The sequence below is a fragment of the Desulfomonile tiedjei DSM 6799 genome, assembly GCF_000266945.1.
Lineage (GTDB): Bacteria > Desulfobacterota > Desulfomonilia > Desulfomonilales > Desulfomonilaceae > Desulfomonile > Desulfomonile tiedjei.
On sequence record NC_018025.1, the window covers coordinates 2076172 to 2133842 of the forward strand.

General features: G+C 49.6%; 46 protein-coding genes and 2 pseudogenes (1 of these 48 running past the window's edge). 19 read left to right on the plus strand and 29 right to left on the minus strand.

Annotation, left to right across the window (positions count from 1 at the left end; genetic code table 11):
* The 11 genes from DESTI_RS08695 to DESTI_RS08745 all read right to left on the minus strand — a co-directional run.
* A protein-coding gene (locus DESTI_RS08695) for a molybdopterin-dependent oxidoreductase (RefSeq protein ID WP_014809594.1) crosses the window boundary here: on the minus strand, window positions 1-851 show its beginning. Its footprint begins 1231 nt before the window's first position; the window shows 851 of its 2082 coding nt (coding positions 1-851); its start codon is at window positions 849-851; its stop codon lies off the left edge, out of view.
* 71 nt (window positions 852-922) lie between these two features.
* Window positions 923-1507, minus strand: coding sequence for a hypothetical protein (locus DESTI_RS08700; RefSeq protein ID WP_014809595.1), 585 nt, complete (start codon window positions 1505-1507; stop codon window positions 923-925).
* Window positions 1508-1570: 63 nt separating this feature from the next.
* A complete protein-coding gene (locus DESTI_RS08705; RefSeq protein WP_014809596.1) occupies window positions 1571-2737 on the minus strand; it encodes a sulfite exporter TauE/SafE family protein in 1167 nt (388 codons plus the stop codon).
* A gap of 25 nt (window positions 2738-2762) precedes the next feature.
* Entirely contained in the window at window positions 2763-3158 is a 396-nt protein-coding gene (locus DESTI_RS08710; RefSeq protein ID WP_014809597.1) for a response regulator, read from the minus strand.
* A 319-nt stretch (window positions 3159-3477) separates the two neighbouring features.
* The gene (locus tag DESTI_RS08715; protein WP_014809598.1) at window positions 3478-4896 is read right to left on the minus strand and encodes a sigma-54-dependent transcriptional regulator; all 1419 of its coding nucleotides are present in this window, start codon (window positions 4894-4896) and stop codon (window positions 3478-3480) included.
* On the minus strand, window positions 4893-6410 hold the full coding sequence (locus DESTI_RS08720) for a two-component system sensor histidine kinase NtrB (protein WP_014809599.1): 1518 nt from the start codon (window positions 6408-6410) through the stop codon (window positions 4893-4895). The genes DESTI_RS08715 and DESTI_RS08720 overlap by 4 nt, the downstream gene beginning before the upstream one ends.
* Complete coding sequence (locus DESTI_RS08725; RefSeq protein WP_052316015.1) at window positions 6403-6876, minus strand: hypothetical protein; 474 nt, start codon at window positions 6874-6876, stop codon at window positions 6403-6405. Before DESTI_RS08725 ends, DESTI_RS08720 begins: the two co-directional genes overlap by 8 nt.
* A 12-nt stretch (window positions 6877-6888) precedes the next feature.
* The gene (locus tag DESTI_RS08730) at window positions 6889-8559 is read right to left on the minus strand and encodes an iron-sulfur cluster-binding protein (RefSeq protein WP_014809601.1); all 1671 of its coding nucleotides are present in this window, start codon (window positions 8557-8559) and stop codon (window positions 6889-6891) included.
* Window positions 8560-8563: 4 nt separating this feature from the next.
* Window positions 8564-9409: a M23 family metallopeptidase gene (locus DESTI_RS28605; protein ID WP_169316377.1), complete on the minus strand. Its 846-nt coding sequence runs from the start codon at window positions 9407-9409 to the stop codon at window positions 8564-8566.
* Between the two features lie 2 nt (window positions 9410-9411).
* Window positions 9412-10077: a protein-L-isoaspartate(D-aspartate) O-methyltransferase gene (locus DESTI_RS08740; RefSeq protein WP_041286931.1), complete on the minus strand. Its 666-nt coding sequence runs from the start codon at window positions 10075-10077 to the stop codon at window positions 9412-9414.
* 89 nt (window positions 10078-10166) lie between these two features.
* A complete protein-coding gene (locus DESTI_RS08745; protein ID WP_014809604.1) occupies window positions 10167-10640 on the minus strand; it encodes a hypothetical protein in 474 nt (157 codons plus the stop codon).
* A 446-nt stretch (window positions 10641-11086) separates the two neighbouring features.
* On the opposite strand from DESTI_RS08745, the gene DESTI_RS28610 reads away from it, so the two are divergent.
* A complete protein-coding gene (locus DESTI_RS28610) occupies window positions 11087-11815 on the plus strand; it encodes a TraR/DksA family transcriptional regulator (RefSeq protein ID WP_014809605.1) in 729 nt (242 codons plus the stop codon).
* A 65-nt stretch (window positions 11816-11880) separates the two neighbouring features.
* On the opposite strand, the gene DESTI_RS08755 is transcribed toward DESTI_RS28610, so the two are convergent.
* A complete protein-coding gene (locus DESTI_RS08755) occupies window positions 11881-12339 on the minus strand; it encodes a response regulator (RefSeq protein WP_014809606.1) in 459 nt (152 codons plus the stop codon).
* A gap of 864 nt (window positions 12340-13203) precedes the next feature.
* On the opposite strand from DESTI_RS08755, the gene DESTI_RS08765 reads away from it, so the two are divergent.
* The 4 genes from DESTI_RS08765 (at window position 13204) to DESTI_RS31720 (ending at window position 17456) form a co-directional block, all read left to right on the plus strand.
* Window positions 13204-13953 (plus strand): sensor histidine kinase, encoded by a 750-nt coding sequence (locus DESTI_RS08765; protein ID WP_014809608.1) that lies wholly within the window; start codon window positions 13204-13206, stop codon window positions 13951-13953.
* Window positions 13954-14285: 332 nt separating this feature from the next.
* Window positions 14286-14594: a FeoA family protein gene (locus DESTI_RS08770; protein WP_014809609.1), complete on the plus strand. Its 309-nt coding sequence runs from the start codon at window positions 14286-14288 to the stop codon at window positions 14592-14594.
* Between the two features lie 11 nt (window positions 14595-14605).
* Window positions 14606-16975, plus strand: coding sequence for a ferrous iron transport protein B (gene feoB / locus DESTI_RS08775; protein WP_014809610.1), 2370 nt, complete (start codon window positions 14606-14608; stop codon window positions 16973-16975).
* A gap of 301 nt (window positions 16976-17276) precedes the next feature.
* Window positions 17277-17456, plus strand: a complete 180-nt coding sequence (locus tag DESTI_RS31720; RefSeq protein WP_041286068.1) for a FeoB-associated Cys-rich membrane protein — start codon at window positions 17277-17279, stop codon at window positions 17454-17456.
* Here DESTI_RS31720 and DESTI_RS28615 read toward each other — a convergent pair.
* Together DESTI_RS28615 and DESTI_RS08790 are read right to left on the minus strand one after the other, a co-directional pair.
* Window positions 17449-18192: a metal-dependent transcriptional regulator gene (locus tag DESTI_RS28615; RefSeq protein WP_014809611.1), complete on the minus strand. Its 744-nt coding sequence runs from the start codon at window positions 18190-18192 to the stop codon at window positions 17449-17451. The genes DESTI_RS31720 and DESTI_RS28615 overlap by 8 nt on opposite strands.
* Before the next feature lie 88 nt (window positions 18193-18280).
* Complete coding sequence (locus DESTI_RS08790; RefSeq protein WP_014809612.1) at window positions 18281-19696, minus strand: sigma-54-dependent transcriptional regulator; 1416 nt, start codon at window positions 19694-19696, stop codon at window positions 18281-18283.
* A gap of 461 nt (window positions 19697-20157) precedes the next feature.
* On the opposite strand from DESTI_RS08790, the gene DESTI_RS08795 reads away from it, so the two are divergent.
* Window positions 20158-21384, plus strand: a complete 1227-nt coding sequence (locus tag DESTI_RS08795) for an OmpA family protein (RefSeq protein WP_014809613.1) — start codon at window positions 20158-20160, stop codon at window positions 21382-21384.
* Between the two features lie 364 nt (window positions 21385-21748).
* On the opposite strand, the gene DESTI_RS08800 is transcribed toward DESTI_RS08795, so the two are convergent.
* The 4 genes from DESTI_RS08800 to DESTI_RS08815 form a co-directional block, all read right to left on the minus strand.
* Window positions 21749-23398, minus strand: a complete 1650-nt coding sequence (locus tag DESTI_RS08800) for a B12-binding domain-containing radical SAM protein (protein ID WP_014809614.1) — start codon at window positions 23396-23398, stop codon at window positions 21749-21751.
* A gap of 40 nt (window positions 23399-23438) precedes the next feature.
* Window positions 23439-24593 (minus strand): SO_0444 family Cu/Zn efflux transporter, encoded by a 1155-nt coding sequence (locus tag DESTI_RS08805; protein WP_014809615.1) that lies wholly within the window; start codon window positions 24591-24593, stop codon window positions 23439-23441.
* 92 nt (window positions 24594-24685) lie between these two features.
* Entirely contained in the window at window positions 24686-25261 is a 576-nt protein-coding gene (locus tag DESTI_RS08810) for a hypothetical protein (RefSeq protein WP_041286069.1), read from the minus strand.
* Window positions 25249-26034, minus strand: coding sequence for an outer membrane lipoprotein-sorting protein (locus tag DESTI_RS08815; protein ID WP_014809617.1), 786 nt, complete (start codon window positions 26032-26034; stop codon window positions 25249-25251). Before DESTI_RS08815 ends, DESTI_RS08810 begins: the two co-directional genes overlap by 13 nt.
* A 520-nt stretch (window positions 26035-26554) precedes the next feature.
* Between DESTI_RS08815 and DESTI_RS08820 the strand changes: the two genes are divergently transcribed.
* The 7 genes from DESTI_RS08820 (at window position 26555) to DESTI_RS28620 (ending at window position 35617) form a co-directional block, all read left to right on the plus strand.
* Window positions 26555-26926: a hypothetical protein gene (locus DESTI_RS08820; protein WP_014809618.1), complete on the plus strand. Its 372-nt coding sequence runs from the start codon at window positions 26555-26557 to the stop codon at window positions 26924-26926.
* Window positions 26927-26996: 70 nt separating this feature from the next.
* Window positions 26997-28073: an aspartate-semialdehyde dehydrogenase gene (locus DESTI_RS08825; RefSeq protein ID WP_041286936.1), complete on the plus strand. Its 1077-nt coding sequence runs from the start codon at window positions 26997-26999 to the stop codon at window positions 28071-28073.
* 122 nt (window positions 28074-28195) lie between these two features.
* Window positions 28196-29380, plus strand: coding sequence for an acetyl-CoA C-acetyltransferase (locus DESTI_RS08830; RefSeq protein WP_014809620.1), 1185 nt, complete (start codon window positions 28196-28198; stop codon window positions 29378-29380).
* A gap of 834 nt (window positions 29381-30214) precedes the next feature.
* Complete coding sequence (locus tag DESTI_RS08835; protein WP_014809621.1) at window positions 30215-31162, plus strand: hypothetical protein; 948 nt, start codon at window positions 30215-30217, stop codon at window positions 31160-31162.
* A 45-nt stretch (window positions 31163-31207) separates the two neighbouring features.
* A complete protein-coding gene (locus DESTI_RS08840; protein WP_014809622.1) occupies window positions 31208-31936 on the plus strand; it encodes an MBL fold metallo-hydrolase in 729 nt (242 codons plus the stop codon).
* Window positions 31937-31986: 50 nt separating this feature from the next.
* The gene (locus DESTI_RS08845; RefSeq protein ID WP_014809623.1) at window positions 31987-33912 is read left to right on the plus strand and encodes an aconitate hydratase; all 1926 of its coding nucleotides are present in this window, start codon (window positions 31987-31989) and stop codon (window positions 33910-33912) included.
* 424 nt (window positions 33913-34336) lie between these two features.
* Window positions 34337-35617: a PAS domain S-box protein gene (locus DESTI_RS28620; protein ID WP_014809624.1), complete on the plus strand. Its 1281-nt coding sequence runs from the start codon at window positions 34337-34339 to the stop codon at window positions 35615-35617.
* Between the two features lie 354 nt (window positions 35618-35971).
* Here DESTI_RS28620 and DESTI_RS31205 read toward each other — a convergent pair.
* From DESTI_RS31205 to DESTI_RS08865, 4 genes and pseudogenes are all read right to left on the minus strand, one after another.
* Window positions 35972-36367: pseudogene (locus tag DESTI_RS31205) on the minus strand (peroxiredoxin-like family protein); the annotation flags it as partial.
* A 12-nt stretch (window positions 36368-36379) separates the two neighbouring features.
* Complete coding sequence (locus tag DESTI_RS31210; protein ID WP_052316017.1) at window positions 36380-36628, minus strand: thioredoxin domain-containing protein; 249 nt, start codon at window positions 36626-36628, stop codon at window positions 36380-36382.
* Between the two features lie 191 nt (window positions 36629-36819).
* Complete coding sequence (locus tag DESTI_RS08860) at window positions 36820-38142, minus strand: L-lactate MFS transporter (RefSeq protein ID WP_014809626.1); 1323 nt, start codon at window positions 38140-38142, stop codon at window positions 36820-36822.
* A gap of 78 nt (window positions 38143-38220) precedes the next feature.
* Window positions 38221-40182 (minus strand): solute symporter family protein, encoded by a 1962-nt coding sequence (locus DESTI_RS08865; protein WP_014809627.1) that lies wholly within the window; start codon window positions 40180-40182, stop codon window positions 38221-38223.
* 703 nt (window positions 40183-40885) lie between these two features.
* On the opposite strand from DESTI_RS08865, the gene DESTI_RS08870 reads away from it, so the two are divergent.
* Both DESTI_RS08870 and DESTI_RS08875 read left to right on the plus strand, forming a co-directional pair.
* Window positions 40886-41851, plus strand: a complete 966-nt coding sequence (locus DESTI_RS08870; RefSeq protein ID WP_014809628.1) for a hypothetical protein — start codon at window positions 40886-40888, stop codon at window positions 41849-41851.
* A 6-nt stretch (window positions 41852-41857) separates the two neighbouring features.
* Window positions 41858-42700, plus strand: a complete 843-nt coding sequence (locus tag DESTI_RS08875) for a methyltransferase domain-containing protein (RefSeq protein WP_014809629.1) — start codon at window positions 41858-41860, stop codon at window positions 42698-42700.
* 35 nt (window positions 42701-42735) lie between these two features.
* Here DESTI_RS08875 and DESTI_RS08880 read toward each other — a convergent pair whose 3' ends face one another.
* Complete coding sequence (locus tag DESTI_RS08880; RefSeq protein WP_014809630.1) at window positions 42736-43809, minus strand: SGNH/GDSL hydrolase family protein; 1074 nt, start codon at window positions 43807-43809, stop codon at window positions 42736-42738.
* A gap of 318 nt (window positions 43810-44127) precedes the next feature.
* Between DESTI_RS08880 and DESTI_RS08885 the strand changes: the two genes are divergently transcribed.
* The 4 genes from DESTI_RS08885 (at window position 44128) to DESTI_RS08900 (ending at window position 50204) form a co-directional block, all read left to right on the plus strand.
* Entirely contained in the window at window positions 44128-44721 is a 594-nt protein-coding gene (locus tag DESTI_RS08885; RefSeq protein ID WP_014809632.1) for a rhodanese-like domain-containing protein, read from the plus strand.
* Window positions 44722-45272: 551 nt separating this feature from the next.
* On the plus strand, window positions 45273-48650 hold the full coding sequence (locus DESTI_RS28635) for a hybrid sensor histidine kinase/response regulator (RefSeq protein ID WP_014809633.1): 3378 nt from the start codon (window positions 45273-45275) through the stop codon (window positions 48648-48650).
* On the plus strand, window positions 48647-49579 hold the full coding sequence (locus DESTI_RS08895; protein WP_014809634.1) for a GGDEF domain-containing response regulator: 933 nt from the start codon (window positions 48647-48649) through the stop codon (window positions 49577-49579). Before DESTI_RS28635 ends, DESTI_RS08895 begins: the two co-directional genes overlap by 4 nt.
* 82 nt (window positions 49580-49661) lie before the next feature.
* The gene (locus tag DESTI_RS08900) at window positions 49662-50204 is read left to right on the plus strand and encodes an HD-GYP domain-containing protein (protein ID WP_157212129.1); all 543 of its coding nucleotides are present in this window, start codon (window positions 49662-49664) and stop codon (window positions 50202-50204) included.
* Window positions 50205-50608: 404 nt separating this feature from the next.
* Here DESTI_RS08900 and DESTI_RS08905 read toward each other — a convergent pair whose 3' ends face one another.
* The 6 genes and pseudogenes from DESTI_RS08905 to DESTI_RS08935 form a co-directional block, all read right to left on the minus strand.
* On the minus strand, window positions 50609-51277 hold the full coding sequence (locus tag DESTI_RS08905; RefSeq protein ID WP_014809635.1) for a PilZ domain-containing protein: 669 nt from the start codon (window positions 51275-51277) through the stop codon (window positions 50609-50611).
* A gap of 16 nt (window positions 51278-51293) precedes the next feature.
* A complete protein-coding gene (locus tag DESTI_RS08910; protein WP_014809636.1) occupies window positions 51294-51503 on the minus strand; it encodes a hypothetical protein in 210 nt (69 codons plus the stop codon).
* 106 nt (window positions 51504-51609) lie between these two features.
* Window positions 51610-53721 (minus strand): hybrid sensor histidine kinase/response regulator, encoded by a 2112-nt coding sequence (locus DESTI_RS28640; RefSeq protein ID WP_014809637.1) that lies wholly within the window; start codon window positions 53719-53721, stop codon window positions 51610-51612.
* Window positions 53722-54113: 392 nt separating this feature from the next.
* Window positions 54114-54500, minus strand: coding sequence for a hypothetical protein (locus DESTI_RS08920; RefSeq protein WP_014809638.1), 387 nt, complete (start codon window positions 54498-54500; stop codon window positions 54114-54116).
* Between the two features lie 543 nt (window positions 54501-55043).
* Window positions 55044-55886 carry a PilZ domain-containing protein gene (locus DESTI_RS08925; RefSeq protein ID WP_014809640.1) on the minus strand — a complete coding sequence of 281 codons (843 nt, stop codon included), beginning with the start codon at window positions 55884-55886 and terminating at the stop codon, window positions 55044-55046.
* Window positions 55887-55935: 49 nt separating this feature from the next.
* Window positions 55936-57298: pseudogene (locus DESTI_RS08935) on the minus strand (IS701 family transposase).
* Between the last annotated feature and the right edge of the window lie 373 nt (window positions 57299-57671).

Here is a 57671-nt window from a genome sequence, read left to right on the forward strand (position 1 = left end):
TTTGCTTCACCGAATTCTCTCGCGAGTTTGCGGATTGCCGCAGGCTCCACATCAGTTTCTTTTTCCGCCCATTCAGGGGTGTACGGCTCTACATAGCGCCGCAATGCATCGAAATCCTTCACCCAGGTGTTGACGAAACCCTCATCATACAGACGATTCTTTATGATTTCGTTCATGAGCGCCAGGTTGAAGGCCCAGTCGCCTCCCGGTCGAATCTTCACCCAGTAATAGGACCTAACTGCAGTCTTGGACGCGCGGGGATCGACGGTTACGATCTTTACCCCATTGTCCATTGCGGCCATCAGTTGGTTCACTTCCGCAACCGTAAGAGATTCGAATATGTTACGGCCGTAGAGCACAACGTATTCTGCGTTTTCGATATCGAAGCCCAATGCCTTGCGGCCTACTCCCAGGGTGGCCTGACAGGCCGTGTGCAGCGACAACGGGCAAACGCTGTTATGAGTAAAGTCGTTCGGAGTACCGTAGCCGCGGGCAAAGGATTTTACGAACTCATTGTTCAGGCTGCCTCTGTAGCCGACGAGAACACTCTCGGGACCGAATTTTTCCTTGATGCGGCTCATTCGTTCGGCAACGTATGTATATGCTTCGTCCCATGAAACATCGCGCCACTCTCCACCGCCTCTCGGCCCCACTCTGATTTTTGGACCGCCCGGCTTTTCCGTGTCATAGAGGAACCATTTTCCCGCTGCTCCTTTTGCGCAGAGTCGAGTGCCAATCGATCCCACATTAGGGTTGCCGAAAATGGTGGACACCACTCCGTCATTGAGCGTCACTTCAATGGGACATCGTGCCGAACACATTTCGCATTGACTGTATTTTACTGTTTCCATGCAAGAAACTCCTTGAGCTACATCTAGTTTTCCGGTGATGTATCGGTCACCATAGCGTGCACGGCCGAAGGTCACGTGCTCTTGCTGTTTTGCGGAGCAAGATCCGCGAGGGTTTTCATTTTTCGAGTGCGCTGGCCGTATGAATCCAGAATTGCGTTGATACGCCTGAAATACGGGATCATAGGCTTTATCCGCTTGAATATGAGGTAGGCTGCGGCGTAGAGCGGAACGAAAACTGCAAAACATCCTACCGTATAGTCGGTAAACAGGATCGCAAAATCGACTTCAGCAAACCTGTACTGCAGCCATGTCATGACGAAGAAAACAGGCCAGAGAAAAGCCGCTGACATGGCGATCTGCGCGAAAAAAGATTTACCGAAAGCCTCGTTCGCCATTTTATTCGCCGCGTGATAGGCCTCTTTGTCATTGGCGGCCAGAGCATCAATGGACAGATTCTGATATTTGACGATCTCACCTGTCTGTTCGTCGATGTGTTTTCTGTTGATCAGGAAGACGAGAGAAATCGTAAATTCTCCCACAACGACCGCGAGAAATGCCAAAACAAAATTTCCGATGAGAAAATCGATAAAGCTGTATCCGGTCATGCGGAACAGCATGATGAGGTACGGATCGAAATAGTGACAAATCTCAATCATCAGATCTCTCGAGTGAAGGAGGCCAGGTGTCGACCTCCCTCATCACAACGTATCAGCGCGTCCTTACATTCCGGGGAATATGGATTTACCCAGAAAACCTTTTGTGGCGTAACCGATGCCTACGTAGAGTGCCAGGACAACAAAGAGTCTCTTTAACCAGATATCGGGGATTTTCTTGGAAGTCATGGGTCCGAGGATCGACCCGATTATTATACCAATTAATTCGACTCCGATAAAGGACAGGTCAACAGGAATACCCTTCACGAACATATACGTGAAAATCGAGGTTATCATACTGATGAGAACCGCCAGCGCCGAGGTCCCTGCAACGATGTACATGGGCAGTCCGGCAATGGAAGTTAGAAACGGAACGTACAGGAAGCCGCCGCCGACTCCGATAAAGGCAGAGATTGCAGCGATCACGAAACCACCGATGATTGGGATGATGGGGTTGAAAGAGAATTCCACGCCATAAAACGTAAAACTTATCCGGCTGGCGCCCCAGCTCTTGACCTGAACGCCTGCTGCAGCATGGTTGGTGGCCGAGCCGCCGCCTTTGCCCATGTGCTCGCGCTCGAATGCGTCCGCTGCTGCCTTGGCCGCCTTCTTACTCTTTTGGCCGGCAGGAGTGGTCTCATAGAAGAGGAATCCGCCGATCACGAGAACTGTTATGCCGAAGTATCCAATGTACTCCCTGAGGCTTATCTTTCCGGCCGTGAGAACGGGAATCAGATATGCGCCCAAAATCCCTCCAGCCGCAAGACAGACACCGAGGGGAAGCACAAGACGCCCCATTCTATAGTACGTCGTTGAAGAAATGAGGGCGGATAAGCCCACCAAATATTGGTTGCTGGTTCGTATCGAGTCAGTGAGCAGTTTGTTGAGAACGGGGTTTGTGTCTTTAAAGGACCGTGCGTAATCGCCCAGCCCAAACACCGTGATATGACCGACTCCTGCCATGATCCCGCCGAACGCGCCGACTGACGAGAAAATCCATCCGACCCAGATTCCCCAGAGGATAGGCCAAAGGAGAAAGAAACTGGGTGCTCCCGGGATACCGAAGAAACCTTTCGGAGCATTCTGATCTATCTGTCCGACACCCGTTCCCTGGGGAGTCTTTGCCAGCGCGTCTTCGAGCTTACCTGCGTCCGCTCCCGAAGCAGCCAGCAGTACGGCAGCCAAAGCCACTGCAATCACTAATCCTGCAATGACCCAACCTTTGTGCTTCATGTAAACCTCCTGATTTTGACGAACTCTAGTGTTCGTTAAGTGTCCTGGACCCATTCTGTTTTCGATAACCGGTTCGCTTGGAAAGCAACTCTCGCACTTTGGATTCGATAGTTTGTATCTCAACGGGCTTTATGAGCAGATTGTCCCGGGAGAGGGATCTTTCGCTTTCGGAGAAATAATCGGAAATTGTGATGATCGAAATACCTGCTTCCATCCGTTCTATTCGCTTCACCATATCGATCTCTTCGGGGCTTCCGTGACGGATATGAGCAATCACAATGTCCGGAGGATTCGATGCAATCTGTCTGAGTGCTGCGGTACTCTCATTGCAGGTATCCACCTGATAGCCTTCAGGTTCGAGTACCCGTCGCAGGAGATTGCAGGAATCCGCTTCTTCGTCGAAAATCAGTATCGAGGCCAAATTGTGTGCACCGTATCTGAAGGTTCTTGAGCCGGTCCAGACTGTTCCTCACGATTTAGCAACATAGATGCCATCAAATGCTCATAATTCGACAGAAGAGATTATTCGGAAATTATGTTGCCAATTGACCGGAATTGCAGGTGAAAGACAAATATATGGCTCTCAGCCACTCTGTTTGATAATTCGAGAGACCAATCCGGATGTTGCCAAGTGCAACGAAATTCATGCACTCCAGATGGGACTAAAATGAAATATGGTTAATGTTTTCAGTGAGATAGGAAGAATCGGAATTTTTTGCAGGTGCAATAAATGTACTGCATTACTCAGCATCTTCGTTCGAAAGGAGTTCTTTGTTTCTGATGGCATATCTCCGCATCACCTGTTGCAGGGCCTGCCGTTCGAGACCGCATTCCTTGGCCGCCTTTGTAACATTATTGTTGTTCCGCATCAGCACGCGGGAAACGTACTCTCGGTTGAATTTCTCCAGTACCTGTGCTTTGGCTTCCTTGTAAGGAAGAAAACTTACTTCTGCAGGTACCAGGCATTCTTCCGTTTCCCTGATAGGCCAATCAAGATCTTCCTCACGGATAACCTCTCCCGGTGACATGAGAACAGCCCGGCTGACGAGATTTTCCAGTTCTCGTACATTGCCCCGCCACGGATGGGACAAAAATATCTGGATCACTTCGTCGGACGCCCGTTTCAGCGGCTTTCCGAATTCCTTCGAGTACTTCTCCAGAAAATGTTGGATCAACAAGGGGATGTCTTCGGGACGCTCTCGAAGTGACGGCATTTGCAGCGAGAGTACATTGAGCCGATAAAAGAGGTCCTCTCTGAAAGTCTGATCTTGGATCTTAGCGGCCAGGTCCCGATTCGTAGACGCAATGATACGCACGTCGACTTTGACCGATTTCGTCTGTCCGAGGGGCCTGATCTCCTTGTCCTGGAGAACTCGAAGCAATTTTGTCTGCAGTGTCGGAGAAATATCGCCTATTTCGTCCAGATATATTGTCCCGCCTTCAGCTTCCCGGAAGAGCCCTCTTCTGTCCTGGGCAGCATGTGTGAAAGCACCTTTCTTGTACCCGAACAGCTCACTCTCAAGGATATTTTCAGGAAGATTCGGACAATTTACCGCAACAAAAGGACCCTGATCTCTTTGACTGAGTCGATGAATCGCTCGAGCTGCGAGATCTTTACCTGTTCCCGATTCACCTGTAATCAACACGGTAACATCTGTATTGCTAATAATTTTAATGGTCTCGAAAATCTTGCGGATCTTGGGGCTGGTTCCTACCATTTCCTGGAAGCTTTCCTGCTCGCGAACCCTTTTCTGGAGGAGGAGATTTTCATGAATCAACCTGGTTCGTTCAAAAGCCTTCCCGAGAAGATGCACCAATTTGTCGTGTTCAAAGGGCTTTGTGATAAAGTCGTACGCACCCTGTTTAATCGCTTGCACAGCAAGGTCGATACTCCCGTATGCAGTCATCATGACGACGGTAAGCTCAGGATGAGCTGTCTTGGTGCGCTCCAGAAATTCCATCCCATCCATTCCGGGCATTCGCACATCGGCAAGGGCAACATCGAACCGTGAGGATTCCAGGAGCGTTAAGGCACTGACTGCATCGGGCACGGCTTCGATCTCGCAATTCAGATCTGCCGTCAGACTTCTCTTCAGGAGCCGAAGCATGTCTTCTTCATCATCGACTATGAGGAGTCGCGCTGAGGGCAGCATGCTCATAGTGCCTCCTCTGCCGCCGACTGCTCGTTCAGCGGTAAGATCACAGTAAAAGTGCTCCCTTTTCCCGGCCGGCTTTCTACTTCAATGCGGCCGCTGTGGTCCTGGATAATGCCGTAACTTACCGACAATCCCAGTCCGGTACCTTCCCCGACAGGTTTGGTGGTGAAGAACGGGTCGAAAATCTTGTTCATCACTTGAGGAGCTATTCCCGATCCGGAATCCGAGATGGAGATGTCGATTGAGTTTCCATTCCTACGCGTCGTGACGGAGATTTCTCCTTTTCCGGAAATCGCCTGCTTGGCATTCATCAGCAAGTTCATGAAGACCTGTTTGAGTTTTTCCGCATCGCCCGTTATTTTCGGGATGGTACCATCCAGGTCGGTCTTGATATCGATCTTGTCCAACTCGAACTGATGGCCGAGGAGAGATATTACCTCGGCAAGAGAACTATTCACGTCGACCGGAATCTTTCGGATAGGAGTGCTTCTCGAGAACTTCAGAAGGTCTTCCACTATGCCTTTGCAATTGCGAGTATGCTTTTCGATCGTCTTCAAATCGTCATGCATCTGGCTTCGAGGTGCTTGCTCCCTTAACAGCAACTGCGTGTACCCAAGTATTATCCCCAGCGGATTATTGATCTCATGTGCAATTCCTGTGGAAATCTGCCCCAGCGACGCAAGCTTGTCTGCCTGTTGGAGCTGACGTTCCATCTGCACTCTTGAAGTAATGTCCTTGGCTATACCTTCATAGTTGAGCGTTTCTCCGGATTCGCCTCTTCTGATGGTGGCACTTAACAAGAGATGCAGCTCGGAGCCGTTGCTTGCCAGGAAAAGGCATTCTCTATCTTTTACGAATCCCGTAGTATGGAGTTCCTGGAAAAGACTCGCGTAGGATTCTCCCGATGTACAGAGATCGTAGAGCCCCATTTGTCCCACAAGACGATCGCGATCGTATCCCAGGGTGGTTATACCGGCAGGGTTTATATCCAAAAAACGGCCTTTATCATCCAGGATGAATATCACATCCATAGAGCTTTCAAAGATTCTCCTGAATTTCTGTTCGGATCGGCTCAGTTCTTCTGTGCGCTCCTGCACGACCGATTCCAGATTTCTGTTCAGGTGCATAACTTCTCTGCTGGCCGTTTCCAGGGCTTTCTTGTCCTGCAGTATTTCCCGGTTGATCTTCTGAACTCTCTGAAAGAAAAGCGTTATTGAGGCCACCAATACGAACGCAATGGTATTAATGCCTCCGGAATAGGGGCGAAGACTTACCCATATATCACGCATGTCCATCATGAGAAGGTAGCGTTTTGCAATATGGCCCACGCCGCGCGACAGGCCGAACAGAGCCAGTGCAGCACACAACCAGAGCATGTATGTCCAGATAAGACGGGACTTCTGAATACGCGCCAGTCTCGCTGCGTACGTGACGGCGAGGAACGCAAATACGATGACAAGAGACGATCCCACTACGTCGACAAACCAAACCGGGGCCAGGGGATATGAATCACTCATCGAAATGATGTTCCTCCGCAAGCGCCTGTTTGTACAGAGATCTGATTCCAAGGAAAAGCGCTATCATCGCAGGCACAGATACAAGGTGATCGAGTTTGAGCATATAGTACAAAGGAATGAGAGGGTGTAAATCGACACGAATCCGTTGTGACCAATCCGGCTCCCCTACGACCGAGGCATCGGGAATGCGGGTTTCAACCCAGTGACCGATGAACGCGACCACATTCCATAGTATGAGCAGCAAGCATGCGAGCTGAATCAGGCGCCATCCCCGTTCGCGTATCAGCAAATTATACTGAAGCCAATACGCCAAGAACCCCATGGCAATGATAAAAACAATATGGGCGATCTGGTGCACATAGAGGCCTTCAGGCGCTGGATGAGACTGAAAGGCCTCTGCACAATCGGGTTTTATACATAGTACCAGCGCAGCAAACAATATTGCTGGAACTCTTAAACGAATCATCTGTTCTTTTCTTTATGCTCTCGTTTCAACGGGACCATCCACGCAGGATCTGAATCCCTGTTCCGTTGCACAGGTTCCACACAATCCTATCCCGCACTTCATAATGTCTTCTCGTGCTATGCAGATTCGCTCGGGAGGAACGATTCCGTCGAGGACTGCATAAACGGCATTCATCATCGCTGCGGGCCCGCACACGTACACACGGCTTCGAGAGTAATCCTCTCTGTGGGAACATGCATCTTCCGCGAGTGAACGCACCACTTTTCCAATCTCGTTCGGTCGATCGTAGATAATATTCGCCGACGGAACGAACTGGAGCATCTCCTTGTGGAAGCTATCGTTCACCTGTTCGGAGAACCCGAAAAAAGCTCTGAATACCGAATTGGGCCAGCGGCGGGCTGCCATAAGGATCGGTGCGGTTCCCGTGCCGCCACCTACAAGCACGACCGATTCATGCGGCCAGGGCTGTTCAAATCCGTTTCCGTAAGGACCTCGCATATATATGCTATCACCGGATTGCAACTTTTCAAGTGCTTCGGTGAAGATCCCAACTTTTCTTACGAGATAGACGGGCTCGGTATCCCATGCAGGAGAGAAAGGTTTCTCGCCTACTTCCGGAAGTCTCAGGAAAAAATACATTCCGGGATTGCATGCAGGCCCCTGTTCCAGGACCAATTTGAATATCCCCGCCCCTAATCTGGAGTTTTCTATGACTTGAGTTTTCATGTAATTCATCCGTCTTTCCGAACGGACAGGTCCCTGAGGCGAATTCTGCTGTCCACCGTTCAGGGAATCCATCAAGCGTTCAAAAAAATTGGCCAATTGTGGCGTGCTCAATCCGGCCAATGACGATCCGATCGCGAACAGAGAAGCACCGACAGACGCGTAGGATCGAACATCATCCGCAGAACCGATGCCACCTGAAGCAATTATGGGAAGATCGACGGCGCGTGAAGCTTCTCGAACGGATTTTATCCCGATTGGAAGGATTCCCGAGCCGGAAAGCCCTCCCAGTACATTCGACAAAATAGGATTACCTTCCTGGTCCAAGGCTATGCCAGGTCCTACAGTATTGATAAGGCTCAAAGCATCTGCTCCCGAATCCCGGCAAAGTCTGGCCATTCCTGCAATATCTCCCAGGTTGGGAGACAGCTTCGGTATCACGGGTTTTCGAGTTCGGACCTTTATGGACCGAATGACTTCGCTCACAGCTTCAGGATCGGAACCGATACTCTGGCCTGCACCCTTCACATGGGGGCATGAAAGATTCAGTTCAAATGCATCCGCAATGGGATCCAATACGAGGGCGCAATCGAGGAATTCTTGCGGATTTTCTCCCATTATCGAAACCACCAGGGGTTTATTCTCGTGCAAAGGCAAAAGCGCTTGCATTGTCCTCAGGAATACTTCTGCACCCGGATTAGCCAATCCGACAGCATTGACAAAACAGCCGGGATAATATTCATGAATGACCGGTTCCCGGTATCCCGCCCTGGGGCGAAGACTCAGCGTTTTCGTAGTCAGGAATCCGATTTCAGGTAATTTCGCAATCGCAGAGATTACGCTTGGAGCGGTAGTGACGATTCCCGAAGGAATGGTAAACGGAGCGCGTATTCCCAAACCGGCCAAACCAGTGCCGACCAGCTTATCCTGAGTTAATTGCCAAAACTTGTTATCTGTCATTTCTTCAACCGGTCTCTTTAACTTCCGCTTTTCTGTCCATGAAGAAGAGTGGATTTCTCGGCTTCTTCCTGGAGCGCACTTCATAATAGAGCGTCGGTCCTTCCGATCTTCCGGAACTCCCGACAGTACCTATAATCTGCCCATTCTTTACCGTGTCACCAGCGGTTACTTTGATCTCTTTGAGGTGAGCGTACACTGTTACCAGATTATTCGGATGCTCGATCAGCACCACGTTCCCGAATAGCGTTATTGTTCCGACATGACCGACTCGACCGTTCCCGGAAGCTCGGACGGGACTTCCTTCCGGCGCCTGTATGGTAATTCCGTTGTACTGTGTACCGCCTCGGACTCCGAATTCCGAGATGATTTTCCCTTCGACCGGCCATGAAAGGAGCCCGGTGAAATCCCTCACCTCAGTCTTTTCCTTTTCCTGAGGTTCCGTTTTCGCTGATTCCACCGGCATCACCTGAGATGCGCCGGGGATGAACAAACTGGAATCCGCCTTTATCATGTACGGCGGTCGCAAGTTGTTTACCTCTGCCAGTGCCTGAAGATCGATATTGTACGCTTTGGCAATTGACAGCAAATTCTGATCGGGCAGCACTTTATGGAGAATTCCTCGTGCAGGCTGGTCAGGTTCCAGATGGTCGAGTCTCAGGGAAGGGGGCAAGCCTGAACTGTAATGAGGACAACCGCTGAGAAACGCGGTAAGCAAGAACAGCGCGATTCCCATCGCAAGTTGCTGTCCAATACGGTTCCTGCGAATCAGATTACGCGCGTCCAACCGGTTCGGAACCCCCCGATCGGGAGACCCGGGAGCATCGGGACCTGAGTGGAACCTGCTTTTCAAATTCAGTGCTGCCATTCGGAAAAGAACGATGGAGACCAACCGTGTTCGCCAACAAGGTCTACGAATCGGCATCCGGTAAAGCTTTCAATGGTATCTCCATCGTCACGCCGGGTAAATCTCTTTAAAGTCTGGGAAAACCTGTTCCCCACAGGAATAATAAGCCTTCCTCCCGGGGCGAGCTGTGCCACCAGGGTCTTGGGAATCCTCGGAGCACCTGCGGTAACGATGATACCGTCGAAAGGCGCTTCCTCCGGCCAGCCTTGAGTCCCATCAGCGACCCGAAAACTGATATTCCGATAATTGCAGACAGACGTTATCCGCCGCGCTCTCTCCGAGAGAAACGGGAACCGCTCGATCGTATAAACCCACTGACAAATACAGGAGAGTACTGCTGCCTGATACCCCGACCCTGTCCCGATTTCAAGAACGCGGTCCGAATCTCGAAGACCCAGGAGCTCCGTCATGATGGCAACCATGTACGGTTGACTTATAGTCTGACCTTCTCCTATGGGCAAAGGATTATCGTCGTACGCTTCATCCCGCAAGGATTCGTCAACGAACAAGTGCCGAGGGACCTCTCCAAGAGCGGAAAGCACTTTGGGATCCCTTATTCCTCTCGCCACAAGCTGCTTCTGCACCATATCGTTTCGGGCCTGTGCGAAATTTATCATGCTCTTTACCTCTGCGGCAGCGCTCTTCACAAGACATATTAATCACAAAGCACCTGTTTTTCTACAGTTTGCGAGCGTAAAGAAGATTATTTGGTAACGTCCGAATCCTTTCGGCCATTTTCATTCGCAGAACCCTGGACATCTTTCTCCTGCACCCCTCCGCCTCCGTGAGTGGCGGGAATTCTCGGATACACCTGTTTATCGAGAAATTGAGCAAAAGAGTCCACGAATACCGAAGGGACGCGCATCATCCAATCCAGGGCCTGTGCCGCCAGGTTTTTATCCGGCGGCCCGTCGTAAAAAGGATTGTGATAGGGTGGATACGGATACTTCGGCCAAATCTCCTCTGAAGCCTGCGATCTTCCGGGCTGAAATTCGGATTGGCCGGGCACGGAAGGCTGCGGCCCTTGTTGCTCCAGTTTTCCGCCCTGTTCCTGTCTCATCATCGACAGCCTTGAAGGGCCCCCTGACTGTGCTACGGGGTCCACTTGCCAAGCGTGTGCAACTGATAGAAATACCACGGGGAGTAAGATTATCAGAAATTTGGCGCTTCGATTCATAGTTTGCTCCTATCCGCAGATAGGTCACCTTTAGACCGGACACGACTTTATTTCAACTGTTTTTTGAATAATTCAATGTAACATATTAAGATTATATGTTAACACTCAATTTGTCCAGTTCGGTTCAGTATTCCTGCCTCAACGTTTCTTCATAAAGCGGCTGGGAAAAAAGTGCTTCACTTCATTTTTTTGTGAAACTTCCGTAATAAATGGTTGACAAATGTCCTGATAAGGGATATACGTTCCCGTCCGCGACATAGCCCCTTTGGAAAACTCGTGCGCGGTGTCGAAGCGCGTGACGCTTCAAATTGAAAATGCAGTTTGGTTGTCGAGAATTCCTGGCATGAGACCTGTGAGAAGGGGGAATGCAGTCCGGAAGATCTTGCTCACAGGGATAAGGATGATTAAAAAGAGCCAAATGGAATGGTAGTCAAGGAGCAACAAGCATGTGGATGACCCGTGAAGAAATTGCGGCCGCTTTGGGAATAGTCCCCAACAGTGTGCGGGGGAAAGTCCAAAAAGGCCAAATTGAACGCAAAGTGGAAGATGGGAAGAATTTGTACAGGATAATAACCGCTGTTCCGAAGAAGGGGGTAGCGCCTCAAGATTCGGAGACTGAGATCCAAACCGCACCGCAGCCTGCTCCCGTACCTCCGGAACCGCCCAAGAGAGAGGAACCGAGGCCGGTGCCTCGTATCGTGCATCCAGTGCATGAACCTGTTCGTAAACCGGTAACAACTCCGGAACCTGAAGTAAAAAGGAAACCATCCGATAAAGAACCCTTTAATCCCAAACAGGTTCTGCTGGAAATGATAGCCTCTTTGAAAATAGGTAGAAATATTGACGCTATTGAAAAAGGTGACGAAATAGATCTTGCCACTGGAGAGATTTCCCGAGAATTGGATGCCCGTATTTCCATGCGACAGCATCGGCAACTCAAAGAAATCGAAGATGCCTTGGAAAGAATCAAGCTCGGAGAATACGGCATATGTGAAGATTGTGGCGAACCCATTCCTGAACAGAGATTGCGTCTGTTTCCTGCTGCACGGCTCTGCGTTCGCTGCCAGGAGGAGATGGATCAATTGGAAAAACTCAGGGAATCTCAGGGCATCAGGGGCGGCACTTGGAGAGAAGAGCCGTCTGAAGGAACATACGTGCGATCCTTCGAAGATTAATGAAGATTAATACCAGAGGACCCTCTCTGGAGGGCCCTCAAAAGATCCTATTGGCATTCAAGCATTTATTCCCACAGTTTCCCGTACTTGTCCCGCCATGAGTGGCCGATATGCTCATCAAGCCACAGTTCGAGACGTTTCATCGTATGAGATCGAGCAGAACCACCGCTTGCCATAATTGCAAACAGCTCCTCCAGAAGTCGATCCAGTTGAGTAATATCTTCTTTGGGAAGATATGATGTGGCGCCTAATTCCATGCACTTGAGAATGTAGTCCGGAGTCAAGGCAGGAGCCGTAAGCATAACAGAAGGGATTTGCTTGCCAACCGCCACCTGTAAAAGTTCCACGCCTTTTACGCCCATAATGTCAAGCACCGCCATATCATAGGAACGGGTTTCCAAAAGCGTTTGCGCACTGGCAAAACTTCCGGCGGTCTCCACCTGGCATTGTTCGAGAATTTCCTTGACGGTCTCAAGGATATCCGGCTCATCATCGACTACGAGAATGACTTTTCCGCTTAGCAAGCAACTCTCTCCGATACTATGGATTTTGGAATCCGAAAATGTCTCTCCTCATGATGGCAACTTGATTTCATTGTTCAGAGCATGTGAGGAATCGCCGGTTATAGTCAGTGCCAAAAATTCTGTCGTTTATCCCTCGTGTGAATTACAGGATATTGGTAGGGACCGGCGTCCCTGCCGGTCCATTCTATCGATATCATTGATCATATTGAAGATGTGCCGGCACGGAGGCACGGCACCCACCAATATTCCTAATCTTCAATCGGTCACTAATTTTGGCAACTGCTATAAATCAAGCTGCAGCGGTTCTGAACGAGAACCGGTCAAGAGTAGATCGTACTGCACGCCTGGGAAAAAAGGTCATCGACGCCCGAGATAACTCTTTTTTCGCCGATGGGTTAATCTCCCAAGATCGTTCGCTTGACACGATTCTTGCACGTATACTATAAAGAACTGTGGAGATCAATATATGACTTCCGGGACTTCTCTGCAGCGATAAGAATTTCGGCTTTATTGCGGTTACCGTAAGAAAAATGACTATGGTCCGTGCAATGAAGAGCGAGAAGATGAAATATCTTTCTTCTTTTTCGATATTATGATAGTCGGTAATGCTGGTCTGAAGGACGGTTATTCGATGCTCGATGTGAGCAGTCATAAGCCAAACAGATCTCTACAGCTTGGATTCCCCGAAACATACGTCGATTCCCATTTTGGACCGAAAATATTCGGTGAAATCTCGCGCAATGAATGTGAGCCGGGCGGAATTGGGACCGGGAAATCCGCAAAACGCAAGCTGAATAGTTCGGTTAGGAATCTACCATCGCACAATCCTGAGCCGTATTTCTTTGATTATGCCGGGGGTAATTCGTGCCGATAAAAAACATACAGACGTCCCATTTAGTGCATGACCTGAAGAATCCTGTGAATATCATTGAGACAGGCGCTCGCTCACTTTTGGACAAGCAAGACCGTTATGGATCTTTGACCGCGAGCCAGGAAAAAGTACTGCGACGCATGTTGAGAAACGCTTTGAAAATCAGACAACTGGCGGACAACATGCTCGAAATGGATATGGCTGCCCGCGGAGTGGTACGAATAACCGAGTGCACGTTATCGGGTATTCTCAAAACCGCTTTAGTGGAGGTTTTCGATATCGTCGATCCCGACGTTTCCGATGCGCTTGTGAGTGCACCTACTTTGGATGCGCTCCGCAAGGTTCTCGTCGCAAATGACATCGATTTGGATGCCGAGGATTCCCAACTTACTCGTACCATCGAGACGGACGAGACCAAGATGTGCCTGATTGTGACGAATCTCCTGTCAAACGCATTCAAGTACAAACAGAAAAAAGTCTTTCTGAGATGCAGTTCCGAGGGGGAGTTCATCCGTATCTCTGTGAGAGATGACGGACCCGGAATCCCCGACGTCTATCATCAGCAAATTTTCGATCAGTATTTTCAATGCGTCAAAGTTGACGGATTCCCCGTCCGCGGTCACGGGCTCGGCCTGGCTGGAGCACAGGCGCTTACCGAGGCAATCGGAGGGGATCTCTCCTTGTGCAAGAGTGTACATGGGGCCGAATTCGTGGTCCAGTTCAAAGCAGGCGTGAAAATCTAGCTTATTTTTCGCACCACCTCAGCCTTCCATTTCGTAATATCTACTCTTGAACAGGTCGAAAAGCGTTCGATCATTCCAAACCCGATTCACATCAAAAAACCATTTAGCCGTAGTACTGGAAATGGATGTCTCGTGGTATTCCCGAATAGGTAGAGGCGTTTGTTAGAAGTAATCTATTGGATAAGTTATTGAAATAATAAGTTAAGCAGAAAAGTTTACGAAGATGCTTGACAAAGCTGAGGCCGATAGGTAAACATTAGTTCGACGAAACTAATTCTGGTAGTGGACTGACCCTTTGGTTCGGTCTTAGAATAAAATGGTGAGGTGCAATCATGGCTCATGCAGAACGACAATGTGACGACTGCCCGGCTCTGATTGACGAGGAATGTAAGGTAAACGGTATGGTAACACTGTCCAGCTACAGACCCGGAGAAACAGGCACGATCGCGCAGGTATGCGGCAATCCCGAATTCCGCCTGCGCATGATGGAAATGGGCTTCATTAGAGGCACGCAGGTCAAGGTCGTAAAATTTGCCCCGTTGAGCGATCCTATCGAATTCCTCATTAAAGGATATCATGTGACCCTCCGCAGAGACCAAGCGAACAACATCATCATGAACCAGCCGGAAAAAGCCGCTTAGAAGGGATCGCGATGCCAAATAGAATGGTGGTGGCCCTTGCTGGCAATCCGAATGCCGGCAAGACAACGCTGTTTAACGCCCTGACAGGGGCGCGGCAGCATGTTGGTAATTGGCCGGGGGTAACTGTCGAAAAAAAGGAAGGTTCTCTCTGGCACGCGGACCACGAGATTCATGTCGTAGACCTGCCCGGTACCTATTCTCTTACAGCTTACTCGCTCGAAGAAATCATTGCCCGTAATTTTGTCGTTCAAGGGGCACCTGACGTTGTGCTCGACGTTGTGGACGCCTCCAACCTGGAACGCAATTTGTACTTGTCGGTTCAGCTTCTCGAGATGGGCGCAAAGGTAATAATGGCTCTCAACATGATAGATGTTGCAGAAGGCCGCAAAATCCATATCGATCACAAGAAGCTGTCAGAACTTCTTGGAATCCCGATTATTCCTACGAATGGGAAAAAGGGCGTTGGCATCCATGTGCTGCTCGACACGGCATTGGACAAGTCCCAGGATGAGAAACCCGTTGCAGGATCGGTCATTCAGTACGGGACCGAAATTGAAGAAGAACTGGTCAAGATTGAAAGCAAATTGAATGAAGCTCGGTTTCATCTGGGGAAGCTCTCCAACAGATGGATTGCCGTGAAACTCCTCGAAGGCGACCCGGAAATCATCTCGCTGGTCAATGGTTCCGAGACAACCAACGAGATCGTTTCCCAGGTCGAGAAGAGTCGAAAGCATCTTATCGACATTTTTGCAGACACTCCCGAGATTCTGTTTACCGACGCGCGATACGGCTTCATTTCCGGTGCGATTAAACAGTCCGTTCATGTGGAGACCACCGATCGTGTGCATTTGAGCGAAAATATAGATAAATACCTGACTAATCGTGTTCTCGGTCCTGTCATTCTCCTCCTCGTCTTGTACTCGGTTTATCTGGTTACCTTTCAGGGTAGTGAACCTCTCGTAAACTGGTTCGAGGCGTTCTTTAAATGGCTCGGCGCCACGGTGACCGATCTCCTGCCGGAAGGTTTGCTCAGATCGCTCCTCGTAAGTGGCATAATTGACGGTGTCGGCGGAGTCCTGGGGTTTACGCCCCTTATTGCATTCATGTTTTTTGCCATAGCGATTCTTGAAGATACGGGCTACATGGCTCGAATAGCATTCATGCTGGATCGTGTACTACGAGGATTCGGGCTTCACGGAGCCTCCATGCTTGCTCTCATGGTCTCCGGAGGAATTGCGGGAGGCTGCGCTGTCCCCGGGATTATGGCAACGCGCACCATGAAGGAACCCAAAGAGCGGCTGGTAACGATCCTTGTCGCGCCATTGATGAATTGCGGTGCAAAGCTTCCCGTCTATGCGCTCATGATTGGAGCATTCTTTCCGCATGGAAAAGCTCAGATAATGTTCCTGCTTACAATCGTATCATGGGCCCTGGCATTGACCGCTGCCAAGATAATACGCTCCACGGTCCTCGCGGGACCTTCGGCTCCCTTTGTGCTCGAACTGCCTCCTTACAGGATGCCCACATTACGAGGCCTCCTGATTCACACGTGGGAGCGAACGTGGATGTACGTGAAGAAGGCCGGGACCGTGATTCTTGCGATTTCGGTTATCATCTGGGCAATGATGACCTTCCCTGGCCTGGCGCCGGAAAAGGCCGAACCATTCGACAAGAAAATTGAAACCCTGACTTCCGAATTTCTCGCTTTACCCTCAGCGCAGCAGGTGTTCGCCACGGAAGCCGACCTGGAGACGTTTGCGAACTTCAGAACCAAACTGGGGGAGGGCAGGGGGGCAGAATTCGAGAACGAAAAACGCGGCTACTGGGTTTTGGCTGCGGCATTGGGTGACAAAGCCGCCGAGAAACGAGTCGCCAAGAGTGCAATAACTGAAATGACCGCTTTGGCTGAGGATTACAAGAAATACGCCGACGAAAAAGCCGAAGTGGAGAATGAAAAGCAAAGCACCAAACTGAGGAATACGATAGCAGGCCGTTTGGGTGTGGCCCTTGAATACGTGTTCAAACCCATAGGTTTCGACTGGCGAACCAATGTGGCCCTGGTGGGCGGTTTTGCAGCCAAAGAAGTGGTCGTATCCACTCTGGGAACCGCATACAGCCTGGGGGAGGTGAATCCCAGCGAAGAGTCCTCAAGTCTTCCTGAAAGGCTGCAAAAGGAATCTGGTTGGAATCCTCTCATGGCAGTATGTCTGATCATGTTTGTGATGCTCTACAATCCGTGCTTCACCACACTTGTAGTGATTCGAAAAGAAACGGGTACGTGGAGATGGACCCTGTTTGCAATGGGGTACACGACCCTTCTCGCTTACTGCGTAGCCCTTGTGGTGAAAGTTGTCGGTTCCTTGCTCAATGTGGGAATCTAATGCCATTTTGAAGATCATTATGTGGCAATTGCCAAGACAAGTGTCCGATTGAAGATCGGAGTAGTAGTAGGTGCCGGCCTCCGTGCCGGCACATCTCAAATATGATCAATGATATCGATAGAATAGACCGGCAGGGACGCCGGTCTCCACTAATATCTTGTATTCGAGCGTGAGGCAAACGTCAGAATTTCTGATACTTGCTCCAAATGACAACCGAGAAGTCCGGCAGGGGTGTCGGTCGCGGGATGAACGGTGGCGGCCAAAATATGTCGCTTTGTTAGCTTGAGAAAAGAGAAGAACGATGTGGCAAGAGTTGATTGTAGGCGTGATATTACTTGTCTGCGCGGGCTATATTGGCAAGCTCCTCTGGAAAAAATTCGCACTCATGAAATCAGATGCGGAACCATCCTGCCAGGACTGTTCGTCATGCGGCGAGGGATCGCGCGTAAGCTGTAAAAATCATCCGGAGAATGTCAGATAGGCTTTATGCAGATCTTGGGAGCATCGTCTCCCGAGATGGATACATGATAACCTTTGGTGTTAATGCGCAAGCCGCCGGAATCGTTCTTTTCTTCCACTTCCACGATCACTCCGGTGTCTAGCCCCTGCAAAGCTATATTCTTGCGAAACTTTGCCGTTCCCTTGACACTCTCGATCATAACCTGGGAACCGGGGACAGCCTCGGCGAGCGTCATACCACCTTGAATAGCTGCCTGCTGAGCACGCTGCCTGTCCGTGAGCCTGCGTTGAGCTTTTTCCAGGCACGGTGTACAGTCGTCACATGTGTCCGCGCGGTTTTCATGCCATCTGGTCTGGTCAACAGGGCACATTTCAATGAATTCTACGAACCTGGTCAGCTTCTCGATGACTTCGGGATCGAGATGATGCTCGATCCGACAGGCGTTGTCTTCGGCTACATTCTCCCCGACTTGAAGGACACGTACCAGAAAACGTTTGAGTACCTCATGTTTTCTGACAATTTCTTCGGCCTTCGTTATACCGATATCAGTCAAAGTGATGAACTGATGCGGGTCATAGCGAATGAGTCCTCTCGAAGCGAGAATCTTGAGCGCTGCGCTCACGGAGGACATCTTTACGTTAAGCCGTTTGGCGATATCCCGAACGCGCGCAATCCTACGCTCCTGCTCGAGGTGGTAGATAGCCTCGAGATAGTCCTCCATAGCCGACGTAAGATCTAGTGGTGGAGCAGATTCCATGAAGTCGGGACCCCTCTTGTATGTGTTAAAATTATGAATGACCTCGGAGTTGTTGTCAAGAACGGTGTCTGAATTCACATCGTAAGATTCAACGTATGCCGTAATCCTTTATTCTTTGTAGAAGTGAAGGATAGCTGATTTCAAGAAGTAATGCAGCTTGTGAACGATTTCCTCCCGTTCGGTCCAACGCTCTAAGTATTAGATCTTTTTCAAGAACTTTTGCGGCTTTTTTCAAAGACAACGTCTCCTCGACCTGATTGCCTTCGCCATAGGTAGAAAACGAATCCCGGATATCATGAGGGAGGCTTTCGAGCGTTATAGAATCGGTTTCCGTAAGGATCATGGCCCGTTCGATCACGTTCTGGAGTTCCCGTACATTACCTTTCCATGTATGGCGCGTAAGTGCTTCTTTGGCTTCGCGTGTTATCCGCTTTACCGAAAGCCCAAGCTTGACATTGAAAATCGTTATGAAGTGCTCCACGAGCGGAATCACATCTTCCCGTCTCTCCCGCAGAGGAGGTATGTGGATCTGGACCACGTTCAACCGATAGTAAAGGTCGCTACGAAACGTTCCCTGTTCAATGGCTGCCGTGAGGTCTTCGTTTGTTGCTGCAAGGATTCTGACCTTTACCTGTCGAGCGGAATTCTGTCCGACTCTGCGAATTTCTCCATTGTCCACCGCCCTGAGAATCTTGACCTGAAGAGACATGTCCATGGAACCGATTTCGTCCAGAAACAGCGTTCCTCCGTGGGCTTCCTCGAACAGCCCGGGTTTCGCTGCAGAGGCACCGGTAAACGCTCCCTTGGCATGCCCGAACAGCTCGGTCTCAAGAAGACTCCGAGGTATTGCCCCACAATTTATCGCAACAAACGGCCCCTGAGCGATACGGGAACGAGCATGAATTTCCCTTGCCATCAGCTCCTTGCCTGTGCCGGATTCGCCCGTGATCAGCACAGGGGAATCGAATCCAGCGACTTGACGGGCTGACTCCAGGATGGCATGCATTCCCTTGCTCTTCGCGATGATTGTGGGATTCCCCTCGGTTCTGAGCAGCCGTCTTTTCAGCATTACTACCTCTCGGCGCAATCGTTCTCGTTCCGAGGCTTTTCTCAGGGTGAGCACCACTTCATCAGTCTTGAACGGTTTGGAAATGTAGTCGTACGCCCCTTTGCGTATCGCCTCGAGAGCAAGATCGATACTCCCGTAAGCGCTCATGAGTATCACGATTGCTTCCACCCGACGAGCACGAAGGTTTTCTACAAGCTGAATGCCATCCATACCGGGCATGCGGACGTCTGACAGGATGAAATCGAATTCCTCTTTTTCCACAAGCTCCAAAGCTTGCGGCCCGGATTCCGCACAAGTGGGCTCAAACCCGTCCTGTGTGAGCACGGCATGCAACATATGGAGCATATTCGGCTCATCGTCGACCACCAGAATTTTCCGCAATTGCTCGACCATACAAAAACCGGAGGGAAAGAGTTCATACGAATTTGCATTCAAAATCCCCTCTTATCCCCCTTTATAAGGGGGATAAGAGGGGATTTTCGTCAAACTTTGAAAGCAAATTGGTATCAGTCCATTCGCTTGGATAAGGTAAGTGTATCCTGTGAAGAATTCCATTCCAAGCGAAAAGGAAAGTCTATGGAGTAAACTGAACTTTTTTCTATCATTTGTGACTTGCGCCGAAAACGGAATCTCCGGCCACGAGAGTAAGTTCGCGTTGAACAAAGATCGTCCTTCCGTATTTTCGGTCTTGATAATAGCGCTGCGGGAGCCGAGAATTCATTTGCCTTCTCTCAATTGCCTGGACGTCCTCACGTTGAGGCTGGCAACATATGTATTTTCAGGGCGATAGGTTCGAGATAGTTCTTGACATACTTAAATAATTACTTTAATATGAGGCTGTATATATTGGACTTCGATCATTATTTAAGATGATTGTGTCCGGTGGAGGATGGTTAATGAAAACAAGTCTTCCGGCCGTATTGTTGGCAGCCCTCATGATCATGCTGCCGTCTGTGGCGATCTCGGGCATTAAAGTACTTGAAAAGAATCATGATTACATTCCGAAATTTCATAATGTGATCTTCATTTTCGATGTTTCGGATTCAATGACCGCCGGTTTTCCGCAGAACTTCGATCACTCCAGATTGTTCGTTGCGACACGTGCGTTTCAGATGTTCAATGCATTGATGCCTCATATTCCTCGATGGCAATACGACGTCAACTCGGCATTGATCACGTACGGCGATTGCAAGACGCCTCAGTTGTTGAGTCCTCTGAGCCCCTGGACCCGCAACAAGTATGCATCGCTGTTTCCGTGTTTGCGAAAAGAAACCTTCCTGCCGTGTACAACTGCAGGGTTGCCCGAAGCGCTCCAACTTGCCGGTTCCATGATATGCCAGAGTACGGGGCGTACGGCTATCATTGTCTTTACCGATGGCGGCCGCATGGGCGAGTGCCCTCAGAAGACTGCAACAGCGCTGAAGGACACGTACGGCGACAGAGTGGAAATTTACGGAGTGTACGTTGGAAGCACGGAAGTTGGCTGGCGTAACCTCTATGAAGTATGCAAGCTTACCGGCGGATATTCCAGACATTGGGAAGAAGTACGAGACAAGCCTCTCATGAAGGCCTTCGCCTGGGATATCACGATCAGAGAAGTGATGTTTCCTTATCCGGAAATATTCTTCAAACCCAAGAGTGCAGAGCTCATATCTTCGGAAGCGCTGAAACTAGAGGCCGTAGCGAATTTCCTCAATGCTATCCCCCAATATGTTTTGCAGATCGACGGGCATTCCAATTTCATCGGGAACACGGATTCAAATTACGGCTTGGCTCTAAAGCGTGCTCAAAACGTGAAAGACGCCCTTGTCAGGATATATCACATTCATCCGTCGAGAGTTCTTGTGCGTAGCTGGGGTGAAGAACTGCCTCGTTATGACAACCAAAACCCGGATCTCAACATGAGAAACGAGCAGGCAAACCTGTCTCTCATGCTGCCGCTGAGAAACTTCCCCTACGACGAAAAGCATCTCCACACGTTTGGTAACGTTGCAGTAGGCGATATCACGAACACGCAGGAAAGAGATTCGGAAGAAGAATGGGCATCGCCCGTGAAGCCTCCGCCTCACTCCAAACGTCCGCCGGTGGCGATAACTCCTCCGCCAAGATCCGTCGGCAAATAGTTTCCATCCATATCATGAAAAAGTAATCGGTGACGCTTCTCTCAAAGAAGTGCCACCGATTGCTTTTGTCAGCACATTGTCAATTATATGGCGATTGTCAAAAATAACGACCCAATTCGGTACGGCTAATCCCTTGAAAATCCCCCCCCCCCCCCAGCTCGAGCGCTTGGTAGGGGTCGGCGTCCCTGCCGACCCATGTTGATAGTAAAGGTGCACGAACAGCATAGATAGACCGTTCAACGGCACATCAACGAAATCCATAAAGTATAGACTTGGTCAAGATAGTTCGCATTGAGGCGGTAACACGGACCTACACGGCGGGTCCGTGGCAGTCAGCATCTTGAATGCAAAATGGTGGTACCAATTACAATTGCTCGCGAATAGTCTTCTCGCGGGTTTCCATCCATTTCACAAAAGAATCGTACAAACGACGGAAGAGCGGGGATCGGGAGGAAATTGCATGCAATTGCATCATTGCGCGTGGCCCGAAACGTTTGAGTCTGCGGTTTTCTGAAAAATCGAACAGGTTCCGGCAGCGAATCAGTTCAAGGTGCGGTCCAAGAATTTCACGGTGTCGAGCGTTTCTCTCCATGATAGAGTCATGGTCGGTTCCCCCCAATTCATCATACTCGTACTGTTCGCGTTCGAAGACCGGCCCGGACACTTTTCGAATATTTGTGAGCCCATAATGGTCCGATTTTTCAAACAGTAACGATTGCGGTTCCAGGAGAAAACGCTGCGGCAGTAACACAACCAGGGGCAAGTCCACGTAGCGGTCGATAAAGCCGGTCAAGTTCGAGAGAGTTTTCTGAGACTCATGGGGAGTATTGTACATCAGGTGCACATAATTCTTTATTCCTATCGCAATGGCGTGCTCCAACAAATCGTGCATTTCCCGGACATCGAATCGTTTTCCCAAAAGATCCACTGTTCGAGGATCCGCGGATTCGACTCCCCAGAACAAGCTGAAGCATCCGGCTTTCTTGCTTTTTTCCAGTACATCTTTGGAGCATCCTTTTACTCTGGCATACGCGTACCAGCGAAGATCCGGCAATTCTTCGGCAATCCGATCGCATATATTCGATAGTTGCACAGGATTTCCGTTTATGGAAGCGTCAGCGAACTGCACGTTGTTCGTGCCGTACGTACTGGTAAGATGCTTTAGCTCACGGATGACTTTGTCCTCGGATTTGTAATCGTATCGATCCACGAGCCTGCCTGTACAAAAACTGCACCGGGAAGGACATCCTTTGGAAATCCTGTATGGCAAGAAAAAAGTATTCTTGCCCGTCATTGGGTGTTCGTACCGATACTGGCTCAGATCGAGTCCTTCAAATTCCGGCGGAAATTCCTGTTCAGCAGGCAGATCTGATTTGGAATTGGTAATGATTCTGCCTTCATCGATATGCACCAGCCCAGGAATGCTCGCGAGGTCTAGCTCTCGCCTGCCTTTGAACAAGGCATGAAGCATCAGGAGCGGCAGTTCACCATTTCCCTTGACCCAGTAATCTGCAATGCCATGAGGAACAAACGATTCGGACGGTCGTATGGTTATGAAAGGCCCGCCAAAGACAATGAGTGCTTGCGGATTTGTCTCCCGTATGAACCTGCCCAGCAAGAGCGCTGCCCAGTACTGGTGATACGCGACAATGGAAAATCCGTAAATGCCTGCTCCAGAGGGAATCTTCGGCCCGTATTTTTCCACAAATTGTCGCAATCCCGGGTGATCGGCCGCACCTTTCAAACTGTTGAAAAAGCTTTCCTGGGAAAATGTCCTGTCAGGGTTGTGATAATCGATATCATCCGGAGAATCGAAAAGATACTCCATCAGAAAATCCGTTTGGATCACCGGCACTGAATGGTGCTTCAGAAACGCGTAGATAACGGACATACCGTAAGGCATGAATTTCGTGCGAAGATAACGTTTGCTGATCGCAGGAGGATGTACCAGCACCACTCCCGGATCGGAAGGAGAGCCCGAAAAGAGTGCCGTGTCCGGAAATTGTTCTTTCATAAATGTGTTCAGCGATCCCTCACGGGGATTACTTTGCGCCTCACCCCGCTCCTTTGGAATCAGTGTGTCCGCAAGAGCAGTCCGCGTGCGTCTTCTCGGGAGAATGTCTCCGCAGTCTTCCCGGCCAATTCGCTGCCGAGAGTTTCTGCAGCGCAACCCTCAACATCAGAACAGCAAGGAGCACAGCGGCGCCAGTCTCCAACCATTCAGGTACAAACTCTTTTGAGGCTTGACCGATCTCAGCGACCGCGTGGATTCCCAGAGCTCCGTAGATGAAATCTGTAAGAAAAGCCAGTCCCAGTGTGCACAGTACAATTGATACAAGATAAACGGTCAGGGTGCGTCTTCCGAGAATCCCGGCTACCATGGTTACCGTGGCGATGTTGGTCGCAGGTCCGGCCAGAAGGAACACAAGAGCAGTACCCGGGCTCATTCCTTTCAGGATCAATGCGGCAGCGATAGGCGTCGACATAGAGGCACACACGTACATCGGAAGACTCATCGCGAGCACTGCCAGGTATCCCAGAATGCCCGATCCGAAAACTCCTGAAATCAACGATTCAGGGACGCATGCCGTAATGATGCCGGCAAGCAGTATGCCAAGGAGAAACCATTTCAAAAGATCGCCCATGAGTTCGTCGAACGCATAGCGCATTCCGGCGACAAGTTTTTCCGCAAACGAATGGTGCGCTGCGTGCACTGCGGGATCGCAATCCACGCCGTCGCAGCAGCCATCAACGAGACAGGTCCTATCCGGGACGGCCTCACGCGCTTCTCTGTACGATTTGCCGGTAAAATTCTCCAGGACGCCTGCAAACAGTGCCGTTGCAAATGCCGCGAACGGCCGCAAGACAGTCATAATGGGATCCAAAAGAGAATACGTAATGGCAATGGAATCCACACCGCTCTCAGGAGTAGAGATCAGAAAAGAAAGACAGGCTCCGTTGTTTGCCCCCTGTTTTTTGAATCCCGCAACTGCGGGAACAACCCCGCACGATCAGAGCGGGATAGGGATTCCCAAAAGGGAAGCGTACAGCACTGACCTGAATCGACCTCGGTGGAAATAATGGGCAACCGAGTCGGGACGTATGTACACCCGAAGAAGCCCTGCGACGAAGAACCCGAGGAGTATGTAAAGCGCTGCATCTGCAAACAATTTCACGGATGACATAAATATGACGAGAAGTGTTTCCATGGAAGGATAATAGCAACTAAAAAGGCCCTCGTCACCTTCTGCTAAAAAGAATCGTGTAACGCGGGCCTTTTATTCAAATGCGTATAGCGTTTCTAAGGGGATTTCCGATCCAATTTGTCGACTTTGTCGGACAATGCCGAAAGCTTGGCCTCCAACGCGTTCATTTTTGCCTGAAGTGCAGCGGCTGCACGCGCCTGTTCTCGAGCATCCTGTGTTGTATCCGGGCGCTTTAAGGATTGCCTTACTTCACTGAGTTCTTCTTTGATACCCTGAAGCCCTTTAATTACAGCACGATCGTTGTCGAGAAAGGCTTGTGAATAATTCTGGATAGCTTTTTCGGCGGTTCCGCCTTTTTTCTGGAGATCTGCCAACATGCCATCGGATTTACGTTGCATGCGTTCGGCAGTATCCGCCATTCGGCTGGTATTGTAGACCATGGCGGGCATGGTTGTGGACATGACCCCCATATAATGAACCATTTTATCCATATTGCCCTGGATACGGTTTACGTCGGGAAGACTCGCGCATCCGGATGCGAGCAACACCAATGACACAACAACGACTCTTTTCACGATTCCCAACACAATACGCCACCTATCTTTGCGGCTCCAAACAGCAGGTACTGTGTGAGCCGCGGGATAGAAGCAAAAATCAATCAGCTTTTCCAACGAAATGTTCCGAACTTGGCCGGATCCGATATCTCTTCCGGAATCTCAATCCCGAAGACGGCGTTCTCCTGACGTATCAGCACACGGGTATCCTTTTCCGGAATGGTTATCTCCTCTGCTCTGGGAAACTCCCGTCCCTGCTCGGTCTTGAACATTTCGGTAACTCGAAACGTCCTCTTAACTTTTCCCGACCGATCGACAGCTTGGGTTTTCAGCAGGATAAAATCCTTCTTCGTAATCCACAACTGTCGCTCGGATGAATCGGACGGCTGTTCAATGCGAATCACATAACAATCCTTGCCGTCCACCTGTTCTTCTTTCAAGATCGAGGGTTTCTCGTCCGCCTTGGGAATGAAACCCTGGATGTCCTCAACAGATAGTCCTGTGCCGCCAAGATCCGCGGCAGGATCGTCCATGGCGAGAGGCAGGGTTTTTCCCGTTGCCGGTAAATACATGAATGCCTGCGCGCTCTTATTCGCGTCTACGAGAATCAAAAACCGAAGACCTTGGGATTCCTTAGGCTGCTCGAAATCCAGAAAAAAGGCATTCTTGTCACCGAGCCGCACGCCCATGAGCCATATGACGTTTTCCGACACGGTTTTTTTCCCTTTGAGGGTCTTTGAGGAAAGAACTATTCGAAAATTGTCGTTAAAATTCTGCTTCTCAACCTGCTGGAGAATCTCATCCGCGGTCATCGCGTGGGCAGGGACGAATGAAAAACACATAAAGAACGTGAAGATAACAACGCTAAGAAGTTTTGAATGAAGACGCATCTACAAATCCAGTTAGTTTAATACCGTTCACAAAGGAATACGGCGATTTAGGACACGAAGAACAAGCAATCTTGTATAAACCTTCAAATTATTTTTGTGTATGACGCTTAATACCATAAAAAAACAGGACTTGTCAATTCATTTGCCTCTTGTCGGGCAGCCGTTCTGTATGGATAGACAAGGCACTATCATTACGAATCAGTGTGCCGCGCTCCTGTAATTAGGGGTGGGATCGGTCAGTTTCCCGATATTCCGACCGACTCGATAAACCTCTCCACCCGGCTGCACCTTCAACTCAGACCATCCTAAAAGGAAGGCTATGGCATTCAATAAATGAGAATGCCTAACCTAGCACACGGTGAATTATTTTTGAACCCGCTGTTCATTGTTTTTTTCCTAAGTGACCGCAACCGTCGTACGTGGAAAATTGACGGCTTTCACCGAGACTGGTATAGTGAGCGGTCGCGGGAAGACTTGATGCGTGTTCCTGATATCGAAACGAACGGCTCCAGGACTAGATATGAAAACATTCCCCGTGTCTCTGGCGAAATTAGTTTTTTTCTTGTTCGTGCTGTTTGCTCTGAAAACAGGTCCGGCTTATGCACAATGGCCTCTTGGGAAAGAACTCTCGTCTCCCGAACCAAAGACCGAATCAGCTTCTCAAGTAACAGGCAGCGGCAGGTTCCAAATTTTCGTTTCTCCGCAGGCGAAGGGCTTTACGTTCATGATCGACACCGAAACCGGAAAGATTTGGGTCATGAAACGTGACCACACGGCAGGAGAGTTTTCTCTCCACAGGGTTCATGTGGAAGAGATCGACCCTCAGGCCGCCGGAAAGACTGAAAAATCCGACAAATCAAGTACTCCTGAAGCTCAGGGAAAAAGCAAATAAAACCGAATGAGTAGTGCGGCGAAACCGGTTCGCCGAATTCGCGGAAACCGAAGGAGGTAGATTGCTCAAAATGGCGAAGAGCGCATACAAAGTGGCGGTAGTTGGAGCGACCGGCGCGGTCGGCAATATGATGATCCAGGTACTCGAAAAACGGAATTTTCCCGTTGGTGAACTGGTATTGTTGGCTTCAGAACGATCTGCGGGAAAGACTCTCAAGTACAAAGGTAAAGATTTACCGGTACAGGAACTCACCGAATCCTCGTTCAAGGGAATTGAGATCGGCCTGTTTTCCGCGGGCGGTTCCATCAGCGCGAAGTTTGCGCCGATAGCGGCTCATGAAGGCTGCATTGTTATTGATAATACGGCTCATTTCAGAATGGATCCGGACGTTCCGTTGGTCGTGCCTGAAGTGAATCCCGATGCCTTGGCCGGTTACACCAAGAGAAATATCATCGCGAATCCCAATTGCTCCACAATTCAAATGGTCGTAGCACTCAAGCCTCTTCACGACGCGGCAAGAATCAAGCGCATTGTGGTGTCTACCTATCAGTCCGTTTCAGGAACCGGCAAAGATGCATTGGAAGAAATGTTGGTCCAGTCTCGCGACATGGCCACACATATCCAGTGGACCAAAGAAGATGGCCTGGACAAACTCTGGAACTCGCTGTCTCCCTTCAGGACTGTCAAGACAACGGTATATCCGCACCGGATCGCTTTCGAATGTCTCCCGCAGATAGACGTTTTCATGGACAACGGGTACACGAAAGAAGAGATGAAAATGGTCTGGGAAACAAAGAAGATCATGGATCCAGCCATACAGGTCACGGCAACCACGGTGCGGGTGCCGACGTTCTTCGGTCATTCCGAATCGGTGAATATCGAGACTGAACGGAAATTGACCGCTCGCCAGGCTACGGATCTCCTCTCCAAGGCACCGGGAATCAAAGTCATGGACGATCCCGCGAATAAAAAGTATCCCCTTACCGCCCTTGCCGCTGGTGAGGATTACACGCTGGTGGGCCGTATCAGGGAAGACGAATCTATTTCCAATGGCCTGAATCTGTGGGTGGTTTCCGACAATATTCTCAAAGGCGCAGCTTTGAATGCCGTCCAAATCGCCGAAATCATGATCGATCGCTATCTCTGATTCATCTCAAATAGACCAATTGGGGGACGTTCGCAGAATGTCCCCTCCATAAAAATCGATAAACCTGTCTAAATTCCGCAGCGGCGGCCCGCGCGGATCGATCGCCAACGAAAGGAGAGGGGATGAGCGCCAAGCGTGAAGCAGTCATCGTAAGCGCCACCCGTACTCCGCTGGGTTCCTTCAACGGAAGCCTGAGCGGGATCGGGGCAACCAAGCTGGGAAGCATCGTCATAGAGGAGGCGGTAAAGCGAGCCGGTGTCGAAAAATCCGACGTAGACGAAGTGATCATGGGCCAGGTATTACCGTGTGGGTATGGTCAAAATCCGGCCCGACAAGCGGCGATTCAGGCAGGTATTCCTTTTGAGGCCCAATGTTTCACCATAAACAAAGTCTGCGGCTCCGGGCTCAAAGCAGTGATGCTGGCTGCACAAGCCATTCAACTGGGTGACGCGGATATCGTGATCGCCGGTGGAATGGAGAGCATGACCAATGCTCCCTATTATCTCGCAAAAGCGCGGTTCGGTTATCGTATGGGAGATGGGGCTCTCGTCGACAGCATGCTGCATGACGGCCTTTGGGATATCGTGAACGATTTCCACATGGGAATCAGCAACGATTTGATCAGTGAAAAATGGCACATTTCCCGCGAAGACCAGGATCGCTACGCAGCTTTGAGTTACGAACGCGCATTGACTTCCATACAGGAAGGCCGTTTCAAAGAGGAAATCGTCCCTGTCCTCATTCCGCAGAAAAAGGGCGATCCGAAAGTATTCGATACGGACGAATGTCCGCGTGAAACGACATACGAAGCACTCAGCCGGATGAAACCTGCATTCCAGAAGGACGGGTATGCCACTGCCGGGAACGCATCCATTATATCCGATGGAGCCGGCGCTCTTTGCGTGATGAGCGAAGAAACCGCCCGGAAGAGAGGTCTTGGCATACTTGCCCGCGTAGGCTCTCAGGCGAGTGCCGGAATGGATATGAAGTACGTGTTGATGGCTCCGATTCTCTCCATCCCCAAAGCGGCAAAAAAAGAAGGTGTGGATTTCCACACTGTGGACCTGATGGAAGTCAATGAGGCTTTTGCCGGGTCCACTGTGGGAGTAATCCGAGAACTCGGATTGGATGAGGATCGCTGCAACGTGAATGGAGGTTCCGTTGCTCTGGGGCATCCCATCGGCGCCAGCGGCGCACGGGTTTTGACAACCCTGTTGTACGCCATGAAAAATCGCGGAGTTAAGACAGGTATGGCTTCCTTGTGTCTCGGCGGAGGTGAGGCCGTGTCTCTGTATGTGGATCGATAGGCCAGCCAGTTTTTTTTGTAGCGATTGCCAGAAGAATTGTCTGATTGCGCAAATAGTAATTGGTAGCTGCCGGCCTCCGTGCCGGCAGACCATATTATGACTACTCAACAATTTCAATAAGGTGTGCCGACAGGGACGCCGGCCCCTACTAATCCTTTGGCATTCCCGATCAGCGGCTAAACGTCAAGACTTTCCGCAACTGTTATACAATGAAAACGCTCGGGAGGAATTTCTTCGAAGAAAGACCCCCGACTCCATGGGCGCGTTTGTCAGGCGATTGTCCCGAGAGAAGCGGGATCGCCACGCTCCTCGCAATGACAAACATCGATCCTATTGCTGAACCTCATTCCCGTACAGCTCGTTTACGCGGTTCCGCAAACTTAGCGGGAAAGAGTTGGTGAACTAACTGCGCGTTCCTCAATTCATTTAGCTGAATTCCGACCCGATATGCCCTTAACAAGGCACAAAGCATGCTATGAATTGTTTCCGAGACTCCATCATCTCGTTATAACGATTGCCAAAATTCTGACGTTTATCCCACGCTCCATTACAGGATATTAGTAGGGACCGGCGTCCCTGACGGTCCATTATATCGATATCATTGATCATATTGAAGATGTGCCGACACGGATGCCGGCACCCACCAATACTCCGATCCTCAATCAGACATTAATTTTGGCAACTGCGATGGTTGAAAACATCTTGCTTTTCATATAGACCGTTGTTTGGCCTTTACTCAAAAAATGAGCATCGTGGACGGAATTCATTGAGTCCACTGAATTTCAATACTTTATATGTGAGTGAGACCGAATTCTTGTGTTTCTTGGAGGAGTCATGTTCCCAAAACACTATTCCAAATCATTTCTAACAGGCGACGACCCATTTTTTACGTTCAAAACTCAAGAGGAAACGTCCAATACAATACACCAGGAGATAGTTTTTGAACCCAAGCACGAAGGGTTCATCGGTATACCCCACGGTGGGCTTCCCATGGGGCTGTGCATTGACGCGTGGAGACGCGTAGGGGCCCCGGATTATCCTGTTCATGTGCGTTTCAAATTTGGTGGATCCGGGATTCTCATAGGAGACACCGCTATCTTCTCTGTTGAGACCAGCGCAAACGGTAAAGCTCCGCAGGTGAATGCCAAGGTCACCAAAGTTGGGGACAAAACTCCCTATCTTCGAGCGGAGATAGTCTCGGCCGCGGAAACAAACGGCATAATTGCCGCAAAGCCTTCCGACGATTTCCGGAAGTTACCCTATTATCGGAACTGCTTCGTCTGCGGTCATCACAGGAAGATAACGGGCCTGCAGAGAAGATTTCGTGTGCACCGTACTGATGATTCCTGGATCGTGACGGCCCCCTGGGGAGACGATGCGGACGACTTTGATCGCGCAGCATTTTTTCTGCTTGACGAGCAGGAATTGCATCCGGCTGCATTGATCTCCATCTTTGATGAAAACACTGCATGGGCAGGCTTCATGGTAACGCGGTCCGCCGGACTGTCCGTGAAGGTGGAATTCACATTGCTGAGACCGGTCCATGCGCAGGAAAAGCTTCTGTTCGTGAGCGAGCCCGCTGGAATTCGGGGCAACCCTCGATCTCCGCGGTTCTTTCTGGCTTCCGGGAAAATACTGTCTTTACGAGACCCGCAGAATCCGGAAGTGGTGGCTTACGGCAAGGGAGAGTGGATAATCCTGGAACAGTACACCGATCAAATCAAGACAAGCCTCCTCCCTCATGACGATTGGGCTTGGATCTTTTCAAAAGATGACGAATGAAGTGTTATTCTATTTTAATGAGAAGCGATTCTATAGGAGAAGAGAGTGATTGAGCAGGTAGTTGACGGCGTCCGGTGGATTCCGGGCAGAGACAGATTCATGCCTGATTCACACATGTACGTGATCGGAAAATCCGATGCACAAGAATATACCCTCATAGATTGCGGCCTCATGGAAATGGGAGCCTACAAGATAGAAGAATTGGAACAGGGCAATATTCCCCTGAGTCAGGTTAAGCGCATTATTATGACCCACACGCATGTGGACCATATCGGATGCCTATCGGAAATACTAACGGCAATACCCCATTGTGAAGTCTGGATGCACGAATCAGAAGCAGAATACCTGGAACGCGGTGACGATAGAATAGTCTTCGGAAACAAGATGTTCGATTCCATGATTCGTTCACAGTATTCAATCCCAAAGGATTTCTTTAAGACCAAGGTTCATAGGAAACTCCAGGGAAACGAGACTCTCGATCTGGGAGGATTGCAGTTTCAGGTGATTAGTATTCCGGGGCACTCCATCGGGAGCATAGGACTCTTCAACAGCGAGCACAGAATGTTCATGTCCGGTGACACCATTTACGCGGATGGAGCAATCGGCCGCTACGATCTTTATTCCGCAGATGCTGGAAAGCTCAAGCAATCTTTGGACCTCATCGCCGGTTTGAGCGCTGATATCCTTTTGCCCTGTCACAACCGTATCGTGAAGAGTGGCGCTAATAAAATGATCAGGAATACTGTGGCACAGTGGGCTCCACTGCTCGAATAAGGTAAAATTGTTCTCAACGCATACGGGAAGGTGGTTCGAGAGGAGCATTTATGGGAAAGACAGTTGCGGAAAAGATAATTGAAGCTCATCTGGTTGAAGGCGATCTGAAGCCTGGAAGCGAAATAGCCATAAAAATAGATCATACGCTGACACAGGACGCTACCGGTACCATGGTTTTTCTGGAGTTCATGGCTATGGGAATTCCCAGAGTCAAAACCGAGGTCTCTGTCAGCTATGTTGACCACAATCTGTTGCAGACCGATTTCAAGAACGCTGACGATCACCGGTTTCTCAGGTCTGTTGCTGCGAAATTCGGCGTAATTTACAGCCGCCCGGGAAACGGCATATCTCATCAGGTTCATCTGGAGCGTTTCAGCGTGCCGGGAAAGACTCTCCTCGGCTCGGATAGCCATACGCCCACGAACGCCGGCAGCTCCATGCTGGCGATTGGCGCCGGCGGTCTCGATGTAGCAATGGCCATGGCAGGCCAGCCTTTTTATTTCATCATGCCAAGGATTGTGGGCGTGAAGCTTACTGGAGCCCTTCAACCATGGGTATCCGGAAAAGACGTTATCCTGGAAATGCTCCGAAGATTGACGGTCAAAGGTGGAGTAGGGAAAATCTTCGAGTACTTTGGACCCGGAGTGGAAACACTTTCTGCCACCGATCGAGCCACGATTGGAAATATGGGGGCGGAACTCGGAGCAACGAGCAGCATGTTTCCTTCCGATCGGCGCACTCGGGAATTCCTTGAGAGCCAGGGAAGAGGACATGTCTGGAGTGAGATTATAGCGGACCCGGATGCCGAATACAGCGAGGTGATTGAAATCGATCTCAATACCCTCGAACCGTTGATCGCGTGCCCGAGTTCTCCCGACAATATCAAAAAAGTAAGTGAAGTCGAAGGAATACAGGTCGGTCAGGTCATTGTTGGGTCGTCCGTGAACTCCTCTTTTCGCGATTTGATGATCACCGCGAAAAGTCTCGAAGAGAGACATTGCCATCCGGATGTAAGTCTTGAAATAAACCCCGGAAGCAGTCAGGTTCTCCTGAATGTGTCCAAAGCGGGCGGTGTGTCCAATCTGATATTGGCAGGAGCCCGTATTCACCAGTCGGGGTGCCTCGGGTGCATCGGAATGGGGCAGGCTCCGGGAACCGGTACGGTTTCATTGAGAACGTTTCCCCGAAACTTCCCGGGAAGAAGCGGGACTTTTCCGGACCAGGTGTATCTCTGTTCACCGGAGACTGCTGTTGCGGCAGCAATATTCGGGAGCATCACAGACCCTCGGAAATTGGGCGAATACCCGGTTGTGAAAGATCCCGAGCAGTACGCGGTGAATGACGACAATTTCATTTTCCCTCCGGAGGACTCTTCCGAAGTGGAAGTGCTGATGGGCCCGAACATCAAACAATTCCCGATCTTCGGACCTCTGGATGACACGCTGGAAGGTCCAGTGATTCTGAAGGTGCCGGACAACATCACCACTGACGCGATCATGCCAGCGGGAAGTAAAGTGCTTCCCTTTAGAAGCAATATCCCTGCTATCAGCGCATTCGTTTTCGAGATCATCGATCCCGGTTTCCATGTCCGCGCCGCGTCTGTTCCTGCCGGCTTGATTGTCGCGGGCGAGAATTACGGTCAGGGGTCTTCCCGGGAGCACGCGGCAATCGCTCCCCGGTATTTGAATATTCGAGCCAAGCTCGCGAAGAGCTTTGCGCGAATTCATAAAGCCAACTTGATCAATTTCGGTATACTGCCGCTGGTCTTCGCCAATCCCGAAGATTATGATGCGTTACAACAAGGCGAAACGATACGATTGGAGAACGTCCGGGCCGCAATTCAGGCCGGGAGCGAAACCATTATTGCCAAAATAAAAGAGACAGGCCGTGAGGTGCGGCTCAAATTGAATGTGACCGACAGGGAGCGGAAGATATTGCTGGCAGGCGGGTTGATAAACTTTGCTTCGACTTCGTGATTTGGGGGAGGTTTTTGTAGGGATCGTGATTCAGAAATTCGTGCTACTGAATTTTATAGGCTGACGATCGCCTGTTACGGGCAATAGTCACGACGAATGAATGGAAAAAAGAGCTTAAAACCAGGCCAGGAAGCGTGAAGTTTATAGTTACGTCTGACGAAAGGAATGTTTCTACTCATAAATATTGCATAATTCCGGCCTGTTATTTTTCTCTTGACCCCGGATTCTCTTGCCAATATAGTCCCCAGACGGGGCGGGGTTGAGTGAATTTTTTGCTCGATGTCCGTTGTTTCGTCTGTTCTCACTACCCTATTTTGCCCGACTGCCGGAAGTTCACCTGCAAAGAGCGGAACAATTCATAAGCGTTAGGGACCAACTGTACAAGTCCTGAACTTTGAAGCTCACTGCGAGCAGGGTGTACCGTATGGAAGAAAAGAAGCCCTCTACTCCTGCCGTGAATCCTCACGAGTATTCAGCAATACCGGAGCTGATGAATAAAATTTCTGTTACTACGCAGACAATAGACCTCGATAGCATTTTTACAAAAGATGTAACGAATTCAGGTAGTTTCGATCTCAGGGACGTGAGGAAGATCACGTTCGGAAAGTTGCTGGAATCCATCCCTATTCCCACCCTGCTGGTGGATATGTCCCATGCGATCGTTTTTGCCAACGAATCTGTTGGAAAAATAGGAGCCGATCCCGCGACCCTGGAAGGACGGTGGTTTTCTTCGATTTTTTCTTCCAGCAGCGAACGCCAGAATGCCACAGCGGCTCTCAATCATGTGCTTGCAGATCGCAAAACCAATGTTTTCGAAGGGTTGATTCAGCTTGGAACCCGGATGTTATGGTGTCGGGTGAGCCTGAGATCGCTTCGTTTCAGAAAAAGGCGATCCGTGCTGGCAATCATAGAAGACCTTACCGCTGAGAAAAAACAGCTCATTATCAATCAGAAGTATCAGCAACTCGTTCAGGTGTTCCCTATCGGAATAGCCGAGTTTTCATTGACCCGGCCCATTTCCGTCGAAAGGTCGGAAGATGACATGCTCGCCATGATCGCACAGGCGCAGCTTGTGAGCGGCAACTGCGAGTTTGCCAGAATGCAGGGACAGTCGACCATCGAAGCGCTCAAAGGATCTTCTCTCAAGAGCTTGTTTCCGTTTGAGGTCGAACACCGCGCTCTGTTTATCACCTGGATAAGACGGGGTTTTCCTATTCAATCTTTTGAAAACAGAGAACTTACTTCCAGTCAAACCCCACGGTTTTTCGAGAATACGCTCGTTGGCAATGTGAAGAACGATTATCTGCTCGGGTTCTGGGGAATGCGCCAGGATATTACAAACAGGAAACAGACGGAGGAAGCCCTACGCGCAGCAAGGGACAGGCTGGAAGAAAAGGTGAAAGAACGGACGGCAGAGCTGCTCAGGACCAACCAGCATCTGGTTCAGGAGATCACGGAACGGGAAAAAGCTGAAATGGAATTGGCCAAACTTGTAGGAGATCTGCAGGAAGCCTTGGCTAAGGTGAAGACCCTTACCGGACTTTTGCCGATTTGTGCATCATGCAAGAAGATCCGTGATGATAAAGGATATTGGACGCAGGTCGAAGTATACGTGAGAGAACATACCGACGCGAATTTCACCCACAGTATTTGTCCGGAATGTGCATCAAAATTGTATCCTGATTTTTACCCGCCTCAATCTTGATGACTTATAACGTTTCCCAGAAGTTTTAAGCGTAGCCAATGTAGGTGCGATGAACCCGCGATCCGCGCGGACGAATCGCATCAGTCGAGGTCTTTCGCGACCGATGCGATTCGCTTCGCTCATCACATCCTACGTGAGCTATCGATATCATTGATCATATTGAAAATGTGCCGGCACGGAGGCACGGCACCCACCAAATATTCCTATTTTCAATCGGACACCAATTTTGGCAATTCCCATACAACTTTCGCTTATCAGACAAATTCTCGCGCTTTTCCCACAAGGACCCGCTCCTGGCAATGAAGTCTCCAGTTCCCGGCATGCGCATGATGCAGCATCCGGGAACAAGAAGAACTAATGGAGCGATCTCATTCTCTTGAGAAAGGCCACAATCTCCTGAGGATCAGGTCGTATGGTGTAGTCGGGATCCACTTCTACGCTTCGGATAATCGACATTTCATCGATGATGAAGCTCCCGGGCATGGGGAGTGTCCACGAATCATCGCCGTTGTATTTTTTCAGATCCGTCCCGAACTGCAAATAGAGTTCGCGCAGATCGTCCGGAAGCGTAAAGACTAATCCGAATTCCCGAGCGAGCTTGTTGCCGCGATCGCTCAGTATTTCGTAAGATAATCTGTGTTTACCGACCATTTCTCGGTTATATTCGGGAAGTTGGGGAGATATGGCTATCAGTGTGCCACCTGCTGACGTAATTTCCGGTAAAGCCTGTTGCAGAGCTGACAGCTCTGCGTTGCAGTACGGTCACCACACGCCACGGTAAAAGGCTACAACAAGAGGTCCTTTCCGGAGCAGATCCGTTGACCGGACGATCTCATCTCGGGTGTTGGGAAGAGCAAACTCGGGCGCCTTGGCCCCGACCTTCAGCACATGTTCGAGAATACCTGAACTTCGAAGGTCTTCAGTAGCGCGATGCATAATGTTGATTGCCTCGGGCGCTGCTTTCGCTTCGAAATGGCTTTTGATGGAATTGAGTCTATCTTGAAGATTCATAATCGAGCCCCCGTTATTCTTTGGGATTAATTCGTACTGAGTTAGACATCATGTTCGGAGAAATTATCCATGATGCGCAGGATTACGATAATTCCAGGGGCACGATCACGTTCAGTCGCAAGAAAGGTTCTCGACGTACTGCTCTTCGCCATGAGAATTGGTATGAAACCCTAAGCTTCGAAAAACTTGGACTAAGCTGTCGATCCGGTGGGCTTCGCCGGTTTCCTGATCACACGGCACAAGACGACCGCAACAATTAATAATACAGCGGAAATATAAAACGATTGATCGTAAGAACCGGTGTAGTCTTTGATATAGCCCGCCATGAGAGGCATGAGAAAACCAAGGCCCCATCCGATGAATACGAAGCCGTAGTTGGCTCCCAGGTTTTTGGAACCGAAAAAGTCCGCCGTAAAGGCCGGCATCAATGCCAGGCCTCCGCCGTACTGCCAGTACGCAATGCCTACGGCAAGAAACAGTATCGGCACGTTCTCAGACGCAATGATGAAAGGAGCCGCCAGAAGACACAAGGCAGAAATGGCTCCGTTAAGAACGTAAGCGTTAGACCGTCCGATTTTATCGGAATACATTCCGGTCCCCACCCGTCCCAGAGCATTTACCGCTCCGCCGAACGCGGCAATGATCCACGCATTTGCGGCGAAAAATTCCAATTTGCCGGCAGTCTTCCCCAGGATAGGGGCTGCATTGGCAATGACCAGTAGACCGGATTGAGCGCTTCCAATGAACATGAGGACCAGCGCGTAGTACTGCCATCTCGACATCATTTCCGGCGGTAACCAATCGGTAATGACATCGGGAGTCGGTCTGGCTGGATTACTCGATGGATTGGAAGCGGCGACTGCCGGCATCGGGGGCACATAATCCGACGGTGGGTTTGAAAGCAGTTGTCCTGCAAGGATGATCACCACAGCAAAGAAAATGCCCAGACCGATGAAGCTTGCCGAAATGCCGTAATTGTCAATCAGATATTGACCCAATGGGGCTATGTACAGGGCAGCGGCTCCATAACCCGCAACGACTATGCCTGAAATGAGGCCGCGTTTATGGGGCCCGAACCACTTCAAGGCCGCGGGTGTCGGTGCAGCGTACCCTATTCCCATGCCGATTCCGCCGAGAACACCAAATCCTATCATGAGTCCGAAATAACTCTTCATCAATCCTGCGATAATACAGCCGGTCGCAACACACAATCCTCCGAGGGTGGCTCCCACTTTAGGACCGTATTTGTCCTGAATTCTGCCGCCGGGGATCATAAAAAAAGCAAAGAACAGCCCACACACGAAGTATGCGAAAGTTCCCTGGGAATCGGTCAAGTAAGGCCATCCGGCATTTAATCCGGTCATAACTTCATGTAGATCGGCTTTGGGCTTGTCCACCAAAGCCTTTTTCCAGATGCTCCAGGCATAGAGTATGCCCAAACACAAGTTACAGGCAGCACCTGCAAAAGTAACGATCCATGCCCTCGTGGGCACTTCTGAAGACTGAGCCGACATCTTCACTCCTGTAATGTCATTCCCCCAGTGTGAAAGGGGACATGTTTTTCACGATTTTTGGATAAGAATGCGGAGTCGCTATTTTTCTTCAGTAAAATCGACAACCCGATATCCGGTCTGCTGACGTACTAAAAGCTCATCAAATCGATCTTCCTCTCTGGGGCTAGGGAATGCGAAGGCCACCAATAAAGCTGCTAGAAAGCCGAGAGGAATCGAAGCTATACCAGGATTCTTGAGCGGGAACAAAGGCTCATCCAGGCCCACAATGGAAACGCCGTCCTTGTTCTTTTCGTAAGCGAGTTTCGCTTTGTCCAGGGATGACTTTTCTGCCGGGGTGAGAACAAAACCTTCAGCTTGCCTTTTCTCGAGCACGGAGACAACTTTCATCGCATCGGCTGCCACGTGCTTCGGATAAACCATATTAGGGGAGACCAGCACCAGAACGATGCTGACAAGAGTACCGACAACCAGACCGGCCACTATACCTGCCGTATTGAACTGTCTCCAATAGAGACTCAGCACCACCACGGGAAAGTTTCCGGAAGCGGCTACGGCAAATGCAAGGGCAACGAGTTGAGCAACGTTTTGCCCCTCTGCCGCTATGCCGATCAATATTGCTCCTACACCAACTGCAAAGGCAGTCACCCGTGCAGCGGTCACCTGTTGCTTCTGGGTAGCTTTACCTCTCTTTATGAGTTGCACGTACACGTCATGCGCAATTGCCGCGGATGCGGCTAGTACCAGCCCCGAGACCACCGCTAGTATGGTTGCGAAAGCCACGGCGCATAAAAAAGCAAGAAAGATGTCGCCAACCACATGTGCAATTTCGTTACCGAGCTTCTCAGCGAGGAGAATATTGGCCATATTTCCGCCCGCATCCGCAGCGGATACTGTCTGAGGACTCACCAGAAGGGCAGATCCGAATCCGAGAAACGTGGTGAGTATATAGAAACAACCCAGTATGAACATGGCCACGATGACTGATTTACGAGCCTCTTTGGCGTTGGGGACAGTGAAGAATCGCATGAGAATGTGCGGCATTCCTGCCGTCCCGAGCACAAGCGCCATTGCCAGCGAAAGCTGATCCAGAGGATTCCTCAGGAATAGACCGGGCTCCAGAAATCTCTGCCCGTAATCAAACCCCGGTTCAGGAATCGCGTGATGCAGAAGAGAGACTCTTACCCACTCCCACACTTGTTTGCTCCCGGCTACGTTTTCGAAGAAGGTGATGGGGTTGAATCCTGACTTCGCTGCCACAAGAATGCTCAACAGCACGGCCCCGACCATGATGAGACCGGCCTTGATGATCTGTACCCAGGTAGTAGCCAACATCCCGCCAAACACCACGTACACGATCATGAGAATTCCCACCGTGCAGATCGAATACGTAAAAGGAATCCCGAACAGAAGCTGCATCAGCTTGCCCGCTCCTACCATTTGGGCAATGAGATAAAATGTGGACACTGTTACCGTGGCCATGGCTCCAACGGAACGAACCGGAATCGCAAAGGATCGGAATGCGAGTATGTCCCCCATAGTGTACTTGCCTGAATTCCGACACGGTTCCGCTACGAGGAGGAGTATGGTTACATACGCGACCAACCATCCAACCGAATACATGAAACCATCATATCCGTACAGGGATATGAGTCCGGCAATACCCAGGAACGATGCGGCCGACATGTAGTCTCCGGCCAATGCCCAACCATTCTGGGTGCCGGTGATTGCACTGTGAGCTACATAGAAATCGGCCGAAGTCTTGGTTCTGCCTGCTGCTTTATAGATCAGCAATGCAGTGATCCCAATAATCACCAAAAAAACAATAATACTCAGGGGCTTGCTCGCTCGGCCCTGCTCCGAAATTTCGGGACGAGGTCGGTCAGGTATAGCCGAGTGCGGAGAGGCCGCATCGGGACGCGAGGCAAGTAAGATCGAGGGCTGAGGGGAAACCGTAAGCGTCTCAGCCTGCCCGATCCCGTCCGCCATGATGAGAGTTCCTGCAAAGAAGGCTAGAATTAAGGTGATGAATAGTCTCCTCATGTGGCTAGTCCTCCCTATTTTTTTTGGAAATTACGATACGGTCCTGACATCTCGGAGTTTTTGCGCGGGTACCAAGTCACTGAACGGCTCCCTTACACGCGGAAAAGGGTTACTTAACAATAGTTGATAACGGCGAGACCCAAGCGAAGCTGATAAATGACTTTAGTTAGCCGTAAACTTACCTCGCCACAGTCCACTCGTCAAGCAGAACCTGCGGCAGGGTCAATTCTTCGTAACCATTTAGTCATAGCCGGGCACGCCCTGGAAGGGCGGCCCGATAGTAGCCACGGGTGTCAGAGACTGTCTCAAAAGTCAAAAATTTATCCTGGATCGTGGCACGAAATTCTCACCATCTTCCCGGCCTGACTGTAGGGGCGGGCCTCGTGTCCGCCCAAATAAGGGTAGGCACTAGGCCTACCTCTACGAAGATGGCGAATCGTGGCACGATTTGTTATGCGCTCGAGAATTTTGAGACAGTCTTGTCAACCCGTGGACAGCGGCACGCCCCATGCATAATTGAGCGACTGAAAGGGTCCACCGATAGGCGATAATTTTCAAATGTCGTGTAGAAACCTCTACCCCGTGTAACTGAATGGTTACAATTCTTCGGCATTTCTCCTTGACACTCTCCATGTTTCCGGTAAAAGAAAATATTCACCAGAAATGTTCATAGCGATTGTCAGAATTCTTCAGGAGGATTGGGATGGGTTATTTAGTCGTACCTCTTATCAGTATTCTGCTATTTGCGTCGGCTCCGGACCTGGCTGGCGCCCAGGGATTGTACTCCCCATCGGGAGTAGGCTTCTCTGCTTTGAGCGGTTTCGGGAATAGCGACGGGTGCACTCACAGCGATCCCCGACTATCTGGCGGCATGACCTTTAATATGGGATATCTTGCCACAAACCGTGGAGCGGTGTTCGAACTGACGGCCGATCCACTGGTGGGGACCGTGTCATCGGTGCGGCATGACTATCCAATAGACGGTCTGTGGCTTGCGCTTTCGGCAAGTGGCCAGATAGGAGATGGCGTCGGGATCTATGCCAGGGGATCATGGCTCGTTCCATCGAATCGGCAATCAAGTAGGACCTTAGTATTCGGCGGTAATCCGGAACCAGGTACCTGGCGAACCAAGGTTCAGTGGTACAATGCGGACATTGCGGGGACATGCTCCACTAGCGGGACCCTCACGGTAATTGGTGGTTTTCGCTTTGATTCCTTTGAAATCAAATTCCATGATCGCGATCTTGTCGACCCTGATGACCTTGCTACGGATGAGACTAATGTGACAATTATGTCTTACATCCCGTACGCGGGGGTGATGCTGAATTCAGGTTCTGCGCTGAAACTGGGGTTAATTGGATTTCCCTATGTGCCCGGCAACGTCGAGTACGATCACACGTGGGGTACCGCTGTGATAAGGCACGACGGCAAGGGCTCTTTTGGGAATAGCGTTTTCCTCGAGGCCTTCGGAGAATACGGGCGCCAGCTCATGGGAGGACATGTCGGCATATTTGGGATATGGACGTACTTACACGGCAGCTCCAGCCTGGATGTTACCCGGACAATTGGTGGGGGAGCACCGACTCCGGGCCGTTACCGGTTCAGCACTGACCGCCAGAACTGGATAATTGGCGGTCAATTTGCAATGAATTTCACGAGTCCGATGTAGGCGACCATGGGAAAGCATGACGGTTATCTGGCCGACGGCTTCAGAGATGTCGACAACAACACTGACGTTAGCAAGTTTGAAGCATGTCTAAGATTTCTGGAGAAGCTCCCGTCGATCGAAACATACAAAAAGAAGAGTATAGAAAGGCTCAGATTAAAGCAGGGCGATACTGCGTTGGATTTAGGTTGCGGCCTCGGATTTGATGTTCCGAAAATGGCACGATTGGTTTCTCCAGGCGGACGGAGTGTAGGCATAGATAGTAGTGAGAAGCTGCTGGACTCTGCAAGAAGAGCATTCAGCGGTTGCGAAGGGGTCTCATTTGTACAAGGAGATATTCATGATTTGCAGATTCCTTCGAACTCTGTGAACGGCATCAGGGTGGATCGAACGCTCCAGCATGTCCGAGATCCGCAAAAAGTCATCTCCGAGATGGTGCGGGTCCTGAAGCCAGGTGGCTGGCTGGTCTGTGCAGAACCCGATTGGTCGACATTTGTAATAGACGCTGATGATAATGAAGTGACTAACACAGTGGTCCGGACGTGGTCAGGTAGTTTTGAGAACCCCCATATCGGTCGTCAACTGTTGAGAAGAGTCCGGTCCGAGGGGCTGGAGAACACATGGGCCGAAGGATTTGTTCTGTTGGCTGACGGCTTGACCGCAGTAGACACTGTGTATGATCTCTATGCTACAGTACGAAGAGCAAAGACCGAAAATGAAGAAATGTCCAGTGCCATAGATGCTTGGCTAAATGGGCAAGTAAGAAGAGACGATCACGAGGGCGTGATCGCTTGTGTCACCATTTTCTTAGCTGGCGGCCAAAAATGCGAATACAAGGATTCTCGAAAGTAATCGCTGAGTTGTTACTCCTGGTTGACAGCTAAATTCTATTGTACCCATCCTAGTTTCTGCATCTTTGTATAAACCGCTTGAGCAGCTACTTCGTGTCCCAACTCATTCCAATGCCAATCCCATTTGCTTTCAAATCTCATTCCAAGCTTCTCGTAATGGGAGATGAACTGGTTTGTAAGGTCAAGATATTGTACGGAATTCTTTGCGCATACATCTCTCAAGAGTCTGTTCATCCATATCACTTCGCTTCTTTCCAATTGGCCTGAGTATATATCGTTCCTGGGGGCATCTATTACAAACATTGTTTTGCATCCACCGTTCTCCCGAACCAGTGTTTCCACCACATAATTGCATGCTTTTTCTATTTGGGGCATACATTCATTTACCGAATGCACATCGACATTTTCCGAGTAACCTCTTCCTAAATAATAGAACCAATTCAGATTGCCGACTTTTAGGTTATTGTAGAGGTATCTCACCAAAGCCGAGGTTGCGACATAGCGCCTGATCTGCGATGGCTGATACGGCTTCGGATTCCTTTCTTCAATCGATTCATCTGTCACTTCAATGCACATTCGTCCAAACCGCGATCGTACAGCGCAAAGACTCTCATCAAAGTCGTTGTAGACAACATTGATTATCATGATGTCAGGTTTGAATGTTCTGCGAACATATCTTGACATGTGCAGGTAATCGGCTAAAGATGCACCTGATATGGCGAAACTGTAAACATCAAATGCATTTTGTAAAGTACGTCTCAGATTTGCCGTAATATTCTTGTCTACATCCACATGAAACGCTTCGATGTATGAATCTCCTATTATGGCGAGTAGCGGTTTAGTGCGACCAATCGCTTGATAGTCAATTTCGTTGTTCCAACCGGCGTTATTGATATGCCATTTTCCCTTCTGTTGTGCGAAGGGTCCGACTGTATGGATGCCATCCTTCGGATGCGGTTCAAAGCGGAGTACCTGGTCTGTTCGATCGTAATAACAAAATGGCCCTTCACAAGCTGGTATCACAAATCTAAAAAGCACTTCAAGAAACAAGAAAAGTCCCACCAAAACCGGTACCGTTAACAAGAAAAAATACTTAATTGTGTTACGCATAATTAGCCTCCCTCTAATGGATAATTGTATCAGGACTATCAACTGTTTCCGGAATGAAAGGAAATTCTTAACTTATGGAGTACTCTATAGAAAATTCACTGAAGCCTCTCCTCATTCCTTCTAAAACGAACTTTCAAGATGTACTAACACTGAGACTTTCTGGAATGATTAATGTTCCCGAAGAAATCTCCTTTTGGTAACAATGCGAATCGAAAGAGGAACGTCGAATATTTGTCAAAGAACGAGTGAGTATCTATCGTACTTGTCAGGGTTTGCACGTTGCCCTGAGAACACCTCTGCAATCAAAAGGAGATGATTATGGCAACTCGTAGGTTCTTTGTACTGTTTATCAGTGTGATACTTTTGGGATCGTTCCATCTTTTCGCTTATGCAGCTCAGGAACCTGAAAATCCCAAGAAAAGGACAACTCTGGGTAAGTATGTTACCGCACATGAAGCATTTGAAATGTGGCATGCAAAACCGCATGAGGTCAAAATTCTGGATGTTCGTACGCCCGAAGAATATGTCTTTGTCGGACACGCTCCCATGGCTCGGAACATTCCATTGAAGGCATGGACCGGAAAATGGAATCCTGAGAAGAAGAGTTTCCATCTGAGCGAAAACTCCGACTTTGTTGCTCAAGTCAAAAAATACTACGCCCCTACGGATACCCTGTTGATAATGTGCAGATCCGGTGACAGAGCCGCGGAGGCCGTGAACGCTTTGGCCAAAGCGGGATTTACCAATGCGCACAGCATCGTGGATAGCTTCGAGGGCGACCCTGTTACGGAAGAAGACAGTTACCATAAGGGAAAAAGAGTAAAAAACGGCTGGAAAAATTCCAGGGCACCCTGGACCTATGAATTGGATCCCAATCTGATCTATCAGCAAGACGAACCCAAAAGCAAATGAGTTCGCGTTCGGAATGTAACTGAAATACGAATGTTCGATCTGAATTCGTTGTTCCCTTGTTGTATGTTTTGCGACTGAATCGACATTCGCTTTTACATAATTGTATGATGATCCAACATATGTCAAATGTTTGGGAAACTCTTCCCATGGAAGAGTTTCCAAGCGCCAGTTTTTATACATTTATGTCAACCTGTAGCGTCATAATGTACACTTCTGTTTGTTTCAAATTCTCCCCAATTTAAAGAGTAAACCAAGTCCTGCACGAGAGAAAAACAGGATCTCGCTGGAAAGGGAAGCTGTTTCTGTGTTCAACGGAAGTTTGCTCTGTGAGCGGCACGTTGCGTATGTTTGGATCTTGAGGACAGGATTTTCGGCTCCCTCGTAAAAAGAAATCTGAACAGAAAATTAATGTGTCAGGCACGTGATCCTAATGGGTCACTGAAAAAATCTATCCGCACCTGAATATCTTTGGATCCATGTAATTTCGGAATGAGCGCTCCTGTCATTCTCCGGCAGTTGTTGCATGCTCGGCAGAGGTTGTGGAGAGGAAATTGGGCCCGATTGTTGCCAATCTTGTATCTCGTACTCGTTCTAATCCCATTGTAATCCTCACAGTCAGTTGGATTGTCAGTCTGCTGCTTTTGCCTGCTCTCGGTGCGATCGTCTGGAGCATGTACAAGTCGTATACCCATGTAGCGACTCGCGAGTTTCGGCTTCAACAGCTCGTGGGAGATATCATGCTCCTCAATGAATTGCTTACGTCTTCGGCCCGTATGGCGGTCACCACAGGTGAGACCAAATGGGAGGAGGAATACAAGAAAGTTGAAATCAAGCTGGATAGTGCCATCACTGAGGCCGCATTGCTGGCAAAACACTCGTACGAGACCAATTACGCATCAAAAGCGAAACTTGCCTATTCGAATCTCATCGAAATGGAGAGTTTAAGTCTGGCGCTCGTCAGAGGCGGCAGATTAAAGGAAGCGACAGAGATAATCTTCGGTGAGAAATATGAAGCTCAGAAGAGACTCTATTCCGAAAGTATCCAATCGCTTGCCTCAGCAATACAGGGTCGAGTGGAATTCAATCTCTCTTCACTGAGCAAGAGTCTGACCTATGCCAGTATTCTCGGATTTATCGTTGTTTTTTTGCTGCTTGCCTTGTGGCTGGCCGTTGTGATCGTAATTCGTATGCAATTGGCCAAACGTAAGGAAGCGGAAGACGCTTTACAACAAAGCGAGAGCAAATTCAGAAATTTAGTTCAAAGTGCTCCTCTCGGAATCTTTCTCTGTGATGCAACGGGAAATCTCGTGGAGGTCAACCCATCTCTCAGGCAAATCATTCCATCAATTTCCGTCCACCACGACTCCGAATCGAGTGACGTCCTTGCTGCTCCTTTTTTTGAGAGAAGCGGGATGAGGACGCACATTCTGAAGTGTATGAAAACGGGACTGCCGTTGGTTACGGAACTGCCCTATACAACCCGGGTGGGGGAATATCGGTACATAAGAGTTCATTTGAGCCCTTATTTGAATGATGCAAGTCGGGTTGAAGGGGTGCAGGGGCTAGTCGAGGACTTCACCGACCGAAAAAGAAACGAAATGCAATTGAATCAAGCTCACGAAAGGGCTTCTGCGGAAGCTCAAAAGTTGAGGTCTTTGATTGAAGGCATTGAAGAAGGAGTGCTGTTTTTTGACAAGGACGACATCATCACGGAGGCAAATAGCTGGAGTCTCGACAAGATCGGTTTGAGCAAGTCGGAAGCAATAGGAAAGAGTCTGAGCGTACTCAATATCGAAGCGCTCTTCGGGCCTGGATTCTCAGGAATTTTCAGGCATTACCACATGGGAACACGTACCGAACCATGGGAATGTACTCTCACCTGGAATAATATGCACGTGTTGGTCCGGATTTATCCCATGTTCAAGAACGAAACCTATAATGGTTTGATTCTGAACGTGATTGACGTCACAGAACTGGAGCAATCTCGGGAGCGAGCCCAACAAGCGGACCGCAGCAAGAGCCAGTTCCTGGCCAATATGAGCCATGAAATCAGGACGCCGATGAACGCCATTATCGGCATGGCTGAACTTGCACTGAATACGACACTTACACAAGTGCAGCGAGAGTATATCGAGACCATCGAAATGTCGGCACATTCTCTCCTGGCACTCATAAACGACATTCTCGACTTTTCAAAAATCGAAGCAGGTAAACTCCAGTTATTACCCGGACCGTTCTGTTTTCGGGACCACGTCTGCAGCGTAGTGCAGACATTGAGTCTGCAGGCTCATTCCAAAGGCCTGGAACTTGCCTGCGGAATCGCACCCTCCATTCCGGCAAATTTGATAGGAGATCAGGACAGAATAGGACAAATTCTTTTGAACCTGGTGGGTAATGCTATCAAGTTCACTGCCCATGGTGAAGTGCTGGTCCAGGTGGATATGGAATCCAGAAGCGAAGACCGGGTGTACTTGAGAATGGTCGTCAGCGATACGGGTATCGGTATCCCTTATGAAAAGCAAAAAACAATATTTTGCGAATTCGAACAGGCAGACGGCTCCACTTCACGGCAGTACGGGGGTACAGGTCTGGGCCTTGCCATTACCGCTCAGCTCGTGGAATTGATGGGCGGCAAAATCTGGGTCGAAAGCACATTAGGGAAGGGCAGTAAATTCCATGTGAATCTTCCTCTCCAGGTGCAGCATACGCCTGAAGAATCAATACCGAACAGCTTGGAAGGCATAAGCGTCCTGGTTGTGGATGACAATGCGACCAATCGCAGAATATTGGAGGAAGTTCTGACGCAATGGGACATGCATCCTGTCGCGGTTTCGAGCGGGATGGAGGCTCTACGCTCTCTGCGAGAAAAACGCGATGCCGGAGAATCATTCGATCTTGCTATCGTAGATTGCATGATGCCGGAAATGAACGGTTTTCAACTCTCGGCAGAAATCAGGAGCGAGCCGGATTTCGCTTCACTGAAGATTCTTATGCTCACGTCCGCGAGCCCGGATACTTCGGCTGAATCGCTTCAACTCCTCAATATAGATGCGTGTTTACTCAAACCCATACATCAGTCCAATCTTTACAATACCATAGTCAGAATACTCCAGGGACCGAAAGACAGTTGCGCGCCCGAACCGGCCCAACTGAGATTACCTGTGGCCGATACTCCTTCCAGGATTCTCCTGGCTGAAGACAATGCCTTCAATCAAAAGGTCGCATTAGGCATGCTTACTCAGATGGGGCATTCCGTGAAAGTAGTCTCTAACGGTCAGGAGGTTCTGAATGCAATTGAAAACGAACGCTTCGATTTGATCCTGATGGACGTGCAAATGCCGCATATGGACGGGTTTGAGGCTACCAAGCGGATCAGGAGACTCGAAGAGCACGACGGGGGAGGTCGAACCCCTATTATCGCCATGACTGCGTATGCAATGAAGGGTGATCGAGAAAAATGCCTGCAGACGGGCATGGACGGCTATCTGTCGAAACCTGTGAACAGCCGGGAACTGGCCAGCATGATTGAAAACATTTCAGCCAATGCAAACTCCATTGGTAGTGATGTGAGTGTGCCTACCCAAAAAGTACTCGATTTGCAGGTATTGTCTGAAAGCGTTGCCGGAAATCATGAACTCTTACATGAAATACTCGGGATCTTTCTCGAAGACTATCCCACGCTCTTGTCACAGATTACCGACGCAGTCAGGCGAAAGAATCCTGACGATCTGCGGATCGCGGCCCATTCGTTAAAGGGAATGGTGGCCGGTCTTGGGGCAAGCTTTGCCTACGAAGCTGCTCTCAGAATGGAAAATATGGGACGTAATCTTGACATGTCCTATTCGGAAGAAGCACTGGTCTCGCTCGACCGGGAGCTCAGGAGAGTTGAAGAAATACTTCGCCTGCAGAGGAGTCTTCGAGCTTCATGAGAATACTTATCGCCGAAGACAATCGATTCTTCAGACGCCTGCTGGAAGCGAATCTCAAGCAATGGGGGCACGAAGTGGTCTCTTGCGAGGATGGTGCGGAAGCATGGGAAATCCTTCAGAAATCCGATTGTCCTCATCTTGCGATACTCGATTGGGAAATGCCCAGAATGCTGGGAATAGAAGTGTGCAAGGCTGTTCGTGAACAAAAGAATCAACCGTACATCTACTTGATATTATTGACTGCCAAGACCCAGAAAGACGACCTCGTCGTAGGGCTGGATTCCGGAGCTGACGACTACTTGACCAAACCTTTTGAACCGGTTGAACTCCAGGTGAGGCTTCGAGCGGCAACAAGAATTATCCAGTTGCAGGAAGATCTGGTTTCCGCATTGAGAGCCGCCGAGGTCCGTGCAAAAGAAGATTCTCTGACCGGGCTGTGGAATCATTCCGCAATTGTGGAAATGTTGAAACGGGAAATAGAGCGATCGTTCCGGCAACAGCGGTCTCTCGGAATTATCATGTGCGATATAGACCATTTCAAACGAATCAACGATACCTTCGGTCATCTGGAGGGTGACAGAAGTCTGAAGAGAGTGGCTGAAATCATTCGAACAAACCTCCGCCAGTACGATTCGGTCGGTCGATACGGTGGAGAGGAGTTCCTCGTTATCTTGCCGGATTGTAATGCGATCCAGACCGTTACTCTGGCTGAACGTTTGCGTGAGATGGTGAGCTGCGACGTGAGACTCGTCATGCACGATGATGTGCACCTCACTGTTAGTTTTGGAGCAACATCCATTGAGGCAGGATCGAATATCAATTGGGAAGCTGCAATTCGCATAGCGGATGAAGCTCTCTATGAGGCTAAGAGAAATGGAAGAAATAGAGTTGTTCTACGGGTACTCAAGGACGTCAACCGCACGAATTGATCCTGTGAGTCTTCATGACTCCAGGATAACCGTCAGTTCCGAGACGAGGGACAGACTTCACAGATTGGCCTTGGACGCAGAAATGAAGGATAACTGCACAGGGTTCCACATGGCGCGAACCGGATTGCTCAGCGCGCTATTAGCCGAAAAACTCGGACTGAAACCTGACGTTGTTCATCAAATATATCTGGCAGCGCCCATGCATGACATCGGTAAGATCGCAATACCTGATTCAATTCTGCTGAAGCCAGGCCCATTGACCCCGGATGAATTCGAGATTATGAAAAGCCACACGATCATAGGTGCAAGGATTTTTCAGTCTTTCAACGATAAGACCCTGCGAGTGGCGCATTCCATCGCGCTTTGCCATCATGAGAAATGGGATGGAACCGGATATCCCGCGGGTCTCAAAGGGTACGATATTCCTATCGCCGGCCGAATAGTGGCATTGGCCGATGCTTGTGATGCAATGTGTTCCTTGAGACCGTATCGCGAACCCTTACCCCTCCAGACAGCCTGTGAATCGATCGAAGAAGGACGGGGCAGCCATTTCGACCCCTCTATCGTGGACACGTTTTTCGAATACCTTCCTCTGGTTCGTGAAATTCAACAACGTATTTCGTAAAGGGGGGAGGGGGGACTTTGATCCAGACAGAGTTTTGGACAACGCCATGATGTGCGATTGAAGATAGGGAGTATTGGTAGGTGCCGGCCTCCGTGCCGGCACATCTTCAATATGATCAATGATATCGATAGAATGGACCGGCAGGGAGAAGGTGTCTCAAAAGTCGAAATTTATCCCGGATCGTGGCACGAAGTTCTCATGGTCCCGCTGGCCTGATTGTAGGGGCGGGCCTCGTGTCCGCCCAAATAAGGGTAGGCACTAGACCTACCTCTACGAAGATGGCGAATCGTGCCACGATTTCTTATACATTCGAGACTTTTGAGACACTTTCGAGACGCCGGCCCCCACTAAGATCGTGTATTCGAGCGAGGGATAAACGTCAGAATTCTTGAGGATTGCCTCGATTAAGCACCAGCGAGCGCGAATTCATTGGCAAGAACAGTCTTAAGGACGCCCAACGTTTCCGGCGACATGGATGTGATTTCAAATCCTGCTTTGGGAGTGTTCTGCGAGAATTGAGTTGAAGTCCAGCGACACTTGCACTCTAACGGAAGCGGGTCAGCTTCCTTGAAATCACTGATCTTGAAGAAGAGAAGCTTTCCTTCACCTGGCCGTCCGTGTATACCCTGAGTGCTCAGACCGTTTTCAGACAAGTCGAGAAGTGTTCCAGTCTGTTCAGGTGCATCGATTTCATAGATCTTGGTTACCAATACCGGACAGAGCAGTCTCGGTGATGAGCGTCTCTCTTGAGACAAAGGAATTGCGGTATTTTCGTTTTCAGGCATAGATTCATCTGATGAAAGAAGTCCCATATTTTTCAATGTATTCAGGATCTTTGCAAAAACTTCGACTCTAAAGCCATTTTCTTTGGCAATATCTTCGAAAGCAATTCCCGATTTCAGGCTATCTGCAATTTTCAGAGCACGGCGATGTCTTTCAGATGACAGTTGTTCAATAATAGAATCAACGGAGCTATAAGAGAATCCGAACTTGTCCATGAGCTCCTGTCTGGTGGTCCTTGCGGAAATGGCTCGCACAAGCTCCAGCGCCGATATCTTCCTGATTCTCTTCATCTGCCGGACCGCTCCATTACCACTGGCCGACGCCCGTTCGCGGGGTACTTCCCATAAGGCCTTGTTCCACGCAGGTAAGTTCGCTACTGATAGATTCCATGACAGAGACTATTTCTTTCCATGTATCAGGCAGAATACCTCTTTCCACCAGGAATTTCAGAATTTCCTGGACATCGCCCAGGTTGTCGATAGCTCGACCGAGCAAAATGATCTCCTTGTCATTCATGGCGAATTCCTCTCACAACGGAATCAATCCGTTCCATAACTCAAAATCCCGGCCCATACATCTGACTAAGACCGAATAAACAACTGTATCAAAGGGCCAAACGCACTCAGTCCTGCGAAGAAGCTTTGGAGCCAGTCACCTTTCGCAGGATGTCACCGAGTTCCAATGCATTGTATGGTTTCGCAATGACCCCGACTAAACCGTAGTGCTGAAAATCAATCATGATTGGTTCATCCAGATGGCCGCTGCTGAGAATTATCTTTGCATTCTGATCGATTTCCAGGAGTCTCCGAGTAGCTTCTCTTCCGCCCATTCCTCCCGGCACAGTCAAATCCATGATCACCACGTCAAAGGGATCGCCGGAGCGCATGGCTTTCTGATATTTCGCTATTGCTCGTGTGCCGTTCTCCGCGGTTTCCACTGTGTATCCCAGGATTGACAACAAATCTTTGGCCGCGTCTCGAATGTCCTCTTCATCATCCATAATCAAAATGTTGCCACTACCGCGGTAGGGTGCTCGGTCCGAATTTTCAACGGGTTCGGCGGATCGATCTGAAGCTGGAAGATAAATAAAAAAGCTTGTACCCGATCCTTCTCGCGATTCCACTTCTATGCGGCCGCCGTGTTTCTTCACCACAGCATACGAAGTTGCCAAACCGAGACCGCTGCCCGCTGCTTTTGTCGTGAAATAGGGATCGAAAATTTTAGCGAGATTCTGCTCGGAAATTCCGGAACCCGTATCCTTGATCATAATCCTCACATATCGTCCGCGAGGCGACTGACTCTCATCGGGCCGAGGTTCGGCGCCTACAACCAGGTTTTCCGCTTTGATCAATACAAGGCCGCCTTCAGGCATTGCCTGTTTGGCGTTTATGATAAGGTTCTGAAATACTGTGCCGATCTGATATGGCTCTATTTCCGCAGGCCAGAGATTCTCCCCCACTCTCAATCTGAATTTTACGTTCGAACCGCTCAGAGCCAAGACAGCGGCCTCCTGTAACAATGGAGTCAAGAGGGTGGGTTTTTTGATAAGGGGTCTGCCTTTTGCGAATGTCAGAAGCTGTCTGGTTAACTCCCGAGCTTTTGTTGACGCTCTTTCGGCTCTGGTAAGGGCATCGTACACGGGAGACTCACGATTGCTGCGTATCTTGGCCAGGGAGATGTTTGCAATGTTGGCGGTCAACAGGTTATTGAAATCGTGAGCTAAACCCCCGGCGATCAGCTCCAGGGTTTCCAATTTTTGGCTTCTCTGGAGTTCTTGTTCCGTTCGCTTTCGATCGGTAATATCTCTGAATACAATGAGAAAGGAGGGTTTTCCGTCCCATTGGGTGCGACTTAGCTGAATTTCGGCAGTTCCCGGTTGTCCGTTCGGCCGCACTATGCTGGTCTCGGCAATCTGCCCTGGTCCGAGTGCTATAGCGAGCCGTTCGCCCCGCAAGGATTCCGGAGTCTTTCCGAGGAAGAGTGCTGCAGCACGGTTAACGTAGAGAATTGTGCCTTCGCAGTCCAGAATCGCAATGCCGTCGGAAGATCTTTCTACAATGCTGTTAAAACTGTCTCGACTTTTTTCAAGTGCCGACTGAGTTTTCGATCTCTCTTCGATTTCCTGTCGAAGCCGCTCATTTGTTAATTTCAGCTCTGCAGTCTGCTCGTGAAACTGCCGTTCATATTTTTCTTTTGCCTGCCGCATAATTTCTTTGCTGGTTTCGATTAACAGGACCTGCTTTTTCTCCAGAGTCAAATCCTCAATCAGTACCAGTATGAGGCGCGTTTTTCCGAGTCTCAGAGAGCGAAAATTCAGACGCCCCCACATTCTGTTCGTTCCAATCTCCACCAGTCCTTCGCTCACCTGGAGTTTGCGTATCGTGAACACTTTTTCAAGTATTCCCTGGAAAGCCGCGGCGTCTCTCGAACGAGGAAACAAGGAAGAGAACGGTGCCGATACGAGTTTCGTTGTAGTGTCGCCCAGTTTTTCAGATGACTCGTTTGCGAAGACAATGGAAAAACTGCCGTCCACAACTAATGCCGGCATAGGTAAAGCGCTGAGAAGCTTGCCTAAAGAAGTCAGACGAAAGCCCGTGAGATCGAAACTTCCCGATTCGGTCAACTGGTTGGGAAACTGGCCGTTAATTTCTATGGTTTCGGTCAGCAGTCCGAGCTGTGCGGCATTTGTGGAATTCGATATCTCTTCCGGGAATTGTGACTTGTCTTTGGTCATGATGGTTCTAGAGCCAGCACATGATATCCGTGCAAACGCAAGACAAAAGCTGTTCGGATGTTGGTTCCTACAGGCACAACGGTCCTACCTGCCCGAGAATCTCGGTGCACACTGATGAAGCCCCCCTCGAGCAGGAATCATCTATCGCTTTTTCAGATCAGTGTCAATTTTTTATCTGATTCATGAAGCATACGAAATGCTGCTGGGCTGGTGGCAGACCGGTCTTTTACTCGCAGCGGCAGTTCACTCGGCAGGAATGAAAAGCTGTCGAAGCAATGCATTTTCTCTGGCAGAAATTTTCAGTTTGCTCATGAACTTTGAGATTCGTCCTGTGGCTGAATTCTGCAGGCATCCACAACCGCATGGTTCACGAGCAGTTCATGTCCATCACGTTATTTTTCGATTCTCGGTCGAGATCGATTTGAAGACGCCACTTCGGCTTCTCCGGATACGTCTGAAGCCAAACATGCTCCCTTGGTTACATCAATGGTCTGGCAGAAAATGCATTCGTCTCCCTGTTCAGATAGCGCTTGACCGCAATTCGGACATTTGATCACTTCGCTTGAGTGATCTGAAAAAGCCCTAAAGACTTCACTCTCAGTCAATTTGGATCGTTCGAAGAATTCCAGGTCAGTCATCAAGCCTGTTTGGACCAGTTTTCTGAAGATATACTGCAAACCGCGAGACGTTAGGCCGTACTTTTCAATGAGCTGGCTATCACTCAGACCTTCCCGGATATCGTGAACCATATCCTTGGCCCTGATTTTTCGCTTTGCCATGTTCCCCACCCTTAATGGACAAAAGTCGTTGAAATTGCATGTTTTGGTTGGACCGGGATGATGCTGATCTGCGCTTATCCGGGAGCACAACAGTATACAAAAGGGGCCCCGGTGCGCTTCCAGGAGGCTGTCTCAAAAGTCGAAATTTATCCCAGATCGTGGCACGAAGTTCTCATGGTCCTGCTGACCTGATTGTAGGGGCGGGCCTCGTGTCCGCCCAAATAAGGGTAGGCACTAGGCCTACCCCTACGAAGATGGCGAATTGTGGCACGATTTGTCATGCATTCGAGAATTTTGAGACAGTCTCCCAGGTCCGATCCGTCGACTGATGATGCTATTTCGATTCAGAGCGTGCAGTGTTACAGTCCGACTTCGCCGGCACCCTCGGAAGGTGTTCATCCAAAGGAACCCGGTCTCGCGCTCCCTTTGCTGTCGATCGGATGCTGGTGCTCGCCTTAGATGTTGATTCTCTTCACCGTTGGACAGGTCGCTCACCACGTCCAAAACATCGGATATGCTCCGATGGGTCCGCAACGAATACTGCTATTCGAACGTCAGAGTCATGAGTTGAACCAGTTCTCTGATTGCCGCAGCGTTCTTGTCGTTCAGATTCTGTATTTGAAATCCTGCAGAATGGAGTCCTTTTGCTTCATCAGATCTAAACCATCGACAGACGACCTGAAGTGTCATCGCATTCAGATCCATAAATTCATCAGGAACGAGAACAATCTTCTTTACCTCACCGACACAAGCTTCCATCCCGGTGATGCCAAGGCCTGTTTCCGAAAGGTCCCGCAATTTTCCCTGATTCTGCGGATTGTCTTCTTCGTACACTTTAACAGATAAGATCGGATAACTTCGGATATTTCTCCGGATGAGCTGTAGGGTGACAGATTCTTCCAAGTTGGGAAAATTATTAAGAATCTCTTCCCATGTAAGGGCCCCGGAACGCACCAGTTTCCAGAAAGCGCTCTGAAGTCCCCGAGAAGAGAGTCCGTATTTATCCATTATCGCCAACTCGGACATGCCAGACCGGATGTCCCCCACGATTTCAATGGTTTTAATCCTGAGTTTTTCCCTGGGTTGACGGTTTTCTCTGAAGAAATGTATACCGACATCAGTCATTTCTTCAAGAACTCTCTTGAGGGCTTTTCTCGAAAGATTGTGTTTTTTCATTAACTCGCTGTTAGTAATTCCCGATCTAATATCCTTGAGCAATTCTGCGGCATTAACTCGCTTGATGGCGCCCAATTGAGCCAATTTCAGGAGCAACCTCTCCAAACCCCTGGGAGATAGATTGTATTTTGCCATGAGCACGGAATCACTGAGTCCTGAGCGAATGTCACCAAGTATCTTTTGGGCATTTACGACGGTCTTAGTTTCCATTCCCTCCCACCTGCGGCACAACGCGAAATATATTTTATGAGCTTCATATCTATAGTTTCGCGATTCTTGCATGGTCGAGTCCGCGCGTGGAGCGCGGGCCGTTGAGTTTTTCGAACTTATTGATTCGGCTGGCTTTCGAATAAATTCTCAGCGAGAAATGACTCCTTCGAGCTGCTGCCAGCATGTCTGAAAAGGTGAACGACTTTTTCCGGCAGTACCAGGGAGCCGGGTCGGCAACGAGGTTCTTTGCAGTGACGAATTGCCCAACGAACCAAAGCACTACAAAGCAGTAGGCCCAGTAAGCAAACATAGGGGCACGGGTTACCGAGGTCTCTTTCCGACACTGAGGTTCAGCCGCACCCAGGAGGTTCTTGGTCTCTCGATTGGTCATCTCAATGCTAAAGCGTGCAGCGTAGCGCTCGATAATCTGCTGTGGTGCAGCCTGAGGGTCCGTATCGAAAAACACCATATTGGCATGGTGGCCGGCCGGGTCATGGCACAACACGATCGAAAGAGGCTGTTGCCCCTGCGCTATGATACCATAGCGCCGTGAACTGATGTATCAGGAGCTTAGTTCGTTTTCCATAGCAGAAGACCCTAATCTCATTCCACCCCAGATTGGGGTCCTGGAACATCGTTTCCAGGGAGGGCAGTCGAGCGCCTCTCTTGCGAGGTCTGCCCATCACTGTAAATGGAGCAGGTTCCAGCACAGCGAACAAAGCTGCATCCTTTCTCAGCCTCCCTGTAATGTGCACATTCTTGGGTCGTGCTTTGAGGATGGTATCGCAGCAGTATCCCAGGTCGAACACAATTCTCAGTCTTTCTCCCTCTTGGAGCCATGAATGAGTCAGATTTATAAGATCCAATCCAAGTTCGGGTTTTGTCTTGTAGGGCAGGCTCTTGGGATTAAACTTGGCCTTTGGCGGCCACCAAAGGCGGGCAGCGTATGGCAGACAAAACATGCGATCGCTGATGCCGGGAAGGCGAATCGCCAGTCCTATGATGACAAAGCACACTCCATACCCCTTTTGCTTAGTATGCTTTGGGAGTGAACCATCATGCTGCCAGCCCGCGCCACAGATCTTCTTGCCAGTGTGCTTGTTCAAGGTGTCGTCAATCACCACAAGGATCTCGATCCCTTCTGCAATCAGCGTTTCTACCAACATTCTGAAGACGAAATAGGAGACAAAGTCAGTCTCCCATCGTCCCTTGCCGAGGAATCGGTAGATGCTGGCGAAGTGCTTGGATTCATGGAGTCTCATGGTCAGAATCACCTGGCTGATAGTGTGCTTGCCCATAGTGAGCACCCAACCGACCACCAGCGCAACGAAGATACGGAAACTCGGTGCGCTGAAACACGCTCTGAAATGAATCTCGTCAATCCCGAACGGATCTGGTATAGATCTCTTCAACTGGCGTTCCTCCTTCCCAGAATCTTTACACAAAACCGGGTATGTGCGGAACGCCTTATTTTTTCAAGGATTATCTCACCATCTAACCGTCCAGAATACAAAAAGGGCGAAACTATAGTTCATATTAGAAAATTGAAAAGTCGCTGGCAACAAAATTCCTCCATAAGTCTATCATTATTCCAAATGAAACCGCCCCTTCTCACAGCTTACTTACTACAATATGGCGAAGTTTCGTCTCTCCAGCGCGTAATCAACGTTTTGAAGGCGGATGTGTTGTGTCCACAAACATTTTTTGACTTCGGAGTATTGCGAAGCATCGACAAGAGAAGCGTCAGCGGTGATAATGCTTATATAATTGATCGATAGGGGGACG

Coding starts and splice junctions, on each gene's coding strand:
- DESTI_RS31720 (WP_041286068.1), top strand. CDS start 17,277: ATGTGGCAAGAGTTGATTGTAGGCGTGATATTACTTGTCTGCGCGGGC.
- DESTI_RS08845 (WP_014809623.1), top strand. CDS start 31,987: ATGGGAAAGACAGTTGCGGAAAAGATAATTGAAGCTCATCTGGTTGAA.
- feoB (WP_014809610.1), top strand. CDS start 14,606: ATGCCAAATAGAATGGTGGTGGCCCTTGCTGGCAATCCGAATGCCGGC.
- DESTI_RS08865 (WP_014809627.1), bottom strand. CDS start 40,182: ATGAGGAGACTATTCATCACCTTAATTCTAGCCTTCTTTGCAGGAACT.
- DESTI_RS08725 (WP_052316015.1), bottom strand. CDS start 6,876: ATGATTCGTTTAAGAGTTCCAGCAATATTGTTTGCTGCGCTGGTACTA.
- DESTI_RS08905 (WP_014809635.1), bottom strand. CDS start 51,277: ATGAAGAGAATCAGGAAGATATCGGCGCTGGAGCTTGTGCGAGCCATT.
- DESTI_RS08870 (WP_014809628.1), top strand. CDS start 40,886: ATGGGTTATTTAGTCGTACCTCTTATCAGTATTCTGCTATTTGCGTCG.
- DESTI_RS08800 (WP_014809614.1), bottom strand. CDS start 23,398: ATGAAAGAACAATTTCCGGACACGGCACTCTTTTCGGGCTCTCCTTCC.
- DESTI_RS08815 (WP_014809617.1), bottom strand. CDS start 26,034: ATGCGTCTTCATTCAAAACTTCTTAGCGTTGTTATCTTCACGTTCTTT.
- DESTI_RS31210 (WP_052316017.1), bottom strand. CDS start 36,628: ATGAATCTTCAAGATAGACTCAATTCCATCAAAAGCCATTTCGAAGCG.
- DESTI_RS08745 (WP_014809604.1), bottom strand. CDS start 10,640: ATGAATCGAAGCGCCAAATTTCTGATAATCTTACTCCCCGTGGTATTT.
- DESTI_RS08795 (WP_014809613.1), top strand. CDS start 20,158: ATGAAAACAAGTCTTCCGGCCGTATTGTTGGCAGCCCTCATGATCATG.
- DESTI_RS08720 (WP_014809599.1), bottom strand. CDS start 6,410: ATGAGTGATTCATATCCCCTGGCCCCGGTTTGGTTTGTCGACGTAGTG.
- DESTI_RS08700 (WP_014809595.1), bottom strand. CDS start 1,507: ATGATTGAGATTTGTCACTATTTCGATCCGTACCTCATCATGCTGTTC.
- DESTI_RS08825 (WP_041286936.1), top strand. CDS start 26,997: ATGGCGAAGAGCGCATACAAAGTGGCGGTAGTTGGAGCGACCGGCGCG.
- DESTI_RS08925 (WP_014809640.1), bottom strand. CDS start 55,886: ATGGAAACTAAGACCGTCGTAAATGCCCAAAAGATACTTGGTGACATT.
- DESTI_RS08770 (WP_014809609.1), top strand. CDS start 14,286: ATGGCTCATGCAGAACGACAATGTGACGACTGCCCGGCTCTGATTGAC.
- DESTI_RS08885 (WP_014809632.1), top strand. CDS start 44,128: ATGGCAACTCGTAGGTTCTTTGTACTGTTTATCAGTGTGATACTTTTG.
- DESTI_RS08880 (WP_014809630.1), bottom strand. CDS start 43,809: ATGCGTAACACAATTAAGTATTTTTTCTTGTTAACGGTACCGGTTTTG.
- DESTI_RS28640 (WP_014809637.1), bottom strand. CDS start 53,721: ATGACCAAAGACAAGTCACAATTCCCGGAAGAGATATCGAATTCCACA.
- DESTI_RS08715 (WP_014809598.1), bottom strand. CDS start 4,896: ATGAGCATGCTGCCCTCAGCGCGACTCCTCATAGTCGATGATGAAGAA.
- DESTI_RS08830 (WP_014809620.1), top strand. CDS start 28,196: ATGAGCGCCAAGCGTGAAGCAGTCATCGTAAGCGCCACCCGTACTCCG.
- DESTI_RS28615 (WP_014809611.1), bottom strand. CDS start 18,192: ATGGAATCTGCTCCACCACTAGATCTTACGTCGGCTATGGAGGACTAT.
- DESTI_RS08705 (WP_014809596.1), bottom strand. CDS start 2,737: ATGAAGCACAAAGGTTGGGTCATTGCAGGATTAGTGATTGCAGTGGCT.
- DESTI_RS08835 (WP_014809621.1), top strand. CDS start 30,215: ATGTTCCCAAAACACTATTCCAAATCATTTCTAACAGGCGACGACCCA.
- DESTI_RS28610 (WP_014809605.1), top strand. CDS start 11,087: ATGTGGATGACCCGTGAAGAAATTGCGGCCGCTTTGGGAATAGTCCCC.
- DESTI_RS08860 (WP_014809626.1), bottom strand. CDS start 38,142: ATGTCGGCTCAGTCTTCAGAAGTGCCCACGAGGGCATGGATCGTTACT.
- DESTI_RS08900 (WP_157212129.1), top strand. CDS start 49,662: ATGAAGGATAACTGCACAGGGTTCCACATGGCGCGAACCGGATTGCTC.
- DESTI_RS08875 (WP_014809629.1), top strand. CDS start 41,858: ATGGGAAAGCATGACGGTTATCTGGCCGACGGCTTCAGAGATGTCGAC.
- DESTI_RS08820 (WP_014809618.1), top strand. CDS start 26,555: ATGAAAACATTCCCCGTGTCTCTGGCGAAATTAGTTTTTTTCTTGTTC.
- DESTI_RS08895 (WP_014809634.1), top strand. CDS start 48,647: ATGAGAATACTTATCGCCGAAGACAATCGATTCTTCAGACGCCTGCTG.
- DESTI_RS28620 (WP_014809624.1), top strand. CDS start 34,337: ATGGAAGAAAAGAAGCCCTCTACTCCTGCCGTGAATCCTCACGAGTAT.
- DESTI_RS08920 (WP_014809638.1), bottom strand. CDS start 54,500: ATGGCAAAGCGAAAAATCAGGGCCAAGGATATGGTTCACGATATCCGG.
- DESTI_RS08910 (WP_014809636.1), bottom strand. CDS start 51,503: ATGAATGACAAGGAGATCATTTTGCTCGGTCGAGCTATCGACAACCTG.
- DESTI_RS08730 (WP_014809601.1), bottom strand. CDS start 8,559: ATGACAGATAACAAGTTTTGGCAATTAACTCAGGATAAGCTGGTCGGC.